Here is a 56,534-nt window from a genome sequence, read left to right as displayed (position 1 = left end):
CGCAACAACGACGAGCACTACAAGTGGCCGCACAGCATGCACCCGCACGGCGTGCGCTACGACCGCGACAGCGACGGCGGCTGGCTGGCCGACGTGCCGGACCTGCCGGGCACCGCCGTGCCGTTCGGCGCCAGCTACACCTACACCTGGCAGGCGCTGCCCAGCTCGGTGGGCACCTGGCCGTACCACGACCACTCGGTGCCGCAGACCATCCCGGCCGCCGGCGCCGCGGCCGCGCCGCACCAGGGCATGGCGATGGGCGGGGCCGGGGTGATGGAGATCGGCGCGGAACTGGGCCTGCTCGGCATCATCGCGATAACGGACAAGCACACCCCGCCGGTGGACCGGGAGTTCATCCTCTGCATGCACGACGTGTACCAGGCCGACGTGCCGTCGATCTCCCAGGACATCGACATGTTCAACGCCGGCGCCTACCTGGACAACACCCCGACCTTCACCGCCAAGCGCGGCGAGCGGGTGCGCTGGCGGATCGTGGCGCTCGGCAAGGAGTTCCACGTCTTCCACCTGCACGGCCACCGCTGGCTGCGCAACGGCGGCTACGTGGACTCCGAGCTGATCGGCCCCGCGACCAGCCTGACGGTGGAGTACACCGAGGACAACCCGGGCGACTGGATCTACCACTGCCACGTGACCGACCACATGATGGGCGGCATGGTCGGGCGCTACCGGGTCTCCTGACGGCCGCTGACGAGCGCTCAGATCAGGCGGTGGCCGCCGCCACCGCCCGACCGGCCGTTCGCCCGCTGAACAGGCAGCCGCCGAGGAAGGTCCCCTCCAGCGAGCGGTAGCCGTGCACCCCGCCACCGCCGAACCCGGCCACCTCGCCGGCCGCGTAGACGCCGTCCAGCACCGAACCGTCGGCCCGCAGCACCCGGGCGGACAGGTCGGTCTCCAGCCCGCCGAGCGACTTGCGGGTGAGCACGTGCAGCCGCACCGCGATCAGCGGACCCGCCTTCGGGTCCAGCAGGCGGTGCGGAGTTGCGGTGCGGACCAGCTTGTCGCCCAGGTAGCGGCGGGCGCCGTGGATCGCGGTCACCTGGAGGTCCTTGCTGAAGGGGTTGGCGATCTCGCGGTCGCGCGCCTCGATCTCCCGGCGCAGCGCGGCCTCGTCGATGAGGTCCTCGCCCGTCCTGCCGTTCATCTGGCGCACCAGGTCGTCGAGCCGGTCGGCGACCACGAAGTCCGACCCGTACCGCTTGAACGCCTCCACCGGACCTGGCGCGCCCGGCAGCGCGCGCCCGAGCACCTGGCGCAGGCTGCGGCCCGTCAGGTCCGGGTTCTGCTCGGAGCCGGAGAGCGCGAACTCCTTCTCGATGATCTTCTGGGTGAGCACGAACCAGGTGTGCTCGTACCCGGTGCCCATGATGTGCTCCAGGGTGCCCAGCGTGTCGAAGCCGGGGAAGAGCGGGACGGGCAGCCGGTTGCCGCGGGCGTCGAGCCAGAGCGAGGAGGGCCCGGGCAGGATCCGGATGCCGTGCTTGGCCCAGATCGGGTTCCAGTTCTCGATGCCCTCGGTGTAGTGCCACATCCGGTCGCCGTTGATCAGGTGGCCGCCGGCCGCGCCCGCCACCTGCTGCATCAGGCCGTCGACATGCGCGGGCACCCCGCTGAGCAGGCGCGCGGGCGGGGTGCCGAGCCGGGCCGGCCAGGCCTTGCGGACCAGTTCGTGGTTGCCGCCGATACCGCCGGAGGCGATGATCACCGCCTGTGCGCGCAGCTCGAAGGCCCCGGCCACCTCGCGCGAGCTGGCCACCCCGCGCTCCACCGTGCTGGGCACCAGCAGCTCGCCGCGCACCGTGTCGGTCACGCCCGCGGTCGCGGCCAGCTCGGTGACCCGGTGCCGGAACAGCGTGCGGACCAGGCCCTTGGCGACCCCTGCCCGCACCCGGCGGGCGAACGGCTCGACCAGCCCTGGCCCGGTGCCCCAGGTGATGTGGAAGCGGGGCACCGAGTTGCCGGGCCCGCTGGCCAGCAGTCCGCCGCGCTCGGCCCAGCCGACCACCGGGAAGAACCGCACCCCCTGCGCGTGCAGCCAGGCCCGCTTCTCGCCGGCGGCGAAGTCCAGGTAGGCCTTGGCCCACTGGCGCGGCCAGTGGTCCTCGGGCCGGTCGAAGCCGGCCGTGCCGAGCCAGTCCTGCCAGGCGAGTTCATAGGAGTCGCGGATCCGCATCCGCCGCTGCTCGGGCGAGTCCACCAGGAAGAGGCCGCCGAAGGACCAGTGCGCCTGCCCGCCGAGCGAGCCGGCCGGCTCCTGGTCGAGCAGGATCACCGTGCGGCCCGCGTCGGCGAGTTCGGCGGTCGCGGCCAGGCCCGCCAGGCCGGCTCCGATCACGATGACGTCGGCGTCCAGTGCCATCTGCGGGCTCCTCCAGACTCGGGGTTCAGCGCGGACGGACCTGGGGTCCGTCTGCGGGACCCCCGATCCTGCGGCCTGCGTGCCGGTGCGTCAACCACGGGCCGCAGCGCCGCGGTTCCGGCGTCCGTGGCGGTGTCCGTGGCGGTGTCCGTGGCGGTCTCTCCGGTGGCGGTGGTGGAATTCCGGCATTTCGAATTTCGCTCCACGATGACGCGAAATTAACCCGGGAAATGGCCTCGGTGAATTCGGTGGCGCATTCGGTAGACGCCTACGAAACCTGGCGGTAACTTACCTGGCAGTAGCAACCGCGGCAGTGCGCACACCCCCACCCCCACCCACCCTCAGTTTCTCTCCCCCAGGAGGAACCCGTGCTCAGCCCTGCCCGAAAACTCTTCGGCGGCCTGGCCCTGGCGGCCACCCTGATCGGACTGTCCGCGAACTCCGCCGGCGCCGACACCAGTGCCTACAACTCCTATGTCGCACTCGGCGATTCGTACGCGGCCGGGGCCGGCGTGCCCGGCCAGTCGGCCGGCCTCTGCCTGCGTTCGGACCACAACTACGGCCACCTGGTGGCCGCCGCCCTGGGCACCGGCTCGTACACCGACGTGACCTGCTCGGCCGCCAAGATCAAGGACATCACCGGCAGCCAGTACGACGCCTTCATCAAGGTCAACGACCCGCAGTTGAACGCCCTCTCGCCCGGCACCGAGCTGGTGACCCTCGGCATCGGCGGCAACGACCTGGGCACCTCGGACCTGGGCATCGCCGACGTGATCGCCACCTGCATCGGCGGTGCGGTGGTCAACCCGGCCGGCACCCCGTGCAAGGACGTCTACGAGCACGGCCACTGGGCCTGGGACTGGAGCTCGGCGAGCTTCACCTGGCAGTACGGCGAGGACACCCTGGTCGACCGGATCAACGGCGCCGCGCCGCAGCTGGCGAGCGTGCTGCAGCAGATCCACGCCAAGGCCCCCGGTGCCAAGGTGCTGCTGGTCGGCTACCCGTCGGTGCTGCCGGCCGACGCCTCGACCTGCGCGGGCCGCCAGCCGGTCACCGTCGGCGACGTGGCCTACCTGCACGGCATCCTGGACCAGGTGAACACCATGCTGGCCGACACGGCCGCCGCCAACGGCGCCACCTACGTGGACACCGCGACCCCGACCACGGGGCACGACGTCTGCTCCGACGACCGGTGGGTCGAGGGTGCGCTGCCCGGCTCGCCCGCCGTCCCGTTCCACCCGAACGCGACCGGCGAGCAGGCGATGGCGAACGCGGTTCTGGCCGCGCTTCGCTGACGTAGCGTCAGATCACCGAGCAGCGGTGGGGGTGGACCGGATTCCGGTCCACCCCCACCATCCAGCGGGTCACTCCCCCTCCGGCACCGCCCGGCCAGCCAGCGGCGCCGACCACTTCTCCTCCACCCGGCCGAACTTCCAGAAGGCCAGCGCGCCGGCCCAGGTGACCACGAAGAGCCCGACGATCGCGAAGCCCACGTTGTTCAGGTCCAGCGAGGCGATCCAACCGACCGGGCCGCCGGTGATGTCGTACTGGTCGGCCAGCAGCCCGACCAGCTCGATCACCCCGATCACCAGCGCGACCAGCACCGACAGGCCGGTCACCGTCAGGTTGTAGTAGATCTTGCGGACCGGCTTGGAGAAGGCCCACTCGTAGGCGAAGTTCATGAACGAGCCGTCGATGGTGTCCAGCAGGCTCATCCCGGCCGCGAAGAGCACCGGCAGCACCAGCAGCGCGTACCAGGGCAGCGAGAAGGCCGCCGCGCCGCCGGCCAGCACCAGCAGCGAGACCTCGGTGGCGGTGTCGAAGCCCAGGCCGAAGAGCATCCCGACCGGGTACATGTGCCAGGACTTGGTGACGGCCCTGGTCACCCGGCCCAGGATCCGGTTCAGGAAGCCGCGCTTGTCCAGCTGCTGCTCCAGCTCGGCCTCGTCGAAGTGGCCGCCGCGCATCTTCCGGAAGACCTTCAGGATCCCGTTGAACGCGCCCAGGTTGACCAGGCCGATCAGCAGCAGGAAGACACCCGAGACGCTGGTGCCGATCAGGTTGGTGGTGCGGTGCAGCTGGGAGCCGTCGGTCTCGACCGAGGAGGCCAGCGAGCGGACGCCGAAGGCCAGCAGCGCGCAGAGGCCGAAGACGATCGAGGAGTGGCCGAGCGAGAACCAGAAGCCGACCGAGAGCGGCCGCTTGCCCTGGCCCATCAGCTTGCGGGTGGTGTTGTCGATGGCGGCGATGTGGTCGGCGTCGAAGGCGTGCCGCATGCCCAGCGTGTAGGCGGTCAGGCCGAGCCCGGCGCCGAAGGCCTGGTTGCCGATCGCGTAGTGCTTGGGGGCGATCACCGCCAGCAGCGTGAACCAGCCGACCACGTGCAGCGCCAGCACGAAGGCGCCCATGCCGGCCAGCCGGACCCACTCCTCGCGGGTCAGGCGGGCGGTCCAGCGGGGCCGGGCGACGGTGGGAACCGGTGCGCTGCTCATCGGGCGGCGACCTCTTTCGGGGATGCGGAGCGGCAGAACTCGAACATCCTTCCCCTTCAGCGGCCGCAGTTGCAAGTGATGTGCAACTAGGCTCGGCATGCGGACACGATTTCCCGGCGGTTCGGCACTTTTGTCCGGTTTCTCCTCTATGGTCGGTGCATGCGACACCCCGTCAGCTACCCGTACCGCGTCACCCGCGAGGACCTGCGGATCCCGGTGGCCGAGGGCGTCGAACTGCACGCCCGGATCTGGCGCCCCGTCACCGAGCAGCCGGTACCGGCCCTGCTCGAGTACCTGCCCTCCCGGCTCGGCGACGCCACCGCCGAGCGCGACGCCGAGCGCCACCCCTGGTACGCCGGCCACGGCTACGCGAGCGTGCGGGTCGACCTGCGCGGCCACGGCAACTCCGACGGGCTGCCGGGCGAGGAGTACGGCGCCCAGGAGCTGGCCGACGGCCTGGCGGTGCTCGACTGGCTGGCCGGCCAACCCTGGTGCACCGGACGGCTCGGCCTGATCGGGATCGGCTGGGGCGCCGGCACCGCGCTGCGGCTGGCCGCGCTGGCCCCCGAGGCGCTGCGGGCGGTGGTCACCGTCGGCGCCAGCGACGACCACTACGACAACGACACGCACTACTTCGGCGGTTCGCTGCTCGGCCCGGCGGGCCACGCCAGGTCCGCCGCACTGCTCGCCTTCGCCGCCCGCCCGCCGGACCCCAAGTACGTCGGCGAGCAGTGGCGGCCCCGCTGGCTGGAGCGACTGGCCGCGGTCGAGCCCTACCTCTTCCCCTGGCTGGCCCACCAGAGCCGGGACGACTACTGGCGCCGGGCCGGCATCATCGACCGGTACGGCTCGATCAAGGCCGCCGTGCTGGCGGTGGGCGGCTGGGCGGATCCGTCCCGGGACACCGTGCTGCGGCTGGTCGAGCACCTGGACGCGCCGGTGCGCGGGCTGATCGGGCCCTGGGCGCGGCAGTACCCCGACCGCGCGCGGCAGCCCGGCCCCGCGATCGGCTTCCTCCAGGAGACGCTGCGCTGGTGGGACCAGTGGCTGAAGGAGACCGACACCGGGATCCTGGCCGAACCCGCGCTGCGCTGCTGGCTGGGCGAACCGGGCGGCGCCGGCCGCTGGGTCGGCGACGACCAGTGGCCCTCCGACGACGTCCGGGAGATCCACTACGGCCTGGCCGACACGCTGCGCACCGCCGGCACCCCCGAGGGCGAGCGCTTCGTGCCGGTCCGCTCCCCGCAGCACACCGGCGTCGACGCCGGACAGTACGTCGCGCTGGGCAGCGCCGCCGACCTGCCGCCCGACCAGCGCGAGGAGGACGGCCGCTCGGTCTGCTTCGACAGCGCCCCGCTCGCCGAACGGCTCGAGCTGCTCGGCCGCCCGGCCGTCCGGCTGCGGCTGCGCTGCGCCGCACCGCGCGGGCAGGTGATCGCCCGGCTCTGCGCGGTGGCGCCGGACGGTGCGTCGACCCTGATCACCCGGGGCGCGCTCAACCTCGCGGCCCGGCACGGGCGGGAGGTGGCGGTGCCCTGGGAGCCCGGCGCGGTGGCGGAGGTCGAGTTCGAGCTGCTCTCGGCCGGCTTCGCCGTCCCGCCCGGCCACCGGCTGCGCCTGGCACTCTCCTCCGCCTACTGGCCCTGGCTCTGGCCGCAGCCCGAGGACGCGGGGTTCGACGTGGACCCCGGCCCCAGCGTGCTGACCCTGCCGGTGCGCCACCTGGCCGCCGACGTGGGCCGGGCCCCGATCACCTTCGCCGAGCCCGAGCAGGCCACGCCACTGGCCGTGCGGCACGGGACGCCGACCGAACCGCACCCGGAGCGCCTGGTCGTGCGGGACCTGGCGGCGGGCGAGTGGCGCCTGGAGCTGAACCCGCGCACCGGCGGCTCGCTGAGCCACCCCGACGGCCTGGCCTGCACCGAGCAGGCGACGGTGAGCTGCCGGATCCGTTCGACCGACCCGGTCAGCGCCGCCACCCACGCCGAGTGGACGATCCGGCTGGAGCGGCCCGAGCACGGCTGGGACGTCACCGTGCTGACCCGCTCGGAACTCGCCTGCGACGCCGAGACGTTCACCGCGCGCAGCCGGCTCACCGCCTGGGAGGGCGGCGCGGTGGTCTTCGAACGGGACTGGGAGCGACGGATCCCGCGCACCGCGGGGTGACCTGCCGTTACGGCACGGGGTAGGTGTCCGGCGGGACCGCGTTGGTCTGCGCGTTGCCGCCGACGCTGGCCGTCAGGGTGAGCGTGTAGGTCTGGTAGGTGCTGTTGGTGGTGGTGTAGTCGGCGGAGTCCTGGAACTTGGTGAACGCGCAGTCCTCGGTGAACTTCTTGCTCGCGTCGTCCCAGTCGGTGCCGCCGGTGAAGTAGATGTCGTAGGTGCCGTCCTCGATGCCGGTCACCTTCGTGCTCTGGCCCTTGCCCACGTAGAAGGAGTAGGCCGACTGGCCGGCCTTGGTCAGGGTCAGCACGGCGTCCGTCGAACCGGCGGTGTTGTCCACCGTCAGCTCGCCACTGCCGTCGTCGTGGCCCTCGCGGACCCAGGTGCCGTTCTTCAGCGCACGCTGCTGCGGCTGCGGCAGTTGCGGGGCGGTGAAGGTGCTGGTGTATCCGGCGGTCGACAGCGCCTGCAGCGCGGTGGTCACGTCCTTGAGGCCCTGGGACTGGCCGGTCTCGGCGAGCGCGGAGGAGGTGGCGCAGACCTTGCTGCTGCCGATGTCGCTCTGCACGGTGCCCAGGTCGGTGGCCAGGGTGTCGAGCGCCACATAGAGCTGGCGGTGGGTGTCGGCGACCTCGGCCGGCGCGTCCGTGCCCTGCAGCCCCTGCGCTCCGTCGCTCGCCGCCTGCTGCGCGCCGGCCAGCGCGGTGCCCAGCTCGGTCACGCTGCCGGCCGAGGTGAGCTGGCCGAGCGCCGTGCTGAGCGGCGCTATGTAGGACTCCAGCGTCTGCCCGTACGGGACGGTGGTGGGGCTCGGGCTGCTGGTCGGCAGCGGTCCCATCGAACCGTCCGGCACCGGGCCGGGGTTCGGGCCCGGATAGCGGGCCGAGCTGCAGGCGGTGGCCAGCAGCAGCGCACCGGCGAGCACCGCCGTGCGGCGCAGCGGATGGCGACCGGCACTGCCGGTGATGCGAGGTGAGACGTGCAAGGTGAAGCCCCCCATAGGCTCGCGTGCGCGTGCGCGATCAGCGTCCCAAAACCCGGCCGACCGGGTCAATGGCCCGCGCACGCTTCGTGAATGACCGTGCACGACGAGTATCGGGCCGGCGGAGGGGGTGACCTGCGCCGTCTCCGGCGCGTCATCTACGATCATGCGGTGCTCGCCCTGACCGGACTTCCCCTGCAGCTCATCACCGGCCTGCTCGCCGTGGCGGCCTTCGTCGCCACCATGTGGCTCTGGCCCAAGCTCGGCGGCAAGGGCGTCAAGCCCGTACTCGGCCGGCTCGGCGCCTTCTTCGGCACCCAGGTGCTGGTGCTGGTGGCGATGGCCCTGGTGGCCAACTCCTACTTCGGCTTCTACACCAGCTGGACCGACCTGCTCGGCACCGCCGGCGGCCCCGGCAAGGTGGTGGACCACCAGCCGAGCAACTCCTTGCAGGTCACCGGCGAGCAGAAGTTCTACTCCTCGCAGGGCTCGGCCGAGGACCGCTCCGGGGTGATCCAGCAGGTTTCGGTGACCGGCGCCGCCTCCGGGCTGAGCAACGACGGCTACGTCTACCTGCCGCCGCAGTACTTCCAGCCGGCCTACGCGAACCAGAAGTTCCCGATGGCGCTGGTGCTCTCCGGCTACCCCGGCACGGCCGAGAAGCTGATCTCGCTGATGCAGTACCCGGCCAGCACGCTCAAGGCGATCAACGCCAAGCAGCTGCCGCCGATGGTGCTGGTGATGATGCGCCCCTCGCCGATCGCCAGCCGGGACACCGAGTGCATGGACGTCCCGCACGGCCCGCAGGTGGAGACCTACTTCACCGAGGACCTGCCCAAGGCGCTGGCCGCCGGCTACCGGATCGCCCCGCAGGCCTCCGCGCACGCCGTGATGGGCGACTCCACCGGCGGCTACTGCGCGCTGAAGTTCGCGCTGCGCAAGCCCGACGCCTACCACGCCGCGATCGCGCTCTCCGCCGACTACAGCGTCTCCAACGACCCGACCACCGGTGACCTGTTCGGCGGCAGCGCCCAGCTCAAGCAGGAGAACGACCTGCTGTGGCGGCTGCGCAACACCCCGGCGCAGCCGGTCTCGCTGCTGCTGGCCACCAGTCCCAACGAGGACAACTACCAGGCCACCCAGGAGATGGTGAACTCCTTCAAGGCCCCCACCAAGCTCTCCACCATCACCCTGAACAGCGGCGGCCACAACTTCCACACCTGGGGCCGGGAGATCCCGCCGGCCCTGGAGTGGCTGGGCAAGCAGCTGTCGGTGCCCGGCCTGACCGGCGCGCAGGGCGCCACCTGACGGTCCGTCACCTTCGCTACCTTCGTCGCCTGCGCCACCTTCGTCACCGCCGAAGCACATAGCCGGCTCACAGGCTCACCCCAAGGCCCTGCCAGGCCCGCCGTGGACCGTGGCGCCATGACCACGACCAGTTCCGCCCCCCAGAGCAGCGTGCCGTGGCCCGAGGCCGCGCACTACCCGCCGCCGCAGCCGCCCGGGCAGGCCGCCGACCGCCCGGACCACCCGGCCGGTCCCGAGCCGCTGTTCCCGCCCGCCGCGCCGCCCACCCCCGGCCCGAAGGGGCCGCGGAGCTGGTCGGGACGGCTGCGCACGCTGCCCGCCCGGACCTGGCGCGGACGGGCGGACGACCCCGGCTGGGTGCGCCCGGCACTGCTCGGGCTGCTGCTGGCTACCGCCGCCCTGTACGGGTGGAACCTGACCGCCTCCGGCTGGGCGAACTCCTTCTACTCGGCCGCCGTCCAGGCCGGCACGCAGAGCTGGCAGGCCTTCTTCTACGGCTCCTCGGACGCCGCCAACTTCATCACGGTCGACAAACCGCCGATGTCGCTCTGGCCGATGGAGCTCACCGCCCGGCTCTTCGGCCTGAGTTCGTTCACCGTACTCGCACCCGAGGTGCTGATGGGCGTGGCCACGGTCGGCGGGCTCTACGCGACCGTCCGCCGCCGCTTCTCGCCGCTCGCCGGGCTGCTCGCGGGCGCGGCACTGGCGCTCACCCCGGTGGCGGCGCTGATGTTCCGCTTCAACAACCCCGACGCACTGCTCGTGCTGCTGCTGACGCTGGCCGCCTACGCCTTCGTCCGGGCCACCGAGAGCGCGAGCACCCGCTGGCTGCTGCTGGCCGGGGTGATGTTCGGCTTCGGCTTCCTGACCAAGACGCTGCAGGCCTTCCTGATCCTGCCCGCCTTCGCGCTGGTCTACCTGGTGGTCGCGCCCACCGGGCTGTGGCGACGGCTTCGCCAACTGCTGGCCGCCGGGCTCGCCCTGGTGCTGGCCGGCGGCTGGTGGGTGGCCGTGGTGCAGCTGGTGCCGGCGGCGGACCGGCCGTACGTCGGCGGGTCGCAGGACGACAGCTTCCTGTCGCTGACCTTCGGCTACAACGGCTTCGGCCGGCTGACCGGGAACGAGACCGGCAGCGTGGGCGGCGGCGCGGCTGCTCCCGGCGGGGGCGGGGGCGCCGGCGGAGGCGGTGGGCCGCACTGGGGCAGCACCGGGCTGACCCGGCTGTTCGGCAGCGACCTGGGCGGTCAGATCGGGTGGCTGCTGCCGGCCGCGCTGGTGCTGCTGCTCCTCGGTCTCTGGGCCACCCGCCGCGCCGCGCGCACCGATGCGGCCCGCACCGCGTTCCTGGTCTGGGGCGGCTGGCTGCTGAGCACCGGTCTGACGTTCAGTTACATGTCCGGCATCTTCCACCAGTACTACACGGTCGCCCTCGCCCCGGCCGTGGCAGCGCTGGTCGGCATGGGGGTGGACGGTCTCTGGCGGGCCCGCCGGCGGCTGCCGTACGCGGCGCTGCTCGCCGTGCTGGTCGGCGGCACGGCACTCTGGGCGTACCTGCTGCTCGGGCGCAGCGCCGGTTTCGTGCCGTGGCTGCGCTGGGCGGTGCTGCTCGGCGGTCTGGGGGCGGCGCTCGTGCTGCTGGCGGCCGGGCGGCTGGCGGGCCGGGCGGCGGCTCGGTGGTCGGCGGTGGCGGGCGTGCTCGCGCTGGCGGCGGGGCTCGGCGGACCGGCGGCGTACGCCGTCGACACGGTGGCGAGCGCGCACACCGGCTCGATCCCGACGGCGGGGCCGCAGGTGGCGGGCGGCGGCTTCCCGGGCGGCGGCCGGCCCGGCGGCGGCGCCCCCGGCGGGACGCGCGGCGCCTTCCCGCGCGGTGGGTTCCCCGGCGGCGCCGGCGGCGCGTTCCCGGGCGGGGGTGCGCCGGGCGGCGGTGCCCCGGGCGGCTCGACCACCGGCGGCTTCCCCGGCGGCGGCCGACCGGCCGGTGCGGGCGGCGGCACCCGCGGTGGCGGCGGCGGTATGGGCGGCCTGATCGACGGCGCCCAGGTCAGCCCCACGCTGGCCACCCTGCTCAAGGCCGACGCCGCGAACTACACCTGGCCCGCCGCCACGGTCGGCTCGCAGAACGCGGCGAGCTACCAACTCGCCACCCGGGAGCCGGTGATGGCGCTCGGCGGCTTCAACGGCAGCGACCCCTCGCTGAGCCTGGCCGCCTTCCAGCAGGACGTGCGGCTGGGCCGGATCCACTACTTCATCGGCGGTGGCGGCTTCGGCGCCCAGCAGGGCGGCTCCGACGACAGCTCGCAGATCACCGCCTGGGTCAGCGCGCACTACACCGCGAAGACGGTGGGCAGCGCGACGGTCTACGACCTGACGGCGCCGACCACCTCCTGACCCGGGTGAGGGGGCCGATTCACCCGGCGGTGCATCGGCCCCCTCCCGTCAGCCGGTGATGTCCGTCGAGCAGTGCGTCCCGGCCGCCGGCATGGTGCCGTTGAGCAGGAAGCCGTTCACCGCGCTCTGGATGCAGCTGCTCTTGTCGTAACCGGTGTGCCCGTCACCGTCCCGGGTCAGCAGGGTGGCGTTCGCCAGGCCGCTCGCCAGGTGCTGGGCCCAGGCGTACGGGGTGGCGTCGTCGCCGGTGGAGCCGACCACCAGGATCGGGGCGCTGCCGGTGGCCTTGATCACCTGCGGCGGCGCGCCGTGGGCCGGGAAGGCCCCGCAGTCGTTGCCGACCCGCAGGTCGTCGATGGTGACCCGGCGGTTCAGGTAGGACGCCTTGGCCTGCAACTGCTGCAGGGCCTGCTGGAGTTGGTCGTCGGTGGGGCTCGGGGTGCCGTCGTCGGCGCAGTTGATCGCCGTGTTGGCGTCGGCCTCGTTGGTGTAGCGGCCGTCCGGGTCGCGGCCGTTGTAGTTGTCGGCCAGCACCAGCATGAAGTCGGGCGAGTGCTGGTTCATCGCCTGGGACAGGGCGCTCCGCAGGTAGCCCCAGTCCTTGGCGGAGCCGTAGAGCATGTCGAGCGCGCCGGTCCAGCCCTCGGTGGAGGTGAGCACGCGGCCGTTCTTGGCCGAGGTCAGCGGGTGGTTCTGCAGACCGTCCAGGAAGTCGGCGGCCTTCTTGGCGGCCGTGCCGGGGTCCGAGCCGAGCGGGCAGCCGCTCTGCGTCACGCAGTCGGCGGCGAAGTGCTCGAAGACGCCCTCGAAGCCGATCTGCTGCTGGACGTCGGCGGTGAGCGCGTCCAGGCTCGGGTCCATCGCGCCGTCCAGCACCAGACGACCGGTGCGGCCGGGGAACTCGTCCGCGTAGACGGTGCCGAGGTAGGTGCCGTAGGAGAAGCCCAGGTAGTTCAGCTTCTGATCGCCCATCACCCCGCGCAGCACGTCCAGGTCGCGCGCCGCGTTCACGGTGCCGACGAACGGCAGCAGCTTGCCGGACTTGGCGGCGCAGCCGCTCTCGAAGTCCTTCATGGTGGTCGCGGTCGCGTGGTCCTGGGCGTTGAGCTTGTCGCGGTCCGCGTCGTCCAGGCAGTGCACGGCGGTGCTCCGGCCGACCCCGCGCGGGTCGAAGCCGACCAGGTCGTACCGGTCGCCCAGGGTCTTGAACCGGCTGTCCGCCGTGTTCGCGAGGTAGTCGAGGCCCGAGCTGCCGGGGCCGCCCGGATTGAAGAAGAGCGAGCCGAGCTTCTGGCCCTGCTGCGCGGCGGGCTTGCGGATCAGCGCGATGTCGATGGTGTCCGCGCCCGGGTGGGCGTAGTCCAGCGGGACGTGCGCGGTGCCGCACTGGAAGGCGGACAGGTCGGTGCCCCGGGTGTCCGGATCCGCCGAGCAGCTCCCCCAGGCGACCTGCTGTCCGTAGAACGGCTTGAGCGCCGGGTCGTCGGCGCCGGCCGGCGTGGCGGAGGGGGATGGCGCGGGCGGGGTACTGGTCGAGGCCCGCACCGCCGACGGGGCCGGGCTCTTGGCGACGGGGGATCCCCCGGACCCGCCGCAGCCGGCGACCACGGTGACCCCCAGCACTGCGGGCAGGATGCGGCGCGACGCACGCGCCAGAGTGAGCTTCACCGCAGAGAGATATCACCTTCTCTTCGTATAAGCACACCCATTGCATCGCTATCCCGCATCCGGCTCCGGCAGCGCCGCCCGCACCGCCGCCAACTCCGGCCCCGGGCCGTGCTGCTGGAGGTACCGCAGCCCGTGGCGCAGGTAGGCGCGCGGGTTGGTGCTCAGCAGCCGGGCCCAGGAGGGCTTGCGCTCCCCGCGCAGCCAGGCGTAGCAGGCCAAGGCGTAGCCGAACTGCCGCTCGGAGAGGTAGCCGAGCCGTTGCCAGGACTGCTGCCGGTGGTTGCGGCTGGTGGTGAAGGCGGAGTTGGCGGCGAAGACGCCCAGCCCGAAGTAGACCGTGAACAGGTCGGTCAGCGGCTCGTGGTCCTCACGCGTCCGGCTGATCCGGCCCTCGCCCAGCAGCCGGACGTGGCCCAACTCGTGGGCGATGGTGGCGATCAGGGCCGTCGGGCGGGCCGCCATCCGCTGGTCGATGCCGATCACCGCCAGCCCGTCGCGTCGCCGGTAGTGACCCGCCGCGTAGCGCGAGCGGCTGGTCAGGCCGAGTTCGGCGACCATCGCGTCCTCGCCGGAGTCCGGCTCGATCTCGACGGTGATCACCTCGGGGTGGACCCCGACGACGGTGCGGATCGTGCCCACCAGACGGCGGATCTCGTCGGGCGTGCCCGCGTACGGCCCGGGGAACTGCTCGGCGGTCGGCAGCACCGGCTCGCGCAGCAGCGGACCCGGGCCGAACTCATCGGCCAGCCAGGCCGTCGACCGCTCGATCCAGACCCGGGCATCGGCCCCCACCGGGCAGGCCGCCAAGCGCGTCCACATCCCTGCTCCCCCGTCCGTCGACCCTGACGGTACGGTACAGCGGCGCCCGCGTTGACCAACCGTCAGCGCCTCCGGAGCACTCCGCGAGCCGCCGTCAGCCGCCGATCGCCGACATCGGCCGCTCCGGCTGGACGAAGGCCGCGGAGTTGATCTCGTGCCCCGGGCCCTTGCGCGCGATCGTGTTGCGCCAGGCCCGCTCGATCTCGGCGTCCGCCGCCCCGCCGCGCAGCAGCGCGCGCAGGTCGGACTCCTCGGTCGCGAAGAGGCAGTTGCGCAGCTGGCCGTCGGCGGTCAGCCGGACCCGGTCGCAGGTGCCGCAGAACGGCCGGGTGACCGAGGCGATCACGCCGAGCACGGTGTCCGTCCCGGCGATCCGGAACTCCTCGGCCGGCGGGGTGCCGCGCCCGGCGCCGAGCGGCGCGCGCTCCACCGGGATCAGCCGGTAGCGGGTGCCCAGCACGGCCAGCAGCTCGTCGGCGGTGATCATCGCCGAGCGGTCCCAGGCGCCCTGGGCGTCCAGCGGCATCGACTCGATGAACCGCATCCGGTAGCCGTGATCGGCGGCGAACGCGACCAGGTCGAGGATCTCGTCGTCGTTGACCCCGCGCACCGGCACCGCGTTGATCTTGACCGGGGCCAGCCCGGCCGCCTGTGCGGCGGCCAGGCCCGCGAAGACGTCCTCGATCCGGTCACGCCGGGTGATCTCCTGGTACCGGTCGCGGCGCAGCGTGTCCAGGCTGACGTTGACCCGGCGCAGCCCGGCGGCCTTGAGGTCGCCGGCCATCCTGGCCAGCCCGATCCCGTTGGTGGTCAGCGACAGTTCCACGCCCAGCTCGGTCAGCCGCCCCACCAGGCCGGGCAGGCCGCGCCGCAGCAGCGGCTCGCCCCCGGTCAGCCGCACCGAGGCGATCCCCAGCCGCCGCACCGCGATCCGCGCCAGCCGGATGATCTCCTCGTCCGTGAGCACCTCGGCCTTCGGGAGCCAGTTGAGGCCCTCGGCCGGCATGCAGTAGGTGCAGCGCAGGTTGCAGCGGTCGGTCAGGGAGATCCGCAGATCGGTGTGGACCCGGCCGAAGCGGTCGACCAGCGGGGAGGGTGCGGTGTGCATGACTGCCAGTAGAAAACGACACGCGGCAAAGATCCAGCGGCGCATCGACCGGCGTCCGTACAAGGTCAGCGGCGCACCCTTGTGCAATCACACAGCGCGCGGGCGGCCCGCCGACCGCCATGCTGGTGGCATGGCCGAGCTTCCCCCGCCCACCTCGCCCGTTCCCGCCCTGGTGCTCGCCGCCGGCGGCGGCCGGCGGCTGGGCGGCCGGCCGAAGGCGCTGCTGCCCTTCCAGGGCCGCCCGCTGGTCGAGCACGCCGTCGAGGTGGTGCGCGAGGGCGGCTGTGATCCGGTGCTCGTGGTGCTCGGCGCGGCTCGTGACCAGGTGCTCGCCACGGCCGAGCTGGCCGGCTGCACGGTGCTCGCCAACCCCGACTGGGCCGAGGGCATGGGCGGCTCGCTGCGCACCGGCCTGGCCGCGCTGCCGGCCGGCTGCTCGGGCGTGCTGGTCTCGCTGGTCGACACCCCGGGCGTCACCCCCGCCGCCGTTGCCCGGCTGCTCGCCGCCCACCGCGCCGGCGCCACGCTGGCCGCCGCCGGCTACCGGGGCCGCCGCGGCCACCCCGTGCTGATCGGTGCCGAGCACCTCGCCGAGGCCGCCGAGACCGCCCGCGGCGACGCCGGCGCCCGCGCGCTGCTGACGAACCATCAGGCCGAACTGCGCCTCGTCGAGTGCGGCGACATCGCCGTCCCCGACGACCTGGACACCCCGGCCGATCTGGCCCGCTGGTCGGCGGGTTGACGCCCGCGGGGGCTCCGCGCGCCGAGGGATTCACCCTGAAAAATCCCTGATCATTCCGACATTCGGCACCATCGAACGGCCCGATCGGGGACGATGGAGGGCGACCCGCCCCTCTCACCCGAACGGACGGTGCGCGCCTTGTCCGGACATCCGCTGCCCGACGACTTCACCGGCAACGACTCCTGGGACGGCGGTGGACCGCGTCCGGGGGACCAGCTCCCCGAGGCCGCGACCGCACCGGCCGGCGCGCGGGCGATCCGCTGTCCGGCCTGCCGGCGCGAGCATGTCTACGAGCCGCCCACGCTGCCCTGCCCGTGCGGGGCCGCGCTCAAGGTGCCGCTGCTGCGCGGCGGGGTGCCGGTACAGGTGCGGTTCCGCTCCTGGGAGGACTCCTGGCTGAGCCTGCGCTGCCCGAGCTGCGGGCGCAACGACCAGTGGCCGCAGCCGGAGTTCACCTGTAACTGCGGTGCCACGGTGCGACTGCCGGTCGACCGGCAGCCGCGCGCGGGGGCCACCGGGCCGCAGGGGTCGCGCCCGCTCGGGGTGCGCCCCGGCGCGGCCGGGGCGCAGCACGGCGACGGTTCGCTGCTCGCGGAGCGCCAGGGCTACTCCGGCACACCGCGGCACACCACCGGGGTGCCGAGTGCGCCGGCCGCCCCGCCCGCCGGGGTGCCGAGCGCGCCCACCGCCCCGCCGATCCAGCCCGCCGTGCCGCAGGGCGGTCGCTGGCAGAACCGGCCGCCGTTCCGCCCGCAGCCGATCCGCACCGGGCAGGACGCCGTGCTGGCCGCCGCCCGGTACCTGGAGTGGCTCGGCTTCGGCGAGTTGGAGCTGACCGAGGGCCAGGAGCGCGAGGCCGTGACGCTGCTCGGCCGGCGCCTGGTGGCCCAGGTGGACAGCTGGCCGGAGCAGGCCGACATGCGCTCGGTCGAGTGCCTGTGGCTGCAGACCCTGCACGCCGAGGAGATGGCCGCCGCGATGTTCACCACCGCCGGGTACTCGCACCAGGCGACGGTGCGCGGCGAGCAGTTGCTGGTGGCGCTCTTCGCGCTGGACGAGGGCGGCGTGCCGCAGCCGGTGAACGGCGCGGCCGAGGCGCTGCTGGAGACCGGCTGGACCTCCTGACCGTCCGTCACCACCAGCCCCACGCGGCCACCCGACACCGCTCGAGATCGCTCGAAACCGCTCGAGAACCGGGAGAGAACGGGGAGAGAACCGAAAGACGTCGCGCTCGTGATCTGGTGCACAAGCTCACCCGAGTGTTGAATTGCGGTGCTCCACAGCCTGGTCGTCGGTCTCCGCCGCCGATCCGTCGCCGTCGGAGCCACCGCATGACCGTGGGGCACCGCACACAAGGAGGTGGCGTTGTCGGAGCACGGAACGGCCCCGCTGAGCGGGGGGGCGCGCGGCCGGCCGGCGGATGCCGACCGACATCGACACGGCACGCAGGGGGGCACCGGGGCGCAACCGCCCGGCGGGCCGCCCGGGGTGCCGCCGCACGGCGGGGGGCTGCATCCGGGGGCCGACGGCCCGCTCGACGAGATCACCAGTGGCACGGTGTGGCGGCTGCGCTCGCGCGCCTGCTGGCAGGAGGCCGCCGAACTGCTCACCCTGAGCGCCGAACGGGACGCCCGAACCGCCCTGGTCCGGGCCGAGCTGCTGATCGAGCAGTGCCTCTTCACCGCCGACCACTGGGACCAGGCCGAGGCCGCGCTGCGGCTCGCCGAGGCCGGGGTGACCAGCACCGAGCAGCGCGCGGCGGCCGCCTGCGCCCGCGGTTTCCTGGCCTACCTGGGCAGCGTGCTCGGGCCGCGCGACCGGCTGGACGAGGCGCAGGCCGCGCTCGGGCGGACCTCCGCGCTGCTGCCGCCGAGCGCACCGGGGCGGCCGCTGCTGGACTTCCGGCGCGGGCTGGTCGCGGAGAACCTGCTGCGCGACCAGACCGCCGCCTGGATCGCCTACCGCCGGGCCCACGAAGGGGCGTTGGCGCACGGCGACACCCTGCTGGCGTCCGCCACCTGGCGGCACCTGGCCGCGCTCGCGCTGGCCGGCGGCGACCGCACCCGGGCCCGCGAGGGCTTCGCCGCCTCGCTCCGGCTGCGCGAGGAGCTGGGCTTCATGGTGGGCGTGGCGCCGGCCCTGGCCGCGCTGGCCGAGGTCTCGGAGCCGGGCGAGGCGCAGCGGCTGCGCGCCGAGGCCGGGCGGCTGGTGCAGGCGCTGGGCGGCGTGCCGGTCTGGCTGGTGGGCCGGCTGGGCGAGGACGGCGGCACCGGCAGCCCCGGCGGCCCACCGGGCGCCCCGCGCGGGGCGCCGCCGAGCGCCCGCCCGGGGGTGCCCCGGATCCGCGGGGCGGCGGGGGCGGCCTGACGGCGACTTGAGCGGGGCGGCCTGAGCGCGGACGGCCTGGGCGCGGGCCGCCGGTCCCCCGGACGGACGCGGCGGGCGGGATCTCCGACGGCCCGTCAGCTAAGGTGAGGCTTACCTGAGGGGGTGGGGTGTGCACCCCGCCCCTCCCGGGGATCAGCCACGCCCGGGGCCACACCCCGCCCGATCCGATGGGGCCTCGCCTTGACCGAGTGCGCCTCCCCGTACCCGCCCCCGGCGCCCCCCTTCGCCGGCGCGTACACCGCGTTCGCCCAGGTCTTCCCGGAGCTCCGGATCCAGCACCGCCGCGCCGCCCACCCGCACGAGGGCTGGGTGCGCACCCCCCGGCTGCTCGCCGATCCGGCCCTGCGGGCCCGGCTGATCGCCACCGAGGCCCGGCACGGCCTGGCCCGCTACGGCACCGCGCCCCGGCCCGACGTCGCCGCCGGCTTCTGGCTGCACCGCTACACCTGGCCGCTCTGCCTGCTCTTCACGCTGCCCTGGCTGCTGGAGCGCCGGGTCCCGCTGCCGACCGTCGCGCAGCTGGCCAGCCGGCGCGCCGCGAGCGGCGGCGGGCCCGCCGAGCTGGCGCTGCTGGCGGCCCCGGAGCCGATCGCCTTCGCCTGCCTGCCCGGCGACCCGGCCGCCCGGCTGCCGGGGGCCCGCCCCGTCGCGGACGAGCCGGCCCTGCGGACCGCGCTGCGCGCCGCGCTGGCCGAGCAGTTGGCCCCGCTCCTCGCCGCCTTCCGTGGCGAGCTGCGGCGCGGTCCGCGCACCCTCTGGGGGCTGGCCACCGACGAAGTGGTCGAGGGCCTCTGGTACGCCGCCGGGCTGCTCGGCCAGGAGGCCCGCGCGCTGGCCGAGTTGGCAGCACTGCTGCCCGAGGGTGCGGACAGCGCCCCGTTCGTCGGGGCCGCCGCGTTCCGGACCACCGCGTTCCGGACCGCCGCGTTCAGGACCGCCGGGGCGAGCCGCCCGGCGGGCCCACCGACCCCGGTCCGCACCCGGGTGAGCTGCTGCCTCTACTACACGGTGCGCCCCGCGGACCCGTGCGTCGGCTGCCCGCGCTCCTGCGGCTGAGCGGACCCCGCCAAGCCTGCGGTCATATCATCATCCTGACGGAACGTCAGCTCTCGCTCTCTCCAGCGTATTTACCCCCAAACCGCCCACGCGGCCGAGCACCATCCGCCATGATGAACCTCCCTCGGGTGGCCCCGTGCCGTCCCGTTTCGCATGCCGAGAGAGCGAGGTTGGTCCAGCACCATGAAACTGTCGGACATACCACTGGGCTGGGCCGTGGCCGCCGTCGCCATCCTGCTGCCGGGCGCCCTCCTGGTGGCCTTCCTGCGCAGCAGGGGAGCGGCCACCGCGCGCGGCGCCGACTCCTGGGAGCGCACCGAGGAACGGCGCCGCCGCAAGGAGTCGCTCTACGGAGGCGCCTCCTACACCCTGCTCTTCTGCTGCGCGGCCGTCGCGGCCGCGCTCTCCTTCCACGGTCTGGTCGGCTTCGGCACCCAGAACCTGGGCCTGTCCGGCGGCTGGGAGTACCTGGTCCCGTTCGGTCTGGACGGCGCCGCGATGTTCTGCTCGGTGCTCGCCGTCCGCGAGGCCAGCCACGGTGACGCCGCGCTCGGCTCGCGCCTGCTGGTCTGGCTCTTCGCCGGCGCCTCCGCCTGGTTCAACTGGGTGCACGCGCCCCGCGGTCTCGGACACGCGGGAGCGCCGCAGTTCTTCGCCGGGATGTCGCTGTCGGCCGCCGTGCTCTTCGACCGGGCGCTCAAGCAGACCAGGGTGGCGGCGCTGCGCGAGCAGGGGCTGGTGCCCCGGCCGCTGCCGCAGATCCGGATCGTGCGCTGGCTGCGCGCCCCGCTGGAGACCTACGCGGCCTGGTCGCTGATGCTGCTCGAAGGCGTCCGCAGCCTGGACGAGGCCGTCGAGGAGGTCCGCGACACCAGGCGCGAGGCCGTGGTCAACCGCGAGCGCCAGCGGCTGGCCAGCCGCCGCGAACGAGCCGAGATCCGCGCGCTCAACCGGGCCCCCGGCGGCTGGGGCCGGGTCCGCACCGGCGCCGCCGCCCGGCAGTTGGAGCCCGCCAGCAGCGCGGAGCCCGCGATAGCACCGCTCCCCGCCCCGGAGACCGCCACCGCGCCCGGCCTGCCGGCCCGCCCCGGTCGGCGGACCATCGACCTCAGCACGGAGGATGACACCATGACGCTGCCCCGGCTCGACTCGCTGGAGCAGAAGCTCAAGGACCTGGAGCAGCAGTTCGGTTAGGTCCTGTCCGGTCGATCTTGTCGGATCAGCGCGCGGCGTTGGGCGCCCGGCTGGGCGTGCGCCCGAGTCGTCCTCGTACTGGACGTACTTGGGCGATTCGGGCGTGCGTCCAGGCGGGATGCCCGGCGTCGCGCGCCCGGCAAGATCGGCCGGACAGGACCTAGCACCGACGGCCGGCGCTGGCCGCAGCGGCGGTGGCGGTCGGCTCGGGCCGCTGCCGCCACCGCCGGCGGCCTGGCTCAGGCCGCTTCCGCCACCGGCGGCGCCGACAGCTCGAACCACATCCGCTTGCCGGACCCGCGCGGCTCCACGCCCCAGGCGTCCGCGAGCGCCTCGACCAGCATCAGGCCGCGCCCGGAGGAGGCCTGCTCCCCCGGGGTGCGCCGCTTGGGCCACAGGTCGGACTCGTCCTCGACCTCGATCCGCAGCCGCGGCTCGCGGCCGTCCTCGCGGTAGAGGCGGGCGGTGAACATCGCGTCCCGGTCGGTGTGCCGGATCGCGTTGGTGACCAGCTCGGAGGCGAGCAGTTCGGCGGTGTCGATCAACTCGGGCACGCCCCAGCGGCGCAGCGCGTCCCGCAGCTCGCCACGCAGCTCGGCGACCCGGGCCAGGTCGGCCTGCCCGATCCGGCGGCGCAACTGCTGGGCGGCCAGCCCGCCTTCGGGGCCGTCCCAGCGGAGCAGCAGCAGCGCTATGTCGTCCTCGCGCTCGGCGGGGTCGGCGGCCCGGGCGGCGATCCGGTCGGCGAGTTCCTCGATCGGGTCGCTCGCACCGTCGCCGGCCGAGCCCAGCTCACCGGCCACCGACTCGCAGAGCCGGGCCATCCCGGTGTCCAGGTCGAGGCCGCGCGATTCGACCAGGCCGTCCGTGCAGAGCACCACGGTCTCGCCCGGGTCCAGGCTGAACCGGGTCACCTGGTACTCCTGGTCGGCCCCGATGCCCAGCGGCAGGCCGCCGACCACGCTCTGCACGGTGCTGGTGCCGTCGGCGCGTCTCACCACCGGGTCCAGGTGCCCGGCCCGGACCGCGTAGACCACGCCGTAGTCGACGTTGACCTCGGCATAGGTGCACGTGGCGAAGTGGTCGGTGTCCAGGTCGGCCAGGAAGCGCGAGGCCCGGGCCATCACGGCGGCCGGCGGGTGCCCCTCGGCCGCGTAGGCGCGCAGCGCGATCCGCAGCTGCCCCATGATCCCGGCCGCGTGCACGTCGTGGCCCTGCACGTCGCCGATCACCAGGCCGACGTGCCCGCCGGGCAGCGGCACCACGTCGTACCAGTCGCCGCCGATCTGCAGCCCGGAGCCGGCCGGCAGGTAGCGCACCGCGGTGGTCACCCCGGGCACGGCCGGCACGTTGCGCGGCAGCATCACCCGCTGCAGGCCCGCCGCCAGCTCGTGCTCGGCGTCGTGCAGCCGGGCCCGGGCCAGCGACTGCGCGACCAGGCCGCCCAGGGTGGAGAGCAGGGTGCGCTCGTCGGCGTCCAGCTCGCGCGAGTCGTCGAAGCTGACCAGGCACAGGCCGATCGTCCGGCCGCTGGCCACCAGCGGCAGGTAGGCCCAGGCGCTGCGCCCGGTGCCGATCACCTTCGGCCAGGCCTGCGGGAACCGCTCGCGGTACTCGTCCTGGCTGGCGAGGAAGAGCGGCAGCCGGCTGCGGATCGCCTCCGCGGCGGGCTGGAACGGCTCCAGCGGCATCCGGTCGAAGGGGAGCATGTGCTCGGAGCGGTAGCCGCTGGCACCCAGGATCCGCAGCCGCCCGGCCTCCATCGCGGCCAGCACCAGACCGTCCGGCGGCAGTCCGGGCAGCGGCAGCTCGGTGAAGACCCGGGCCACGTCGCGCACCGTGACGGCCTCCGAGAGCGCCCGGGCTGCCTCCTTGATGAACCGCGACCGGTCCTCGCGCAGGGCGGCCTGCCGCCCTGCGTCCTCCCGCTTGTGCAGTTCGGCGGTGGCGTCCCAGAGGAAGCCGACCATCCGCGAGGGGCGGCCGAAGGCGTCGGCCAGCACCCGGCCGCGGAACCGCACGGCGTGCAGTTCGCCGCCGGGGAAGACGGTGCGGTAGTAGGCGCCGCACTGGCCGAGCTCGGCCACCGCGCGCTCGACTCTGCGGCGCACCACCGGCGCGTCCTCGGGGTGCAGCAGCGCCAGGAAGTCCTCGGAGCTGAGCTCCGGGGCGCAGCCGCGCACGCCCATGAAGCCGCAGGCGCGCTGGTCGGCCTCGATCAGGTCGCGGCGGATGTCCCAGTCGAAGGAGCCGATGCCGTTGGCGGCCATCGCCGGCTCCAGCCACTCCGGCGTCGAGTCGCCGCCTCGCCCCGGCAGGCTCTGCACCGTGGTGGGCAGCGCCACGGGCGGGGCGCCCAGGCCGCCCATCGGGCTGCTGCCGCGGGTGCCGGCGCGCCGACCGCCCTGGGCCTGCGGGCCGAGCGGAAGGCGTGCGGGCCCCTGCGGCTCGGGCTCAGTCGCCATGGTTCTCCTGCCCCTGCCGGGTCCGTCGAGTCGGGTGTGGCCCGGGGGCGGCACCACGAGAGTGGGGCGCCCGGTCCGGACACACATTCTCACTATCCTGTCGAATGTTCGACCACGCGGCAATAACGCCCGGTCGACCCGCGCGTAACGTGTCCGGAACGTTCGCGTCACACGCGCGGCAGCTCCGTCCCCGGCTCCCTACGCAGCTTCAGGTGCGGCCTCGGGTACGGCGCGTCACGACCGGTCCGCCACCACTTCGAACCAGGTGGTCTTGCCCTCGGACCGCAGCCGCACGCCCCAGGCGTCCGCCAGCGCCGCGACCAGCGCCAGGCCCCGCCCGTCGGTCTCCGTCTCGGTCGCCCGGCGCGGCCTGGGCAGCCGGGCGTCACCGTCCCGCACCTCGACCCGCAGCCGCAGGTCGGCGCCGAGCACCGCGTCCAGCACGGCGCCGGTCGAGGTGTGCCGCAGGGCGTTGGCGACCAGCTCGGTGGCGAGCAGCTCGGCGGTGTCGGCCAGCTCGGGGGCGCCCCAGTCGGCCAGCGCCCCGCGCAGGGCGGCGCGCAGCGCGGCGATCGCCGCGAGGTCCGCGGGTGCGAAGGCCGCGTGCAACCGGCGGTCGGGCGCGCGCTCCTCGGCGGCGCCCGCCTCGGCGCCCGTCTCGATCTCGAACTGCTGCTGACTTTCCATCAGATCTGCCCCCCAGCTGCGCTCTGATCCATCGTGAGTCCGGCTCGCCCCCGGTCGCAACGGTGCGTGAGACGTCAACTGAGGTGCACAGGGGGCTCACGGCGCGCAGTCTGCTGACACGCTGTCAACATCCGCCGTCCGGCGCGCTGCGGGGCGCGGCGCGATCAGGGCAGCTCTCGGGCCGCGAAGTCGACCGCACCGCTCTCCAGCGCGTAGTACCCGCCGCGCACCGCCAGCCGCCCGGCGGCCACCGCCGGGGCGAGCAGCTCGTCGGCGCGCAGCCGGGCCACGGTCTGCCGGGTCTGCTCGCGCACCACCGCCTCGACCAGCTCGGCGCCGCCGGCTCCTGCTGGCGCGCCGGATCCGCCGGTCGCGCCCGCCGCCAGCACCGCCTGGTACGGCGCGCGCAGGCAGCGCGCCACCTCCGCGAGGTGCCCCGGCAGCGACGCGCCGTCGTGCAGCGCACGGACGGCGGCGGTGACCGCGCCGCAGCCCTGGTGGCCGAGCACCAGCAGCAGCGGGGTGGCCAGCTCGACCGGGCCGTACTCGAGGCTGCCGGCGATCAGCGGGTCGAGGGTGTGCGCGGCGGTGCGGACCACCAGCAGGTCGCCGAGCCCCTGGTCGAAGACCAGCTCGGGCGGGACCCGGGAGTCGACGCAGGTGAAGACCACCGCGAACGGCGCCTGGCCGCCCGCCAGCTGCTGCCGACGGTCCGGCGAGGCATCCGGCCGGCTGACCGCTCCGCGCACCCAGCGGTCGTTGCCCGCCCGCAGCCGCGCCAGGGCTTGCGCGGCGTCCGCCGCCCTGTCCCCCGCTCGCGCGCCGGCCGGTGACGCCGCGGCCGCCGGCAGCACGCCGAGCGCGCCCGCCGCCAGCATCGTCCGCCGTCGCACCCTCGCCACCTCCGGTCGGCCGGCCCCCGCACCCGCGTACGGCTCTGCCTCCGCTAAACGAGCGACACCCCCGCCGGTCACCCGCGCAGAACACCGCAACCCGGGCAAGGCTGGACACGGCGACCCGATCCAGGTTCAATGGCCAGCAGAAATTTGAACGCCGTTCTAACCGACGGACGCATCCCTCCCCTTCCCCCCGGTAACCCGCGAGCGAGGCATCGTGCGACTCACCCCTACCGAACGGGACCGGCTGCTGCTCTTCACAGCCGCCGAACTGGCCCGCGCCCGCCGCGCCCGCGGCTGCCGGCTCAACGTGCCCGAGGCCACCGCGCTGATCGCCGACACCGTCTGCGAGGCGGCTCGTGACGGCAAGCGGCTCGCCGAGGCGATCGAGGCCGGCCGCACCGTGCTGAGCGCCGACGACGTGCTGCCCGGCGTGCCCGACATCGTCACCGTCATCCAGGTCGAAGCCGTCTTCGACGACGGCACCCGCCTCGCCGTCGTCAACGACCCCTTCCAGGGCGCCGGTTCACTCGGCGAGGACGGCCCCGGCGCCGCGCTGCCCGGTCCCGGCACCGGCTACGACCCGGTCGAGGAGACCGTCGTCCTCACCGTCCACAACACCTCGCCGGTGCCGATCAGCGTCACCTCGCACTTCCACTTCTTCGAGGTCAACCCGCGCCTGGCCTTCGACCGCGCCGCCGCCTACGGCACCCGCCTCGCCGTCCCGGCCGGCTCCTCGGTGCGCTTCGACCCCGGCGCCGTCGTCGAGGTCGGCCTGGCACCCATCGGCGGCGAGCGGGTGGCGATCGGCTTCGCCGGCCTGGTCGACGGACCGCTGGACGCGCCCGGCGCGCGCGAGGCGGCGCTGGAGAAGGCCCGCGCCACCGGCTACCTGATCAACTTCGACGACTCGGAGGTGGATTCGTGACCGCGATCTCCCCCCACGACTACATCTCGGTGCACGGCCCCCGGGCGGGGGACCGGATCCGGCTCGGCGACTCCGGACTGATCGTCCGCGTCGAGTCCGACTCCCAGGCGCCCGGCGACGAGTTCCTGGCCGGGTTCGGCAAGACCGCCCGCGACGGCCTGCACCTCAAGGCCGCCACCGTTCGCTCCACCTGCGACGTCGTGATCAGCAACGTCCTGGTGATCGACGCCGTCCAGGGGATCGTCAAGACCTCCATCGGCCTGGTCGGCGGCCGCATCGCGGCGATCGGCCGGGCCGGCAATCCCGACACCATGGACGGCGTGGAGGTGGTGGTCGGCACCGGCACCACCATCGTCTCCGGCGAAGGCCTGATCGCCACCGCCGGCTCCATCGACACCCACGTGCACCTGCTCTCCCCCCGGATCATGGAGGCCTCGCTGGCCTCCGGCGTCACCACGATCATCGGCCAGGAGTTCGGCCCCGTCTGGGGCGTGGGCGTCAACTCCCCCTGGGCGCTGCGGCACGCGTTCAACGCCTTCGACGCCTGGCCGGTCAACATCGGTTTCCTCGGCCGGGGTTCGTCCTCCGACCCGGGCCCGCTGGTGGAGGCCCTCGCGGAGGGCGGCGCCAGCGGCTTCAAGGTCCACGAGGACATGGGCGCCCACACCCGCGCCCTCGACACCGCGCTGCGCGTCGCCGAGGAACACGACGTCCAGGTCGCCCTGCACACCGACGGCCTCAACGAGTGCCTCTCGGTCGAGGACACCCTGGCCGTCCTCGAAGGCCGCACCATCCACGCCTTCCACATCGAAGGCTGCGGCGGCGGACACGTCCCCAACGTGCTGAAGATGGCCGGCGTCGCGAACGTGATCGGCTCCTCGACCAACCCGACCCTGCCGTTCGGCCGGGACGCGCTGGCCGAGGCCGCCGGCATGATCGTCTCCGCCCACGACCTCAAGCTCGACCTGCCCGGCGACGCCGCCATGGCCCGCGACCGCATCCGGGCCGGCACCATGGGCGCCGAAGGCATCCTGCACGACCTCGGCCTGATCGGCATCACCTCCTCCGACGCCCAGGGCATGGGCCGCGCCGGCGAGACGGTGCGCCGCACCTTCGCGATGGCCGGCAAGATGAAGGCCGAACGCGGGCCGCTGGACGGCTCGTTCGGCACCCGCGACGGCGGCGACGACAACGAACGCGTGCTGCGCTACATCGCCAAGCTCACCATCAACCCCGCCATCGCCCACGGCCTCGCCCACGAGGTCGGCTCCATCGAAACCGGCAAGCTCGCCGACATCGTCCTGTGGCGCCCCGACCACTTCGGCGCCAAGCCGCAGCTCGTCCTCAAGGCCGGATTCCCCGCCTACGGTGTCGTCGGCGACCCCAACGCCACCACCGACCGCTGCGAACCCCTGGTCCTCGGACCGCAGTTCGGCGCCCACGGCGCCACCGCGGCCGACCTGTCGGTCGCCTTCGTCGCGCAGGCCGCCGTCGACAACGGCGACCAACTGCCCACCCGCAGGCGGCGTGTGGGCGTGCGCGGCACCCGCGGCATCGGCCCGCGCGACATGATCCGCAACGCCCGCACCGGCCGGGTCGGCGTGGACGCCGGCACCGGACTGGTCTCGCTGGACGACGAACCCCTGCGCTCCGAACCCTCCGACAGCGTCGCGCTCAGCCGCCTCTACTTCCTGTAAGCATCGCCCTCACCCCTCTTAGGACTTACCGCCATGACCACCCCCGCTTCGCTCGGCTACTCGATGCCCGCCGAATGGCACCCGCACGAGCGCACCTGGATGGCTTTCCCCACCGACAACCAGACCTTCGACACCCCCGCGCACCTGCACGCCGCCCGGCTCGCCTGGGCGAAGGTCGCCAACACCATCGTCCGCTACGAGCCGGTGACGCTGGTCGTCAACCTCGGCGAGACGGCGGCCGCCCGCGAGTACGTCGCCGGCGAGGTCGAGATCGTCGAACGCCCGCTGGACGACGCCTGGATGCGCGACATCGGCCCCACCTTCCTGACCGACGGCCGGGGTTCGCTCGCCGCCGCCGACTGGATCTTCAACGGCTGGGGCGCCCAGTCCTGGGCCAGCTGGGAGCACGACCAGCACATCGCCGAGCACGTCAGCGAGTTGGCCGGCGTCCAGCGCTTCGCCTCCCGCCTGATCAACGAGGGCGGCGGCATCCACGTGGACGGCGAGGGCACCGTCCTGGTCACCGAGACCGTCCAACTCGGCGAGGGCCGCAACGCCGACTGGACCAAGGAGCAGGTCGAGGCCGAACTGCACGCCCACCTCGGCACCACCAAGGCGATCTGGCTGCCGCGCGGACTCACCCGCGACTACGACGAGTTCGGCACCCGCGGCCACATCGACATCGTCGCCTCCTTCGCCCGCCCCGGCGTCGTCCTCGCCCATGTCCAGCGCGACCCCGCCCACCCCGACCACGCCGTCTGCCAGGAACTCGTCGCCCTCCTGCGCGCCTCCACCGACGCCAAGGGCCGCCGCCTGGAGGTCATCGAGGTACCGGCCCCCACCGTCCTGCACGACGAGGACGGCGAACCGGTCGACTACTCCTACATCAACCACTACGTCGCCAACGGCGCCGTCATCCTCTGCGCCTTCGACGACCCGCGCGACCAGGAAGCCGCCGACATCCTGGCCGAGGCCTTCCCGGGCCGCAAGGTCGAACTGGTCGATGCCCGCGAGATCTTCGCGAACGGGGGCGGCATTCACTGCATCACGCAGCAGCAGCCGAAGGTGTGACGGTCCGTCAGAAGGGAGCGGCGGGCACGCGCTGACCGGGCGGCACGCGGCGGCGGCGATCGCAGCGAGCTGATCATCTTCCGGGAGCAACGCGCCCCCTGTCCGGCCCGAGGGTCGGACAGGGGGCGCGTCCAGACGACATGGTCGTCACGCAGGCAGCCTCAGCGCCGTCGCCTACCGGCACGGGCACCTGTCAGGTGTTGGTGGACCAGAGCGATCCGCCGTTGGCATCAGGGCTGGAACAGTTTCCACTGCCCCTCGGAGACGACCTGGACGGCGCCGTCGACCACCTTGATGGCGGTCTCGTCGTCGATCGCATACGTCGGCGCGGGAATCCGTGCCGCCCACCTCTCCGCGTTGGCCAAGGAGGCGTCGGGGTGGTTCGGGTGCTCCAGGTGCGGGATCACCGCGAAGTCGACGAGTCCTGCTCCCTGTCCCGTGACCAGGATTCTGTCGACGTCACCCTGGGGCGTGGCGAAGACGATGTCCTCCGACCTCAACGGTCCGTCGTTCCCCCGGGGCGGTTCGCGGTAGGTCTCGACAAAGGTGGAGGCAACGGCCATGCTCCCGGCGCTCACCCCCACGTAGACCGCCTCGGAGCGCAGCGTCGGCAGTAGGCCGGTCAAACCGGAGCGCCGCATCCAGTTGGCGAGAAACAGGGGGTCACCACCCCACACCAGCAGTGCGTCGGCGGCCTGGACCGTTGGCACCCAAGCAGCCTCCTCGATGCTCGAGAGCGCCGTCAGCTCCAGGATCCCCAACGACTTCCAACCCAATCCACACAACGGCGATGGGCCCTCACCGGAGATCGCCCGCCACGCCATGCCGGGCCCGCCGGGGAAGGGGTAGATGGCGGTGGGGATGAACAGGGCGTTGGACTCGGCGATCGGTTTGCCCAGCAGGTCGACCAGCGCGTCGTGGATGCTGCTGTTCTTGATCCCGGACGACGTGAGGAGTGCTCTCATGTACCTACCTCCCTGAGTTGCCTGCTGCGGAGCACTCGCTGCGCCCCGAACCTCGCTGGACCTGCGCTTGGGCCGGAAACAGACCGATCCGGGCGGTGCGATGCACCACCCGGACATCGGTCCGATCACGACAACGAGGCACTCCGACACCATAGAACGCGGGTACGACACAACCCGCTCAGAGCGGCTTCGGCTCCCGCTCGTACAACCGCCGTGACCAGGCGTACGACAGCACCGCGACCCCGACGCACCAGGCGATCGTGATGACCAGGTTGTCGCCGATCTTCGTTCCGGTCAGCAGTCCGCGCAGCGTCTCGTTCACCGGGGTGAACGGCTCGTACTCGGCGAACCAGCGCATCGCCGTCGGCAGGGAGTTGGTCGGGACGAACCCGCTGCCGAGGAACGGCAGGAGGATGAGGAACATCGGCGAGTTGCTCGCGGTCTCCACGCTCTTGGCCGACAGCCCCAGACCGACGCAGAGCCACGTCACGGCGAAGGTCAGCAGCAGGACCACGCCGAGGGCGGCGAGCCACTCGGCCGCGTTGGCGTGCGGCCGGAAGCCGACGGCTATCGCGGCCAAGGTGACGACCACGACGCCGATCAGCGTCTGGATGGTCGCGCCCACGACATGACCGGTCAGCACCGACGACCGGGCGACGGCCATGGTCCGGAAGCGGGCGATGACGCCCTCGGTCATGTCCTGCGCGACGGCGATCGCCGTGCCCTGCGCCGCGGCGGTCACGGCCATCAGGATGATCGCCGGGGCCACGTAGTCGGCGTACGCGGCGCGGCCACCGTGCAGGCCGGCCGGCATACCGCTGCCGAGCCCCGACCCGAGCGTCCCGCCGAAGACGTAGACGAACAGGAGGAGGAAGACCAACGGCATCAGGATGATCATCATGGTCAGCGACGGGTAGCGCTGCATGTGCCGCAGGTTGCGGCGCAGCATGATCCGCGCGTGGACGAGGGCGTGAGATCGGGTGTCGTCCATCGTCGTGGTGCTCATCGTCAGGCTCCCTTCTTGCCGGTGAGGGCGAAGAAGACGTCGTCGAGATCGGGGGTGTGCACGGTGAGCGCCTCGACCTCGACCGAGGCGTCGTCGAGCTGCCGCAGCAGCGCCCGCAGGGTGCTGACGCGGCCGTCGCCGGCGAGCTGGAGCGTGAGCGCGTCGTCGTCGCGGCCGGTCGGGGCGAGCACCGTCGCGGCGGCGTCGAGTTCGGCGCGGTCGGCGAAGGCCAGCTCGATGTGCCCGCCGGGGATGCGCGCCTTGAGCTCGGCGGGCGTCCCCTCGGCGACGATCCGGCCGCCGTCCAACACCGCGACGCGGTGCGCGAGTTGGTCGGCCTCGTCAAGGTACTGGGTGGTGAGCAGGATGGTCGTCCCAGCCGCGACCAGCGCGCGGATGATGTCCCACATCGTGCGCCGGCTGCGCGGGTCCAGGCCCGTGGTCGGCTCGTCGAGGAAGATCACCTTCGGGTTGCCGACCAGGGTCATCGCCAGGTCGAGCTTGCGCTTCATGCCGCCGGAGTAGGTCGACGCCGGCTTGTCCCCGGCCTCCGTCAGCTCGAACCGCTCCAGCAGTTCGCCGGCCCGGCGGCGTCCGACGGCCTTCGGCAGCAGGTGCAGATCGGCCATCAGCATCAGGTTCTCGCGGCCGGTGAGGTAACCGTCGACGGCGGAGAACTGGCCGGTGACGCCGATCGCGCGGCGGACCGCCTGCGGGTTCGAGGCGGGGTCCTGGCCGGCGATGCGGATCTCGCCGGAATCGGGACGGAGGTAGGTGGTCAGGAGGTGGACGGCGGTGGTCTTGCCAGCCCCGTTCGGGCCGAGCAGGGCCAGGATCGTGCCCTGCGGGACCGTCAGGTCGATACCGTCGAGCACGGTCTTCTCGCCGAAGGACTTGCGCAGGCCGCGGGCCGAGATCGCGGCGACGGCGGTGGTCGAACGGGTCGTGGTGGTCACGGTGTTCACACCTCCTCGTCCAGGCGCAGCGCACGGCGGATGGTGATGTCGCCGACTTTGGTGCCGGCGTGGACCTCGACCCTGTCGACCGGCTCGCCGGCCTGGGGGGCGTCGGCGGCGGCGAGCTCGTTGTAGAGCCGGCCAACCCCGGCGTTCAGCTCCAGCCAGGCGGCGCTGCCCTCGCGGACGCCGATCTCGACGCCGCCGTTCTTGGACGTGGCGGACACCTTGCCGCGCACGACCTCCCCGATCCGCACCGCGCCGTTGGAGCTGACGGCGGTGATGTCGGACAGCGCGCGGTCGACGGACACCGAACCGTTGGCGGCCTTGATGTTCGCGGGTCCGGCGACGACGCCGACCCGCACCTTCCCGTTGCCGGCGGCGATGTCGGCGGTGCCGTCCACGGTGCCGATGCGGATGTCGCTGGAACCGCTGTGCACTTCGGCGGGGCCGCTGACACTCTCGACGGTGATCTCGCCGAGGCCGCTGCGCAGGTTCAGCGGCCCGGTCTCGGCCAGCCGGATGGTGCCGAGGTCGGTCTTGAGCTGGACGGTGCCGAGCGCGCCGTCGGACTGGTAGTCGCCGAGCCCGGCCGTGCCGTGAACGTCGGAGCCGGTGGGCAGCTGGATGACGATGTCGACCGACTCGGGGCGCTTGCTGCTGACGCCGACGAACCGGTTGAGGCGCTTCCTGGAGACGATGTTCAGCGTCCGGGTGGCGTCGTCGTACTCGACGCGGGTGCCCTCGGCGGCCTTGATGTCGGCGGCCTTGTCCGGGTCGCTGGGGCGGACGTCGACGATCGTGTCGGTGCGGTCGGAGACGGCGAGGCGGACGTCGGCGACGTAGAGGTCGAGGGCGACCGCGATCGGGGATGGGGTGTTGAAGCTCGAGAGCGACATCTCGGGTTTCCTTACTCACAATGGCTTCGGTCAGTGGGTGCCGTGCTGTCGTGACGTTCGGGGATCAGCGGGCCCAGCCGCTGTAGCTCTGGCCGACGCCCCAGTCGGACTTCTGTGCGGGGGTGGGCTGCGTGGCCCGCCGGCCCTCGTTGGCCAGCCCGCTGGCGGCGGCCCGGACGAGCCAGGCATTGACGGAGAGCCCGCCGGCGGCGGCGGCGTCCTCGATCAGAGCCTTGAGGTTGGCGGGCAGCCGCAGGTTGATCCGGACCATGGCGGCGTCCTCGCCCTCGGCGACGGGCAGCCGCACCTCGACGGGGCCGGCCACGGCGTCGACGGCGGCCGGAGCGGCGGGCACGGGCGGCGGCGTCACGACGAACGCGGCCGTCCCGCCGCGCAGCCGGACATCGACGAGGCCGGGCGCGAGTTCGGCGGAGATCTCCTCGGCGGCGGCGGAGAGCGCCCCCAGCAGGGTGAGCCGCACCGCGGCGTCGAGCGCGGGGAGGAGCCGGTCGGCGAGTGCGCGGGCGTCCTCGCCGCCGACCTCGGCCGCGGTCGTCAGCTCGCGGCGGAGGTTTTCGACGTACTGGGTGAGTTCCATGACTCCACTGTGGCACCACTGTGGCGCCACTTCAAGTCCTTCTGGCCCACTTTGGCATACCAGCAGGTCAGCGATGGTGCCATGGGTGCGCGAAGCTGGCGCCGTGCGGTGCCGTGCGGTGCCGTGCGGTGCCGTGCGGTGCCGCGGTCCGCGGTGGTGATCCGACATCCGATCGGCCCCCGACCGGCCGGTCGCGCGATCGGCGATGGGTTTCTCGCGTCAATCTGGGTTACGGGTGGATTCCGGATCCGAAAGGCAGCGCCATGAGCAGACTGATCGTCACCGTGTTCGTCACCCTGGACGGCGTCATGCAGGCCCCCGGCGGCCGGAGCGAGGACGTCTCCGGCGGCTTCGAGCAGGGCGGCTGGCAGGCCCCGTACGTCGACGAGGACTTCATGGGCCTCATGACGACGGTCTTCGAGCAGACGGCCGACCACCTGCTGCTCGGCCGGAAGACCTACGAGATCTTCGCCGGCTACTGGCCCCGCGTCACCGACGAGAACAACCCGATCGCGGTGCGGCTCAACGCCATGCCCAAGTACGTCACCTCGCGCACCCTGGACAGCGTCGAGTGGCACAACTCCCGTCTGCTGAAGGGCGAGGCCGCGGAGTCCGTCGCACAGCTCAAGGAGCGGCTCGACGGCGTGATCATGACGCAGGGCAGCAGCGACCTCATCCACACCCTGCAGCGGCACGACCTGGTCGACGAGTACCGGCTGCTCATCAATCCCGTGATCCTCGGCGCCGGCAAGCGGCTGTTCACGGACGGCGCCGCACCGGCCGCCTGGACGCTCACGGAGTCCCGCGCCACCGGCGCGGGCGTGCAGTACTGCGTCTACGAGCGGGCCGGGAAGCCCACGTACGGATCGCTGGACGACGCGGCCGGGCCGCGGAACTGACGCGGCCGGCCGCCCACTACCACCGCAGCGCGCCGAAGTTGATCGGCTGCTGCCTGAACCCCGCACTGCGCTCGGTCAGTTGGCGCATCCGCTGGGCCATCTCGTCGGCCGGGAGGTGCTTGCGGTCGCCGTGGCCGGGGAGCAGCCACTCGAAGCGCAGCTGATCCGCCGTGCGGGCCAGGGAGGCGGCCAACTCCTCGATGGAGTACCAGGTGACGCTCTCGGCCACCTCGATGTCCGCCAGGCCGCGGGACCAGTAGAAGCTGTCGCCGCTGAAGCAGTACCGCTCGTCCGCGACGTACAGCACGCTGCCCAGGGTGTGTCCGGGGAGCGGGTGGGCGATCACGGACTCGGCGATCTCGACGGGGTCGGTGCCGCGCAGGATGCGGTCGGCGTCGGGGGCCGCGTCGAGGTCGCCCTCGTGGATCCACAGGCGGGCGCCGAACTGGTCGGCGTAGCGGCGGCCGTGGGCGGCGTGGTCCCGGTGGGTGAGCAGGACGTCGGTGATCGGACCCAACGCCTGGTAGCGCTCGGCCAGGGTGGCGCTCCAGCGGGGCGTGTCGATCATCATCTGGGTGCCCGAAGGGCGGCGCAGCAGGTAGGAGTTGGCGCCGGCCAGGTGGGTGGAGTTGTGGCCGCAGAGCCGGACGTCGTCGGTGAGCGCGAGCGGGAACGGGTCCAGCTCCGGATCCAGGCCGTGCGCGGAGTGCCGGATCGAGCGGGTGGGGCAGGCGTGTGCGGCCGCGTGCAACTGGCCGAGTTCGTCGGCGTTCCGCGGTTCGCGGAGCACCTCCGAGCGACCGTCGACCTCGCCGATCAGCCCGGGGGCGAGCTGCCGGGCGACATCACAGTTGGTGCAGCGGTCGTCGACGTACCAACCGCCCTCGGCTGCCTGCTCGTTCATGGTCTGGCTCCCTCCCGTGGCGCGCCCGAACAACCGGCCGCGCCTTCCTCTCAGTGGTAACTCGGCGAGTACGCGGAAAGGAAGAGCGCCAGCCCTTGTCCTTCACCCGGACAGCCGCTCTCACGGGGACGTCAGGACACGGGGATGTCAGGACCAGGCGGCCGCCCAGGTGGCGGGGCCGACCACGCCGTCCGCGGTGAGGCCCTTCTCCTGCTGGAACTGGCGGCAGACGGCGGCGCTCTGCTCGCCGTAAACGCCGTCCACGCCGATCGACCAGCCCCGATCGCTCATCCGCTGCTGCCAGACGCGCACGTTCTCGTCCTGCAGCACCGGATCCTGGACGCTCAAGTACTCGCCCGGCCAGGCCGGCGCGCCGGCGGCGCCACCGGGCCGGGGCGCGCCCGCCTGCACCCAGGCGTAGAGCGGGTCGCCCGGGCAGTCGGTGGGATAGCCGTCCCGGTGCCCCTTGATCTCGGGACCGGCGCCGCCGTCCTGCCGCAGCCACTCGATGGCGTCGAGCAGGGCGCCGAGCATCGCGTCGGTCGGCCGGGTGAGGCCGGAGTCGCCGAGCAGGGCGCAGACCGCGTAGTGGGCGAGGTTGAGGGGCTGGTTGCCGTTGGCGCCGTTCTCGTGGTGCAGGCCGCGGCCTTCGAAGACGTAGCCGTGCGGACAGGCCAAGGCCGTGTAGGCGATGTCGATCCAGCCCTGGGTGGCATTGGACATGTGCGCCGCCTGGATGTCCCGCACCCGCCCCGCGCACCACTCGTGATGGTCGGGCAGGTCGGCGGGGACCGGCTCGCCCTCGTAGTGGACCTTCACCCCCTGGGTGCTCGCCACGTAGGTCCAGTCCTGCTTGGGAGGTTGGGCGCCCCATTCGGCGCGGGTGACGAACTGCACGGCCGGCCCTCCTTGCTGTGCGAAGTGCTGCCAAAGTAGCGGGCGGCCGTGATCGTTCGTCGGCGTCCGGCCGGACATCCTCCGATCGGGTGAGAGGGATTCCGGCGAGCCGAGCCCGCGGCCCGGCTGACCTCGCCCCTTAGGCTGGGGGACGCTTTCCACCCCCACCCCGCAAGGAGCCCGCAGCATGGCAGAGCCTCGTCCCCGGCGGCCGGCCCGCCCTCGTGAGGAGGTGCTGGCGGTGGCGATGGGGGCGATCGCGGAGCACGGGCTGGCGAAGCTGACCATGGCAGGGCTCGGGAAGCAGCTGGGGATGAGCGCGGGGCATCTCCTCTACTACTTCGGGAGCAAGGACCAGCTGCTGCTGGAGACGCTGCGGTGGAGCGAGGAGCAGCTGGGCGAGCGGCGGCGCGCGACGCTGCGGCAGGCGGGGCTCAGTGCCTGGGAGCGGTTCGGGGCGTACGCGGAGCTGTACCTGGCGGACGGGCCGGGGGATCCGCGCTGGATCCTGTGGGTCGAGGTGTGGGGGCGCTCGCCGTCCAGTGCGGAGATCCGGCAGGGGCAGTTGGAGATCGAGGCGCCCTGGCAGGCGGACCTGACGGCGCTGATCGAGGACGGGGTGGCCCGTGGCGAGTTCCGGGCCGGGCCGGCCGACGAGCGGGCGGCGCAGCTGCGGGCGGTGCTGGACGGGTACTCGGTGCCGCTGGCGATCGGGTTGCCGGGGGTGGCACGGGACCGGTCGGTGGCCCAGGTGCGGGCGGTGGCGGCCGCTGTGCTGGGTACCGACGCGGCTGCGTGACGCCCCACCACTGGGCCCGGTACGCGATCCGTCACTCGGTCCAGAGCGCGGCCGCCGTCCGGTCCTCGGCGTAGCCCTTGGCTCGGACCTGGACCTGGCGCAGGAAGTCGACCGTGCCGGGCGGGTGCGGGTGGGACCAGTGGCTGGCCAGGAAGTGCCCGATCGCGGGCTCCTCGGCGATCGGCTCGGCCAGGCCCGGCGAGCAGAGCAGCAGGATGTCGCCGGGCGTGGCCGGGATCAATCGGAACCGGAACAGGCGCGGCTCGGGGAGGGTGACCGGGCCGTCGGGGTGGTGCAGCAGCCGGGCGGCGTACGCGTCGATCCAGTGCCCCGCCCGGAGCAGGTAGAGGCCGCCGGGGCCGACACCGAAGGCCGCGCGGTGACCGGCCTCGGGGTCGAGCGAGACCAGCAGGCAGTGCAGCGACCCGGCGTCCGGGGCGAGCGTGCGCAGGCCGGCGGCGGCACCGGCGGTCAGGCGCTGGAGTCCGTAGCGGAGCCGGTCCCGGGCCCCCTCGCGCAGGTCGGCGGCGAGCTCGGCGCGGCTGCGACCGATCGCCTCGGCGAGGTGCGCGGCCGCCTGGCGGACGGTTTCGGACGGCGGCGGTACGGGCTGCGCAACGGCGGCGTCGGAGTCGGTGCGCGGGTCGACCGGGCGGCGGGCGCGGCTGCCGAGGACGGCGAGCAGCAGGCCGTCCGGGGCTTCGCCGAAGCGGGTGACCAGCAGCGCGTCGGTGCGCGGGTCGCCGCGGTAGCGGGCGGAGTCGCCGCGCACGGAGGCGGCGCGCAGGGTGAGCCCCGGGTACTGGGCGCCGTCGAGGGCGGTGTCGGGGACGACCGCGGCGACCCGCTCGAGGTCGGCGGCGGGGAGCAGGGTGGGCTCGGGTCCGTAGGTGGGCGGGCGGGAGCCGACGTGCGGGGTGGGGACGGGCGTGGCGGGAGGGGGAACGAGGGCCGGAGCAGCGGCTGGGGCAGGTGTCGGCTCGGGACGGGCGGGCTTGGTGAGGTCGAGCTTCGACGGCGCCGGCTCGGCGACTGGCTCAGGCTCGGGCGCCGGCACCGGCACCGGCTCAGGCACCGGCTCGACCGCACCCGCCGGCTCGCCGACCGCCTGCCGCTGACGGCCGATCAGCCCGACCGCCGAGGCGATCGAGTCGAACCACTCGTCCACGCTCCCCTCGCCGCCCTCGGCGCGCGGCGTGTCGGGCAGCCGACCGGCCGGTCCCTCGTACACGTGGGCCCACCAACCGTCGTCCGGTGCACCGTCCTTGGGCGTCCCGTCGTCCGGGCGGCGCTGCGCGGGGGCGCCCTGGTCGGTCATCTGTCGGCTCCTCGTCTCGGCTGGCGTGCGTACCGTCACCTGCGGGCGCGGGCCACCTCGTCATTCTGCCCACGGTGCCGGTCGCTGTCCGGTGATTCGCCTCGAAGGCGCCGATCAGGCGAGGAGCCGCTGAATTAATCCGAAAGTAGCGACCGATCGGGGGGACCGCTTAAGCCGTCCGGCTGATTAATATGTGCGCATGACCGCGCCAGGACCTGTCCGACCGAAGCCGGGGAGCGCCGCATTCGCGGGCCACCCGGGCGGCGTGGCGTTGGTCCTCCCGCTGATCGGTCTCCTGGTCGCCCTGCTGGTCACGCTGCCCTGCGCGGGCTCGGCCCGGGCCGCGACCCCATCGGCGAACGGCCCGGCGAGCGGGCCCGCGAACAGACCGTCGAGCAGACCGACGGTCGGCCCGGCACTCGACGCAGCCCCCGGCACGCCGGCCCCGACCGACGCCACTCCTGGCACCCGCACCGCCCGCGCCGTCCACACCGCGCACGCCGCGCACACGCGCGCCACCTCCCCGCAGGCCACCACCGCGCAGTTCCCCGCCCCGCTGACCCTGTGCACCGTCGACGGCCCGGGCCCCAGGCCCGGTGACGGCTGTTCCAGCCATCCGTTCAGCGGCCAGGAAGCGCAGCTGCCCAACGCGCCGCCGCAACCCGGCCCGGCCGGCCTGCCGTTGCCGACCACCTTCCGCCCGACGGCGGCGAGCGGCTTCACGAGCGCGGGCCTGCCGACGGCGCCCGCTCCCGATCTCCACCTGCTCCAGGTCAATCGGACCTGAGCGGAACCACGCCGAGCCGGCACCGGGCACCCGCCGCGAACCTCGCGGCGTGCGCCGGACGTCCGGTCGGCGGTCTCCCTCCCCTGCTACACCTCATTCCGCCGTGCCCAGCGCACCGGCGGGGACAAGGAAGATTTCCGTGGGTTCCGCCTCCAAGCAGACCGGCAAGCAGACCAACAAGGTGAGCGGCAAGCAGAACGCGGCCGACCGCCGCGAGCGGATCGCCAAGCTGCGGGCCGAGGAGCAACGGCGCGAGAAGCGCATGAAGCTGATCGCCATCTCGGTGGCGGCCGTGCTGATCGTCGGTACCGGTGTGACCGCGACCTTGATCGTGAAGAACGCCAACGACAAGCACAACAAGCAGGTGGCCGCGGCGAAGGCGCCGATCCCCGGGGTGAAGACCTGGAGCAACCTGACCCGCAACCACGTGCAGACCCCGGTCAACTACCCGATGACGCCGCCGGTCGGCGGTGACCACAACCCGGTCTGGCAGACCTGCATGGGCAACGTCTACACCACGCCGCTGCAGAACGAGCACGCCGTCCACTCGCTGGAGCACGGCGCGGTCTGGGTGACCTACAACACCAAGGCCAGCGCCGCCGACGTCAAGACGCTGTCGGACAAGGTCAAGGTGACCCCGTACTCGATGATGAGCCCGTACCCGACCGAGTCGGGCACCATCACGCTCAGCGCCTGGGGCACCCAGCTGGTGGTGGACAGCGCCTCGGACCCGCGGGTCAACGAGTTCTTCACCAAGTACGTCCAGGGCCCGCAGACCCAGGAGCCGGGCGCGTCCTGCAGCGACGGGCAGATGTGATGACGGACTCGCGGACACCCGAAGAGGACGAGGGCACCGGCGAGACGGACGAGCTGGCCGCACTCGGCACATCCCCCACCGGCAAGCGCCGCCGCACCCTCTGGTGGCCGGCCGCGCTGGCAGCCGTGGTGGCGCTCTGCCTGGGCGTGCCGGCCCTGGTGGCGGGCGGGTCCTCGGCGTCGGGTTCGGCGGTGGCCGCACCGGCCTCCGACTCGCCGGAGGCGGGGTTCGCGCGGGACATGGCGACGCACCATCAGCAGGCGATCGACATGTCGTTCATCGTCCGGGACCGGACGTCCAACGCCGAGGTGCGCGGGCTGGCCTTCGACATCATCAACACCCAGGCCAACCAGCGCGGCATGCTGATGGGCTGGCTCAACCAGTGGGGGCTCAGCCAGAGTTCCGCGGCCGCGCCGATGGCCTGGATGAAGATGGCGCCCTACCAGGCGCACGACGGCTCGCTGATGCCCGGCATGGCGACCAACGCCCAACTCGCCCAGCTGCAGCAGCTCAGCGGCACGGCGGCGGAGATCTTCTACCTGCAGCTGATGGTCCAGCACCACACCGGCGGCGCCGCGATGGCGCAGGGCTACGTGGACCTGGCGAAGAACCCGGTGGAGAAGGCACTGGCGCAGTCGATGGTGACCGCCCAGACCTCGGAGATCCAGCTGATGACCAGCATGCTCGCCGAGCGCGGTGCGAAGCCGCTGCCGACGCCGGGAAGCTGACCGCCCACCGGCAGAACACCGCAGCACACCTCGACACACGGCAGCGCGCCCGCCGGCCCGGCAGACCCCGGATCGGCGGGCGCGCTGCCGTGTCCGCCTCGGCAACCACCCAGGACCGACCGGATACGCTGTCCCCCATGCCCGCCCCGTCCAGCCCTGCGCCTTCCAGCGACCTGCCCAACGCCGCCGGGCCCGACGAGGCGCCGGCCATCGAGCGCGCCCAGCGGTTGACCGACGTGGTGACCCGGCTGCGGCGGGCGTTGCGCAGCAGCATCCGGACCGACTACCCGTGGGAGTCGCTGCCGATGGCGCAGGTCGAGCTGCTCCAGACGCTGGCGGCCGCGCCGCTGCGGGTCGGCGAGTTGGCGGCTCGGCAGCGTTTGGCGCCGAACACCGTCAGCGGGCTGGTCGGCAAGTTGCTGGACGCGGGGTTCGTGGACCGCCAGGCCGACCCCGGCGACCGCCGCACCGCCCGGATCGCGCTGACCGAGGCCGGCCACCAGCAGTTGGAGGACTGGCAGCGCGCCCACGAGCGCCGGATCGCCGGTGCGTTGGCCACCCTCTCCCCGGCCGACCACGACGCGGTGATGGCGGCGTTGCCGGGCCTGGACCGGCTGGCCCAGGCCCTGGCCGGCGCTGCCGCGCCTGGACCGGACGAGGACTGAGACCGGCGCGGCCTGAGCCGCGCAAGCCCGCTACTCCCCCGTCAGCGCCCACAGTTGGTGCACCGCGTAGGAGCGCCACGGTGCCCACTCCGCCGCCACCAGCGCCGCGGCCTTCGGGTCGCCGGACAGGCCCAGGCGCTGCAGGCCGTGGCGCACGCCGGCATCGCCGGGCAGGAAGACGTCCGGGTCACCGAGCGCCCGCATCCGCAGGTAGCCGACGGTCCAGGGGCCGATGCCGCGGAGCGCGAGGAGCTGTGCCGCGGCCTGTTCGCGGTCGACGCCCGGGTCCAACCGGACGCTGCCGTCCGCGAGCGCGGCGCACAGGCCGCGCAGCGCGTTCTGCCGGGAGACCGGCATCGCGAGGTCGGCCGGGTCGGCGGTGGCCAGTGCCTCGGCGGTCGGGAAGAGCACGGTGAGGCCACCACTCGGCTCGCCGAGCACCGTGCCGTACCGGGCGGCGAGGCGGCCGGCCAGGGTGCGGGCGGCGGCCACGGTGATCTGCTGGCCGAGCACGGCCCGCACCGCCAGCTCGTGCGGGTCGACGTGCCCGGGCGAGCGCAGTCCGGGGCGGCGGGCGACCAGCGGGCCGAGCGCGGCGTGCCGGCCGAGCTGCTCGGCCACCGCCTGCGGGTCGGCGTCCAGGTCGAAGAGCGCGCGCAGCCGGTGCACGGCAGTGGTCAGGTCGCGCAGGTCGGTCAGCTGGAGCCGGCAGTCCAGCCAGCCGCGGTCGGCTCGCTCGCCGGGTGCGAGGGTGTCCACCTCGGCGATGGCCCGCCCGTGCGGCAGCGCGAGCGTCCGGCGGTAGCTGCGCACACCGCGCGGTCCCGGCACGACCTCCTCGACGCCGGGGACGGCGCGCAGCGCGAGGAAGTCCATCAGGTGCTCGGTGTCGATCGCGCCGCGGTAGGCCAGCCGCAGGCTCAGGCTGCCGGGGCCGGCACCGCCCGGCCGCCCGGCCCGCCCGCGCACCTCCGCCCGCAGACCGCTCGGGGTGCGGTCGTACACCTCGCGCACGGTGTCGTTGAACTGCCGCACGGACGCGAAGCCGGCCGCGAAAGCCACCTCGGTGACCGGCAGTTCGGTGGTCTGCAGGAGCACCCGGGCGGCCTGCGCGCGCTGGGCGCGGGCCAGCGCGATCGGTCCGGCGCCGAGTTCGGCGGTCAGCTGCCGCTGCAACTGCCGTGCGCTGTAGCCGAGCCGGGTGGCCAGCCCGGCGACGCCCTCGCGGTCCACCACGCCGTCCCCGATCAGCCGCATCGCGCGGCCGACCAGGTCGGCGCGGTGGTTCCACTCCGGCGAGCCCGGCACCGAGTCCGGCCGGCAGCGCCGGCAGGCCCGGAAGCCGGCGCCCTGGGCGGCGGCGGCCGTGGGGTAGAAGGTGCAGTTGGCCCGCTTGGGCGTGACCGCCGGGCAGCTCGGCCGGCAGTAGATCCCGGTGCTGGTCACCGCCGTGAAGAACACCCCGTCGAACCGGGCGTCGCGGCTGTCCACGGCTCGGTAGCGCGTCTCGTCATCGATCACGCTGTCCAGTCTGCGCCCCGCCCGGGCGCAGACCTAGCGGAAATCGGACATGGCCGTGTGAGGCGCGGCTGCCCCCGGCGCGGCCGGACCGGGAGCGGCCGGACCGGGGCAGGACTCGGCGAGGGCGGTGTACGCCTCCCAGGCCTGGTCGCACTCGAACGTGCGCACCGTGGCGCCCAGCGCGGGCGCCAGGATCTGGTACTGCTCGGCGTTGTGCGAGAGCTTGCCCCACTCCTCCAGGACGTGGGCGCGGGCGAGCACCTGGCCGCACGCGGCGCAGCCGATCCACGGGACCAGCAGGTACTCCGCCCTGGCGATCGGCTCGCGGTCGACGCGCTCGATCAGCTGCACGCCACCCTGAACGCCGGTCTCTGCGCCGGCCTCGAGCACCTCGCGCAACAGCGGCCCGAGCGGCTCGGGCCACTCGCCCAAGCTCTCCGCCTCCACCGCGATCTCGACCCGGGTCACCGCACCGATCGCGATCCGCCGCTCGGTCAGGACGCTGATCAGCGTCCTGAGTCCGGCCTCGTACTCGGCGATGACCCAGCAGTCGTAGACCTCCTCGGCCTCGGCGGGCGGCAGGAGATCGGCGAACCTGCGCCAGACGGCTTCCTCGTCGTTGGTCATCCGAGAAACCTAGGGCACCCCGCTGACAGCCCCGGGCCGGGTCCGCGCCAGCACACGGCCCCGGCACACGACCCCGGCCCGGAGCGCCCGCTCACGGTCGCACGCGGTCCCGGGATCCCTTGCTGCGGAGCTTCCAGAGGCGCGCGCGCTGCGCCGCCAGGCGGGCGTCCGTCCGCGAGGCGATCCACGCGTTCTCGCGCTGGAGCTTGAGGTAGCTCTCCATCCGCCGCTGCGGGAGGGTGCCGTCGGCGAGGGCGGCCCGGACGGCGCAGCCGGGCTCGGTGGTGTGGGAGCAGTCCTGGAAGCGGCAGCGCTCGCCGAGTTCCTCGATCTCCGCGAACGCGTGGGCCAGGCCCTCGCCACCGTAGAGGCCGACGCCGCGCAACCCCGGCGTGTCGATCAGCACGCCGCCGCCGGGCAACGCGAACAGCTCGCGCGTGGTGGTGGTGTGCCGGCCCTTCTGGTCGGCGTCGCGGGTGCGCTGAACGGTCATCACCTCAGCACCCGTCAGCGCGTTGGTGAGCGTGGACTTTCCGGCGCCGGACTGACCGATCAGCGCCGTCGTGGTGGTCCCCAGAGCGGCCCGCAGCTCGTCCAGCCCGGCCCCGGTCCCGGCGCTGACCACCAGGACGGTGACGCCGGGCGCGGCCCGCTCGACGTCCTCCCGGATGAACTCGGCGTCCGGCGCCAGGTCGGCCTTGGTGAGGGCGACCAGCGGCTGGGCACCGCTCTCCCAGGCGAGCGCGACGAAGCGCTCGACCCGGCCCAGGTCGGGGTCGACGGCGAGCGAGACGGCGATCAGCACGGTGTCCACGTTGGCGGCCAGCACCTGGCCCTCGGAGGCCTTGCCGGCGCTCTTGCGGACGATCGCGGTGGTGCGCGGCAGCAACGCACCGACGGCCGGCAGCGGTTGGGCGGCCAGGTCGAGCGCCACCCAGTCCCCGGTGCACGGGTTCTCGACGGTCTCGGCGCCGGCGATCGGGCGGGTGTCGGCGCGAATCGTGCGGACGCCGCTGGTCTCGGGGTCGGCCACCAGCACGTCGGCCCGGCCGCGGTCGACCCGGGCGAGCCGGCCGGGGGTGAGTCCCGCTTCGGCGAGCGGGGCGAAGAGCCGGTCGAGTTCAGCGGTCCAGCCGTAGCGGGACAGGCCGGCGGGAGCGGCAGGGGGAACAGCAGGGGGAACAGCGGAAGTTGCGTCGAACAACGCGGTGAAGCCCTTCGGGAGGAATGCGGGGCGATCCCGATCCCGGGGGCTGAACGATCGTCAGCCGGTCACCGGGCGGGAGCGGAGGGTCCGAGTGCTGCCCAGGGCAGCCGTGGCGGCAATGTCGGTCATCGGGCCCACCTCCTGCTTCGCTTCGTCGAGCCGGTCACCTGCGCGGGCAGCCTAGGGCAGTCCGCCCCGCCCCGCAGCCGAATTAACCGCAGCCGAATCAACCGCAATCGCCGCAGGTCCGGTGTTTACAGATCGTTTAGCGTGGCCTCCTAGCTTCGTGCCGGCCCGCCCGCAGCCCGGAGCGGGTCGATACGCACCTTGGGGGGTCCCGCATGTCCCGGATCATCACCGCCGCCATGCCCGCGCATGGTCACACCGTTCCGCTGCTCGCCATCACCGCCGACCTGGTACGGCGCGGGCACGAGGTCGTCTTCCTCGGTGGGGCACGGTTCGCGAAGTCCGCCGAGGCCACCGGGGCACGGTTCGTCGCACTGCCACCCGAGGCGGACTTCGACGACCGGCGGATCGACGACCACTTCCCCGGGCGGGCCGAACTGCCGCCGGGGCCCCAGCGACTGGCCTTCGACGCCCAGCACATCTTCATCGATCCGGTGCCCGCGCAGTACCGGGCGCTGCGCGCGCTGCTCGAGACCTTCCCGGCCACGGCGGTGCTCCACGACTCCTTCTTCCACGGAGCGCTGGCCCTCGCGCTGGCCCACCCGCGCGACGAGCGGCCGGCCGTGATCGGCATCGGGGTCGCACCGCCGATGCTGCAGAGCGCGGACACCGCGCCGTTCGGGCTCGCGCTGGCACCCCTGGCCGGGCCGCAGGGGCTGGCCCGCAACCGGGAACTGAACGCCCAGGCGGCGCAGCGCGGCGAGCCGCTGCGCCGGTACGCGGCCGAGGTCTTCGCCACCGTCGGGGCCGCGCTGCCGCCGGGTCCCCGGCTGGACGCCGCGGTCACCGTGCCCGACCACTACCTGCAACTGACCGTGCCCGGCTTCGAGTACCCGCGCAGTGACGCGCCGGCCTCGCTCCGGTTCATCGGCGCACTGTCGCCGAAGCGCGGTGAGGAGGCGGAACTCCCCGACTGGTGGGAGGAACTGGCGGACGCCCGGTCCGTGGTGGTGGTCACCCAAGGGACGCTGGCCAACGACGATCTGACCGCCCTGGTGGCCCCCGCGGTGCGGGCCCTGGCCGACCGCCCCGACCTGTTCGTGGTCGCCGCCACCAGCCGCCCCGACGGCCCCGAGCTGCTCGCCGCGGAGCTCGGCGGCCTGCCGAGCAACGTCCGGGCCACCGGGTACGTCCCGTTCGACCGCCTGCTGCCGCACGCCGACGTACTGGTCAGCAACGGCGGTTACGGCGGGGTGCACACCGCGCTGGCGTTCGGGGTGCCGCTGGTGGTCGCCGGCGACAGCGAGGACAAGCCGGAGGTGGCGGCCCGGGTGGCCTGGCGCGGGGTCGGGGTCGACCTGCGGACCGGCCGGCCGACGCAGGCGGAGCTGCGGGAAGCCGTCGAGCGGGTGCTGGGCCACCCGGACTACCGTGCCAACGCCCGGGAGCTGGCCGCCGAACTCGCCGCGCACCGACCGCTGGAGGCGATCGCCGAGCTGGTCGGTTCGCTCGGCTGAGGCGGGCGGTCCCAGGTCCCGTCCCCGACCTCAGCCGCCGTCCCACGGCGGCCGCGGCGGGTGGGTCGGCAGCGCCGAGTCCACCGGTCCCAGCTCGCCGGGGAACCGTCCGTCCGACGCCCACGGCTGGGCGGGGTGCTCGGCCGGGTGTCCGGCGGGGTCCTGCGCCTCGACCGGGCGGTGCGGCGGCCGGGGTGCGGGGCGGTCGCTGTCCGGGGTCGGCGGCGGTGTGCGCCGCCAGCGCTTGCGCGTCCCGCCCAGGCGCCCGCGCACGTCGCCGGGCGCCAGGAAGTCGGCCCACCGCTCGGGGTACTCGGCGGGCGCCTCGTCCCCCTCGTCCGCGTCCGTGTCCTCGTCCTCGATGCCTTCGGCCAGCCCCAGTTCGCGCGCTCGCAGCGCCCGTTCGGCGGCCCGCCGGGCGGTGACCTCGCGGACCAGGGCGGCGGCCACCTGCTCGCTGGCCCGCTCGTTCTCGGCGCGCGCGTCGGCGGTCTCCACGCTGGGCCACCGGCGGTCTATCGCGGCGTTCATCGCGGCGCCGATCAGCACCGCGAGCGCCACCACGAAGATCCACAGCAGCACGGCGACCGGTGCGGCCAGCGAGCCGTAGACGGTCTTGCCCTCGACCGAGTGGACCAGGTAGAGCCGCAGCAGCACGCTGCAGACCACCAGCATGCCGAGCGCGACCAGCGCGCCGGGGATGTCCTCGCGCCACGGCGTGCTGGCCGGGACGGACAGGTGGTAGAGCGTGGTCAGGAAGACGATCAGCAGCAGGATCGCGACCGGCCAGTAGAGCGCGTTGACCACGCCGCCGATGCTGGGCACCGCCGAGACCACCAGGCCGGGGCCGGCGATCAACAGCGGCAGCACCAGCGAGCCGATCACCAGCGCGCCCAGGTACAGGGCCAGCGACAGCGAGCGGGTCTTCACGATCCCGCGCTTGCCGTCGAGCCCGTACATCACGGTGATGGTGTCGATGAAGATGTACAGCGCCCGGGAGCCGGACCAGAGCGAGAGCACGAAGCCGATCGAGATCAGGTCGGGGCGCGGCATGTTGAAGACGCTGGCCAGCAGCGGCTTCACGGTGTCGTCGATCGAGGAGGGCGAGAGCACCGTGCCGGCCGCCGACAGGATGTCCTGCTGGAGCTTCTGGATGCTGCCGGCGCCGAGCAGGTCGTCCAGGTAGCCGAGGGTGCCGGCCAGGCAGAGCAGCAGCGGCGGAATCGAGAGCAGGGTGAAGAAGGCGGCCTCGGCGGCCAGCCCGGTGACCCGGTACTCGACGCAGGTGTTGGTGGTGTCCTTGATCAGCGCGAAGGCGGTGCCGCGCCAGTTGGAGCGCCGGGCCGCCCGCCGAGCACCCTTGCCCCGCCGCCGGGAAGGTCGCTCCGCCACCGCTCTGCTGCTTTCACCTGGTACCTGCACAGGCATACGGTATCGGGCGGGCCCGACGCGCCTGCGCGATCGGCTCCGCGATCACCTCCGCGATCGGCTCTGCGACCGGCTCTGTGACCTGCTCTGCGATCAGCTCGCCGCGTGCCGCCCCGGACTGCGCACTGTCGCGCTCATCTCGCGATACGAAACAAAGAAGTCCGCATTCTGGACGATAGTGGACCGCGCCTCGCTCGGCGTGCGAATCTCTTGCCATGTCTAGCGCCGGAACCACCCTGGTTGGTCGACTCCACGTCGATCTCCTTCGCGTGTCCAGCGCCATCTGTCCGGTGATCTGAGCCCCACACCCAAGGCGCCAGCACCGCACCCGGCGCCACCCCGCCGCCCATCTCCGCAGCAGCGGACGCGCGAGCACCCCAGGGCCACGGTCACCGTCTCCCCCTCCACCGAAGATCCGCAGGTCGGAGTGGGCAGGCAGGCGGACAGGTCACGGCCCGGGAGCAGCGCAGCTTTCCCGCATCAGAGCCACCTGCCCGAAGGACGTCTTATGGCCACCACTCCCGACCCGGTCGAGCCGCAGCCCGCGAGCGCCGCGGCGCCCCGTGCCGCCGCCGCCCGCAAGGCGACCCGCCACCGCGGCGAGGGCCAGTGGGGCATGGGGCACTTCACCCCGCTCAACGCCAACGAGCAGTTCAAGAAGGACGACGACGGTCTCAACGTGCGGACGCGCATTGAGACGATCTACGCGCACCGGGGCTTCGACTCGATCGACCCGGCCGACCTGCGCGGCCGGATGCGCTGGTGGGGTCTGTACACCCAGCGCAAGGAGGGGATCGACGGCGGCAAGACCGCGATCCTGGAGCCGCACGAGCTGGACGCCGAGTTCTTCATGCTGCGGGTGCGGATCGACGGCGGCCGGCTGACGGTGGCCCAGCTGAAGGCGATCTCCGAGGTCTCCCAGCAGTACGCGCGCGGCACCGCCGACCTGACCGACCGCCAGAACATCCAGTACCACTGGATCCGGATCGAGGACATGCCCGCGATCTGGCAGAAGCTGGAGGCGGTGGGCCTGTCCACCACCGAGGCCTGCGGCGACACCCCGCGCGTCATCCTCGGCTCGCCGGTGGCCGGCATCGCCGAGGACGAGATCATCGACGGCACCCCCGCCATCGAGGAGATCCAGCGCCGCTTCATCGGCAACCCCGACTTCTCCAACCTGCCGCGCAAGTTCAAGTCGGCCGTCTCCGGCTCGCCGCTGCTGGACGTGGCGCACGAGATCAACGACATCGCCTTCGTCGGCGTGAACCACCCCGAGCACGGCCCCGGCTTCGACCTGTGGGTCGGCGGCGGCCTGTCCACCAACCCCAAGCTGGGCGTGCGGCTGGGCGCCTGGGTGCCGCTGCACGAGGTCGCCGACGTCTACGGCGGCGTGATCGGCATCTTCCGCGACTACGGCTACCGCCGGCTGCGCAACCGCGCCCGGTTGAAGTTCCTGGTCGCCGACTGGGGCGTGGCCAAGTTCCGCCAGGTGCTGGAGGACGAGTACCTCAAGTACCAGCTGGTCGACGGCCCGGCGCCCGAGCAGCCGACCGGCGTCTGGCGCGACCACGTGGGCGTGCACCGGCAGCAGGACGGCAACTTCTACGTCGGCTTCGCGCCGCGGGTCGGCCGGGTGGACGGCGCGCTGCTCGGCAAGGTCGCCGAACTGGCCGCCGAGCACGGCTCGGACCGGCTGCGCACCACCGCCGAGCAGAAGATGCTGGTCCTCGACGTGCCCGAGGACCAGGTCGCCTCGCTGGTGGCCGGCCTGGAGGCGCTGGACCTGCGGGTCACCCCGTCGCCGTTCCGGCGCGGCACCATGGCCTGCACCGGCATCGAGTACTGCAAGCTCGCCATCGTCGAGACCAAGGAGCGCGGGCGCACCCTGATCGACGAGTTGGAGCAGCGGCTGCCCGACTTCGCCGAGCCGCTGACCATCAACATCAACGGCTGCCCCAACGCCTGCGCCCGGATCCAGGTGGCGGACATCGGTCTCAAGGGCCAGCTGGTCAGCGACGAGCACGGCAACCAGGTGGAGGGCTACCAGGTCCACCTGGGCGGCGCGCTCGGCCTGGAGGCCGGGTTCGGCCGCAAGGTGCGCGGTCTGAAGGTCACCAAGGACGGCCTGCCGGACTACGTCGAGCGGGTGCTGACCCAGTTCCAGGCCGACCGCCAGGAGGGCGAGCGGTTCGCCCAGTGGACGGCCCGGGCCAGCGAGGAGCAGTTGTCGTGAGTGAGCGCGCCGCGCCTTTCTACTGCCCGTACTGCGGTGACGAGGACCTGCGTCCGTCCGAGGAGGGCGGCCACGGCGCCTGGGAATGCGCTTCCTGCCGCCGGGCCTTCCAGGTGAAGTTCCTCGGCCTGCTGTCAGCTACGAACGGGGGAACGGCAGATGAGCACCGCCACTGACCTGGAGGCGCTGGCCACCGCGGCCGCTCGCGACCTGGAGGAGGCCTCGGCGCAGGAGATCCTGCGCTGGGCCGCCGACGCCTTCGGCAGGAAACTCTGCGTCACCTCCTCGATGGAGGACGCGGTGGTCGCCCACCTGGCGTCCACCGCGTTGCCCGGGATCGACGTGATCTTCCTGGACACCGGCTACCACTTCCCGGAGACCATCGGCACCCGGGACGCGGTCGCCGCGACCCTGCCGATCAACGTGATCACGCTGACCCCGCGTCAGACGGTGGCCGAGCAGGACGCCGAGTACGGGCCGAACCTGCACGACCGCGACCCGGACCTGTGCTGCTCGCTGCGCAAGGTCGAGCCGCTGCAGCGCGGGCTGCTGGGCTACGACGCGTGGGCCACCGGACTGCGCCGCGACGAGTCGCCGAGCCGGGCGAACACCCCGGTGGTGGCCTGGGACGCCAAGCGCCGCAAGGTGAAGATCGCGCCGATCGCCCGCTGGACCCAGGACGACGTGGACGCCTACGTCCAGGCCAACGGGGTGCTGCTCAACCCGCTGCTCTGGGAGGGCTACACCTCGGTCGGCTGCTCGCCGCTCTCCTGCACCCGCAAGCCGGGCGAGGGCGAGGACGCCCGGGCCGGGCGCTGGGCGGGCTCGGGCAAGACCGAGTGCGGCATCCACCTCTGACACCGCTGACCGGGCCGACTCCTTTTTTTGACCCCTCGTTACTTAATTTTGGAGCGAAACACATGACCACAGTCGACACCTTGGCCGCCGCCGGGGAAGCCGCGGAGGCGGCCCCCGCGGCCGCCCCCTGCGAGCGCGGCGCCACGGTGTGGCTGACCGGGCTGCCCAGCGCCGGCAAGACCACGCTGGCCTTCGCGCTGGCCGAGCGGCTGCGCGCCGAGGGCCACAAGGTCGAGGTGCTGGACGGCGACGAGATCCGCGAGTTCCTCTCCAAGGGCCTCGGCTTCTCCCGCGAGGACCGCCACACCAACGTCACCAGGATCGGCTTCGTCGCCGAGAAGCTGGCCGCCAACGGCGTCAAGGTGCTCGCCCCGGTGATCGCCCCCTACGCCGACTCGCGCGCCGCGGTGCGCGAGCGGCACGCCGCCCGGGGCACCGAGTTCCTGGAGATCCACGTCGCCACCCCCGTCGAGCTCTGCTCCGAGCGGGACGTCAAGGGGCTCTACGCCAAGCAGGCCGCCGGTGAGATCTCCGGTCTGACCGGTGTCGACGACCCGTACGAGGCGCCGACCGCACCGGAGTTGCGTCTTCAGACCGAGGGTCGGACGGTTGCCGAGTCCGCCGCCGAGCTGCACACTTTCCTGACCGAGAGGGGCCTGGCATGACGACCGCCACCGCGAGCCTGATCGAGCACAGCGACAGCCCGTACGCGCTCTCCCACCTGGACGCGCTCGAAGCCGAGTCGGTGCACATCTTCCGTGAGGTGGCGGGTGAGTTCGAGCGGCCGGTGATCCTCTTCTCCGGTGGCAAGGACTCGATCGTCATGCTGCACCTGGCGCTCAAGGCCTTCGCGCCGGCGCCGATCCCGTTCTCGCTGCTGCACGTGGACACCGGCCACAACTTCCCCGAGGTGATCGCCTACCGCGACCGCGTGGTGGCCGAGCACTCCTTGCGCCTGCACGTGGCGAACGTGCAGGACTTCATCGACGACGGCCGGCTGCGCGAGCGCCCCGACGGCACCCGCAACCCGCTGCAGACCGTCCCCCTCCTCGACGCCATCGAGAGCGGCAAGTTCGACGCGGTCTTCGGCGGCGGGCGCCGCGACGAGGAGAAGGCCCGCGCCAAGGAGCGGGTCTTCTCGCTGCGCGACGAGTTCGGCGCCTGGGACCCGCGGCGCCAGCGCCCCGAGCTGTGGTCGCTCTACAACGGCCGGCACGCGGTGGGCGAGCACGTGCGGGTCTTCCCGCTCTCCAACTGGACCGAGCTGGACGTCTGGCAGTACATCGAGCGCGAGTCCATCGAGCTCCCGGAGATCTACTACGCCCACGAGCGCGACGTGTTCGCCCGTGACGGCATGTGGCTGACCGCCGGCGAGTGGGGCGGCCCCAAGGAGGGCGAGACCGTCCAGCGGCGCCTGATCCGCTACCGCACGGTCGGCGACATGTCCTGCACCGGCGCCGTCGACTCCGACGCCGCCACCATCGAGCAGGTGATCACCGAGATCGCCGCCAGCCGCCTGACCGAGCGGGGGGCGACCCGGGCGGACGACAAGATGTCCGAGGCCGCCATGGAAGACCGCAAGCGCGAGGGGTACTTCTAACATGACCACCACTACCGAAGTGACCGCCGCCACCTCGCTGCTGCGCTTCGCCACCGCCGGCTCCGTCGACGACGGCAAGTCGACCCTGGTCGGGCGCCTGCTGCACGACTCCAAGTCGGTCCTCACCGACCAGCTGGAGGCCGTCGAGCACGCCTCCCGCAAGCGCGGCCAGGACACCCCCGACCTGGCGCTGCTCACCGACGGCCTGCGCGCCGAGCGCGAGCAGGGCATCACCATCGACGTCGCCTACCGCTACTTCGCCACCGCCCGGCGCCGGTTCATCCTCGCCGACACCCCCGGCCACGTGCAGTACACCCGCAACATGGTCACCGGCGCCTCCACCGCCGAACTCGCCGTCGTGCTGGTCGACGCCCGCAACGGCGTGGTCGAGCAGACCCGCCGGCACGCCGCGGTCGCCGCCCTGCTGCGCGTGCCGCACGTCGTCCTGGCCGTCAACAAGATGGACCTGGTCGACTACGCCGAGCCCGTCTTCGCACGGATCGCCGCCGAGTTCACCGCCTACGCGGCCTCGCTCGGCGTGGCCGACATCGTCGCGGTGCCGATCTCCGCGCTGGCCGGCGACAACGTCGTCGAGCCCTCCGCGAACATGGACTGGTACGGCGGCCCGACCCTGCTGGAGCACCTGGAGACCGTGCAGGTCACCAGCGACCCCAGCGAGGAGCCCGCCCGCTTCCCCGTCCAGTACGTGATCCGCCCCCAGTCCGCCGAGCACCCCGACTACCGCGGCTACGCGGGCCAGTTGGCCTCCGGCGTGCTGCGCACCGGCGACGCGGTCACCGTGCTGCCCGCCGGGCGCACCACCACCATCGCGGGCATCGACGCGCTCGGCACCGAAACCGACATCGCCTGGGCACCCCAGTCGATCACCGTCCGCCTCACCGAGGACATCGACATCTCGCGCGGCGACCTGATCGCCACCGGCCCGACTCCCGCGCCCACCAAGGACGTCGAGGCCACCGTGTGCCACCTGCACGAGCGCCCGCTTCGCGTCGGCGACAAGGTCCTGCTCAAGCACACCACCCGCACCGTGCGCGCGCTGGTCAAGGACATCACCTACCGGATCGACATCGACACGCTCCAGCAGCGCGCCGACGCCACCGAGTTGAACGTCAACGAGATCGGCCACGTGCTGCTGCGCACCGCCGAACCGCTCGCCCTCGACGACTACCGCGACAACCGCCACACCGGGTCCTTCCTGCTGATCGACCCGGCCGACGGCACCACCCTCACCGCCGGCATGGCCGGCGAGTCCTTCGGCGGCGCCCCGGCGGCACCGGCGGCTCAAGGCGAAGCGGAGGACTGGGTCTGATGACCGGCGAGGCGTTCTCCGGCATGGACAAGGAAGGCGGCCGGATCGGCAGCGGCCTGCGCGGCAGCGGCCAGGGCGGCATCGGCCGATGTGGGTACGGGCGGAGCGTCTGACGCTCCGTCACCGGCGCACCGCCTTCCAGTGACACGAGGCACGCCGGGCCCAACGCGCCACCCCTCCTTGACCGTTCCAGCAGAGGATTCCTCCGATGGCTCCCACCCAGGCAAGCACCCATAGCCGTCCCCGCCCGAACGCCACGCGCGCCAGACGCCTCGCCTTCACCGCCGCCGCCGGTCTGACCGCCGTCGCCCTGCTCAGCGCCTGCGGCGGCTACGGCTCGAAGGCCGCCAAGACCGACGCGGCTCCGGTGGCGGCCACCCCGGGCGCCCCGAAGCTGTCGGCCGACACCGTGAAGATCGGCTACTTCGCCAACCTGACCCACGGCACCGCGCTGGTCGGCCTTCAGGACGGACTGTTCCAGAAGGAGTTGGGCGCCACCCAGCTCAAGACCCAGGTCTTCAACGCGGGCCCGGCCGAGATCGAGGCGCTGAACTCCGGTTCGATCGACATCGGTTGGGTCGGCCCCTCCCCCGCGATCAACGGCTACGCCCAGGCCAAGGGCCAGTCGCTGAAGATCATCGGCGGCTCGGCCTCCGGCGGCGTCGAGCTGGTGGTCAACCCGAGCAAGATCCCGACCCTGGACGACCTCAAGGGCAAGAAGATCGCCAGCCCGCAGCTCGGCAACACCCAGGACGTCGCGCTGCTCAACTACCTGGCGGGCAAGGGCTACAAGGAGGACCCGCAGACCGGCGCCGGCGACGTCAGCGTGGTGCGCACCGACAACAAGGTCACGCCGGACGCCTACGCGGCCGGCTCGATCGACGGCGCCTGGGTGCCCGAGCCGACCGCCTCCCAGCTGGTCGCCAAGGGCGCGAAGGTGCTGCTGGACGAGAAGTCGATCTGGCCGAACGGGCAGTTCGTGAGCACCAACATCATCGTCTCGCAGTCCTTCCTCAAGGCGCACCCGGACGTGGTGCAAGCCGTGCTGCGCGGCTCGGTGAACACCAACGCCTTCATCAAGGCCAACCCGGCCCAGGCCGAGCAGGACGCCAACGCCGCGATCAAGGTGGCCGGCGGCAGCGCGCTGCCCGCGGGCATCCTCGACTCGGCCTGGAAGAGCATCGACTTCACCAACGACCCGCTGGCGAGCACCCTGCAGTCCGAGGCCGACCACGCCGTCACCGCGGGCCTGCTGAAGAAGCCGGACCTCAAGGGAATCTACGACCTCGACCCGCTGAACCAGGTACTCAAGGCGGCCGGCCAGCCCGCCGTCACCGACGCGGGCCTGGGCAGCGGTTCCTGACCCTGCGTCGGCTTCAACCACCGCCACTGACTCCGAAGTTCGCCCCCGCCCCGTCCTCGTCGATGCCCAATCACCGGACCGGGCGGGGGTGGACCTCGGCCCCCAAGCTTTCTCCGCTCGCCCCACTCACGCCAGGAGGTGCCCGCGATGAGCACGGCACTGACCACCCCGAACGACGCTCCAGCCGTCGCGGACCGGGCCGACACTTCGCCCGCCGTCCGGATCGCCGGCGTGCACAAGTCCTTCGGCCGCCCCGGCACCGCCGTGCCGGTGCTGGACGACATCACCCTCGACGTCGCCCCGGGCGAGTTCCTCTGCCTGCTCGGCGCCTCCGGCTGCGGCAAGTCCACCCTGCTCAACCTGGTCGCCGGCCTGGACCAGCCGACCGCCGGCAGCATCGAGGTGCCCGGCGGCCGCCCGGCCCTGATGTTCCAGGAGCACGCGCTCTTCCCCTGGCTGACCGCCGGCAAGAACATCGAACTCGCGCTGCGCCTCAACGGCGTGCCGCGCGCCCAACGCAAGCCCGAGGCCGAGCGCCTGCTGGAGCTGGTCCGGCTCGGCGGCTCCTACGGCAAGCGGGTGCACGAGCTCTCCGGCGGCATGCGCCAGCGCGTCGCGATGGCCCGCGCGCTGGCCCAGGGCAGCAGCGTGCTGCTGATGGACGAGCCGTTCGCCGCGCTGGACGCGATCACCCGCGACGTGCTGCACGAGGAGATCACCCGGATCTGGCAGGAGCGGCGGCTCACCGTCCTGTTCGTCACCCACAACGTGCGCGAGGCGGTGCGGCTCGCCCAGCGGGTGGTGCTGCTCTCCTCGCGCCCCGGCCGGGTGGCCCGCGAGTGGCAGATCGACCTGCCGCAGCCGCGCCGCATCGAGTCCGCCTGCGTCGCGGACCTGTCCGTCGAGATCACCGAGCACCTGCGTGGGGAGATCCGCCGCCATGGCCAGCACTGAGACCGCCCCCGCCGCACCCGAGGCGCCGGCCACACCCGAGGCGGCTCCGCACCAGGACCTGGCCGGTGTCGAGGCGGGCCTGGACGCACTGGACGCCGTCCAGCCGCACCGCACCTCGCCCGCCCAGCTGTTGCGCGAGAAGGTGCTGCCGCCGGTGCTCGGCGTGCTGCTGGTGCTCGGCGTCTGGCAGCTGCTCTTCAGCCTGCACGTCACCCCCGAGTACAAGCTGCCCAGCCCGCTGGACGTCTGGCACAGCCTCACCGACCTCTGGTACCAGGGCACCCTCTTCTCGATCATCTGGACCAGCGTCTGGCGCGGCATCACCGGCTTCGCCGCCGCGGTGGTGATCGGCACGCCGATCGGCCTGCTGGTGGCCCGGGCGAAGTTCGTCCGCGCGGCGCTCGGCCCGGTCCTGTCCGGCCTGCAGTCGCTGCCCTCGGTGGCCTGGGTGCCGGCCGCCGTGATCTGGCTGGGCATCGACGACCAGGCCATGTACGCCGTGATCCTGCTCGGCGCCGTCCCCTCGATCGCCAACGGCCTGGTCTCCGGCATCGACCAGGTCCCGCCGCTCTTCCTGCGGGCCGGCCGCACGCTCGGCGCGCGCGGCCTCGGCGGCGCCCGGCACATCCTGCTGCCGGCCGCGCTGCCCGGCTACCTGGCCGGCCTGAAGCAGGGCTGGGCGTTCTCCTGGCGCTCGCTGATGGCCGCCGAACTGATCGCCAGCTCCCCCGACCTGGGCCTGGGCCTGGGCCGCTACCTGGAGAACCAGCGGGACGCCTCCGACATGTCCGGCGTGCTGCTCGGGATCATCCTGATCCTGACCGTCGGTGTCGCCATCGACCTGCTGATCTTCACCCCGATCGAGCGCCGCGTGCTGCGCAGCCGCGGCCTGCTGCAGACGGGACGCTGACCCGATGGCCGCCCCCTCCCCCACCCTGCTGCTGATCGCCCACGGCAGCCGCGACCCCCGGCACGCCGCCACGGTCGACGCGCTGGTGCGGGAGGTGCGCGCCCAGCGCCCCGAACTCGACGTCGCCACCGCCTTCCTGGACCACTGCGCCCCCCGCATCCCCCAGGTCGTGGAACGCCTCTCCTCAGCG

At 73.2% G+C, this 56,534-nt stretch carries 52 protein-coding genes (2 of these 52 cut by a window edge); 31 read left to right on the top strand and 21 right to left on the bottom strand.

Features of this window, described 5'->3' with window-relative positions:
* A protein-coding gene (locus ABH937_RS02345) for a multicopper oxidase domain-containing protein (protein WP_370216974.1) crosses the window boundary here: on the top strand, positions 1–699 show its 3' portion. Its footprint begins 462 nt before the window's first position; only the last 699 of its 1,161 coding nucleotides appear in the window; the start codon falls outside the window, past its left edge; its stop codon occupies positions 697–699.
* A gap of 22 nt (positions 700–721) precedes the next feature.
* Here the strand turns inward: ABH937_RS02345 and ABH937_RS02340 are convergent, their stop codons facing one another.
* Positions 722–2,377 carry an FAD-binding dehydrogenase gene (locus ABH937_RS02340; RefSeq protein ID WP_370216972.1) on the bottom strand — a complete coding sequence of 552 codons (1,656 nt, stop codon included), beginning with the start codon at positions 2,375–2,377 and terminating at the stop codon, positions 722–724.
* A gap of 368 nt (positions 2,378–2,745) precedes the next feature.
* On the opposite strand from ABH937_RS02340, the gene ABH937_RS02335 reads away from it, so the two are divergent.
* Positions 2,746–3,672, top strand: coding sequence for an SGNH/GDSL hydrolase family protein (locus ABH937_RS02335; protein ID WP_280687182.1), 927 nt, complete (start codon positions 2,746–2,748; stop codon positions 3,670–3,672).
* A 69-nt stretch (positions 3,673–3,741) separates the two neighbouring features.
* Here ABH937_RS02335 and ABH937_RS02330 read toward each other — a convergent pair whose 3' ends face one another.
* Positions 3,742–4,869: a HoxN/HupN/NixA family nickel/cobalt transporter gene (locus ABH937_RS02330; protein ID WP_280687181.1), complete on the bottom strand. Its 1,128-nt coding sequence runs from the start codon at positions 4,867–4,869 to the stop codon at positions 3,742–3,744.
* Positions 4,870–5,028: 159 nt separating this feature from the next.
* Between ABH937_RS02330 and ABH937_RS02325 the strand changes: the two genes are divergently transcribed.
* A complete protein-coding gene (locus tag ABH937_RS02325; RefSeq protein WP_370216971.1) occupies positions 5,029–7,035 on the top strand; it encodes a CocE/NonD family hydrolase in 2,007 nt (668 codons plus the stop codon).
* A 7-nt stretch (positions 7,036–7,042) separates the two neighbouring features.
* On the opposite strand, the gene ABH937_RS02320 is transcribed toward ABH937_RS02325, so the two are convergent.
* On the bottom strand, positions 7,043–8,017 hold the full coding sequence (locus tag ABH937_RS02320) for a hypothetical protein (RefSeq protein WP_280687179.1): 975 nt from the start codon (positions 8,015–8,017) through the stop codon (positions 7,043–7,045).
* 90 nt (positions 8,018–8,107) lie between these two features.
* Between ABH937_RS02320 and ABH937_RS02315 the strand changes: the two genes are divergently transcribed.
* Both ABH937_RS02315 and ABH937_RS02310 read left to right on the top strand, forming a co-directional pair.
* Positions 8,108–9,322, top strand: coding sequence for an alpha/beta hydrolase (locus ABH937_RS02315; protein ID WP_370216969.1), 1,215 nt, complete (start codon positions 8,108–8,110; stop codon positions 9,320–9,322).
* Positions 9,323–9,439: 117 nt separating this feature from the next.
* Positions 9,440–11,713 (top strand): glycosyltransferase family 39 protein, encoded by a 2,274-nt coding sequence (locus tag ABH937_RS02310; RefSeq protein WP_370216968.1) that lies wholly within the window; start codon positions 9,440–9,442, stop codon positions 11,711–11,713.
* A 48-nt stretch (positions 11,714–11,761) separates the two neighbouring features.
* Here ABH937_RS02310 and ABH937_RS02305 read toward each other — a convergent pair whose 3' ends face one another.
* From ABH937_RS02305 to moaA, 3 genes are all read right to left on the bottom strand, one after another.
* Positions 11,762–13,381: an alpha/beta hydrolase gene (locus ABH937_RS02305; protein WP_370216967.1), complete on the bottom strand. Its 1,620-nt coding sequence runs from the start codon at positions 13,379–13,381 to the stop codon at positions 11,762–11,764.
* A gap of 48 nt (positions 13,382–13,429) precedes the next feature.
* Complete coding sequence (locus tag ABH937_RS02300) at positions 13,430–14,200, bottom strand: hypothetical protein (protein WP_370216966.1); 771 nt, start codon at positions 14,198–14,200, stop codon at positions 13,430–13,432.
* A 94-nt stretch (positions 14,201–14,294) separates the two neighbouring features.
* Positions 14,295–15,308, bottom strand: coding sequence for a GTP 3',8-cyclase MoaA (gene moaA, locus ABH937_RS02295; RefSeq protein WP_370216965.1), 1,014 nt, complete (start codon positions 15,306–15,308; stop codon positions 14,295–14,297).
* Positions 15,309–15,438: 130 nt separating this feature from the next.
* Between moaA and ABH937_RS02290 the strand changes: the two genes are divergently transcribed.
* From ABH937_RS02290 to ABH937_RS02270, 5 genes are all read left to right on the top strand, one after another.
* The gene (locus ABH937_RS02290; protein ID WP_370216964.1) at positions 15,439–16,050 is read left to right on the top strand and encodes an NTP transferase domain-containing protein; all 612 of its coding nucleotides are present in this window, start codon (positions 15,439–15,441) and stop codon (positions 16,048–16,050) included.
* A 138-nt stretch (positions 16,051–16,188) separates the two neighbouring features.
* Positions 16,189–17,175 (top strand): hypothetical protein, encoded by a 987-nt coding sequence (locus tag ABH937_RS02285; protein WP_280687172.1) that lies wholly within the window; start codon positions 16,189–16,191, stop codon positions 17,173–17,175.
* A gap of 384 nt (positions 17,176–17,559) precedes the next feature.
* Entirely contained in the window at positions 17,560–18,417 is an 858-nt protein-coding gene (locus ABH937_RS02280) for a hypothetical protein (RefSeq protein WP_280687322.1), read from the top strand.
* Between the two features lie 201 nt (positions 18,418–18,618).
* Positions 18,619–19,494 (top strand): (2Fe-2S)-binding protein, encoded by an 876-nt coding sequence (locus ABH937_RS02275; protein ID WP_280687171.1) that lies wholly within the window; start codon positions 18,619–18,621, stop codon positions 19,492–19,494.
* 183 nt (positions 19,495–19,677) lie between these two features.
* A complete protein-coding gene (locus ABH937_RS02270; protein WP_280687170.1) occupies positions 19,678–20,688 on the top strand; it encodes a DUF2637 domain-containing protein in 1,011 nt (336 codons plus the stop codon).
* A 239-nt stretch (positions 20,689–20,927) separates the two neighbouring features.
* On the opposite strand, the gene ABH937_RS02265 is transcribed toward ABH937_RS02270, so the two are convergent.
* The 3 genes from ABH937_RS02265 to ABH937_RS02255 form a co-directional block, all read right to left on the bottom strand.
* The gene (locus tag ABH937_RS02265; protein WP_370216962.1) at positions 20,928–23,153 is read right to left on the bottom strand and encodes a SpoIIE family protein phosphatase; all 2,226 of its coding nucleotides are present in this window, start codon (positions 23,151–23,153) and stop codon (positions 20,928–20,930) included.
* A 234-nt stretch (positions 23,154–23,387) separates the two neighbouring features.
* Positions 23,388–23,840 carry an ATP-binding protein gene (locus ABH937_RS02260; protein WP_280687168.1) on the bottom strand — a complete coding sequence of 151 codons (453 nt, stop codon included), beginning with the start codon at positions 23,838–23,840 and terminating at the stop codon, positions 23,388–23,390.
* A gap of 164 nt (positions 23,841–24,004) precedes the next feature.
* Complete coding sequence (locus ABH937_RS02255) at positions 24,005–24,733, bottom strand: carbonic anhydrase (protein ID WP_370216961.1); 729 nt, start codon at positions 24,731–24,733, stop codon at positions 24,005–24,007.
* 220 nt (positions 24,734–24,953) lie between these two features.
* On the opposite strand from ABH937_RS02255, the gene ureA reads away from it, so the two are divergent.
* From ureA to ABH937_RS02240, 3 genes are read left to right on the top strand one after another with little or no spacing between them, the layout of a single operon-like run.
* Positions 24,954–25,664: an urease subunit gamma gene (gene ureA, locus ABH937_RS02250; RefSeq protein ID WP_280687166.1), complete on the top strand. Its 711-nt coding sequence runs from the start codon at positions 24,954–24,956 to the stop codon at positions 25,662–25,664.
* A complete protein-coding gene (locus ABH937_RS02245) occupies positions 25,661–27,361 on the top strand; it encodes an urease subunit alpha (protein ID WP_370145981.1) in 1,701 nt (566 codons plus the stop codon). The genes ureA and ABH937_RS02245 overlap by 4 nt, the downstream gene beginning before the upstream one ends.
* A gap of 33 nt (positions 27,362–27,394) precedes the next feature.
* Positions 27,395–28,432 carry an agmatine deiminase family protein gene (locus ABH937_RS02240; RefSeq protein ID WP_280687165.1) on the top strand — a complete coding sequence of 346 codons (1,038 nt, stop codon included), beginning with the start codon at positions 27,395–27,397 and terminating at the stop codon, positions 28,430–28,432.
* A 230-nt stretch (positions 28,433–28,662) separates the two neighbouring features.
* Here the strand turns inward: ABH937_RS02240 and ABH937_RS02235 are convergent, their stop codons facing one another.
* The 5 genes from ABH937_RS02235 to ABH937_RS02215 all read right to left on the bottom strand — a co-directional run bounded on the left by ABH937_RS02235 (position 28,663) and on the right by ABH937_RS02215 (position 32,856).
* Entirely contained in the window at positions 28,663–29,397 is a 735-nt protein-coding gene (locus ABH937_RS02235; protein ID WP_280687164.1) for a Type 1 glutamine amidotransferase-like domain-containing protein, read from the bottom strand.
* Positions 29,398–29,575: 178 nt separating this feature from the next.
* Positions 29,576–30,403 carry an ABC transporter permease gene (locus tag ABH937_RS02230; RefSeq protein ID WP_280687163.1) on the bottom strand — a complete coding sequence of 276 codons (828 nt, stop codon included), beginning with the start codon at positions 30,401–30,403 and terminating at the stop codon, positions 29,576–29,578.
* Between the two features lie 2 nt (positions 30,404–30,405).
* Entirely contained in the window at positions 30,406–31,359 is a 954-nt protein-coding gene (locus tag ABH937_RS02225) for an ATP-binding cassette domain-containing protein (RefSeq protein WP_370216958.1), read from the bottom strand.
* 5 nt (positions 31,360–31,364) lie between these two features.
* Positions 31,365–32,258, bottom strand: a complete 894-nt coding sequence (locus tag ABH937_RS02220; RefSeq protein ID WP_370216957.1) for a DUF4097 domain-containing protein — start codon at positions 32,256–32,258, stop codon at positions 31,365–31,367.
* 64 nt (positions 32,259–32,322) lie between these two features.
* The gene (locus ABH937_RS02215) at positions 32,323–32,856 is read right to left on the bottom strand and encodes a hypothetical protein (RefSeq protein ID WP_370216955.1); all 534 of its coding nucleotides are present in this window, start codon (positions 32,854–32,856) and stop codon (positions 32,323–32,325) included.
* A gap of 263 nt (positions 32,857–33,119) precedes the next feature.
* Here ABH937_RS02215 and ABH937_RS02210 point away from each other — a divergent pair, with 263 nt between their 5' ends.
* Positions 33,120–33,755, top strand: coding sequence for a dihydrofolate reductase family protein (locus ABH937_RS02210; RefSeq protein WP_280687159.1), 636 nt, complete (start codon positions 33,120–33,122; stop codon positions 33,753–33,755).
* A gap of 16 nt (positions 33,756–33,771) precedes the next feature.
* Here the strand turns inward: ABH937_RS02210 and ABH937_RS02205 are convergent, their stop codons facing one another.
* Both ABH937_RS02205 and ABH937_RS02200 read right to left on the bottom strand, forming a co-directional pair.
* Positions 33,772–34,659, bottom strand: coding sequence for an MBL fold metallo-hydrolase (locus ABH937_RS02205; RefSeq protein ID WP_280687158.1), 888 nt, complete (start codon positions 34,657–34,659; stop codon positions 33,772–33,774).
* A 147-nt stretch (positions 34,660–34,806) separates the two neighbouring features.
* Positions 34,807–35,556 carry an N-acetylmuramoyl-L-alanine amidase gene (locus ABH937_RS02200; RefSeq protein ID WP_370216952.1) on the bottom strand — a complete coding sequence of 250 codons (750 nt, stop codon included), beginning with the start codon at positions 35,554–35,556 and terminating at the stop codon, positions 34,807–34,809.
* A 187-nt stretch (positions 35,557–35,743) separates the two neighbouring features.
* Here ABH937_RS02200 and ABH937_RS02195 point away from each other — a divergent pair, with 187 nt between their 5' ends.
* A complete protein-coding gene (locus ABH937_RS02195) occupies positions 35,744–36,355 on the top strand; it encodes a TetR/AcrR family transcriptional regulator (protein WP_370216951.1) in 612 nt (203 codons plus the stop codon).
* A gap of 31 nt (positions 36,356–36,386) precedes the next feature.
* Here the strand turns inward: ABH937_RS02195 and ABH937_RS02190 are convergent, their stop codons facing one another.
* Positions 36,387–37,673 carry a protein phosphatase 2C domain-containing protein gene (locus ABH937_RS02190; protein ID WP_370216949.1) on the bottom strand — a complete coding sequence of 429 codons (1,287 nt, stop codon included), beginning with the start codon at positions 37,671–37,673 and terminating at the stop codon, positions 36,387–36,389.
* A gap of 265 nt (positions 37,674–37,938) precedes the next feature.
* On the opposite strand from ABH937_RS02190, the gene ABH937_RS02185 reads away from it, so the two are divergent.
* The 4 genes from ABH937_RS02185 to ABH937_RS02170 all read left to right on the top strand — a co-directional run bounded on the left by ABH937_RS02185 (position 37,939) and on the right by ABH937_RS02170 (position 40,670).
* Entirely contained in the window at positions 37,939–38,460 is a 522-nt protein-coding gene (locus ABH937_RS02185) for a hypothetical protein (protein ID WP_370216948.1), read from the top strand.
* A gap of 139 nt (positions 38,461–38,599) precedes the next feature.
* Entirely contained in the window at positions 38,600–39,277 is a 678-nt protein-coding gene (locus ABH937_RS02180; RefSeq protein WP_280687153.1) for a DUF3105 domain-containing protein, read from the top strand.
* On the top strand, positions 39,277–40,005 hold the full coding sequence (locus ABH937_RS02175; protein WP_370216947.1) for a DUF305 domain-containing protein: 729 nt from the start codon (positions 39,277–39,279) through the stop codon (positions 40,003–40,005). The genes ABH937_RS02180 and ABH937_RS02175 overlap by 1 nt, the downstream gene beginning before the upstream one ends.
* A gap of 137 nt (positions 40,006–40,142) precedes the next feature.
* Complete coding sequence (locus tag ABH937_RS02170; protein WP_370216945.1) at positions 40,143–40,670, top strand: MarR family winged helix-turn-helix transcriptional regulator; 528 nt, start codon at positions 40,143–40,145, stop codon at positions 40,668–40,670.
* 30 nt (positions 40,671–40,700) lie between these two features.
* Here ABH937_RS02170 and ABH937_RS02165 read toward each other — a convergent pair whose 3' ends face one another.
* The 3 genes from ABH937_RS02165 to rsgA all read right to left on the bottom strand — a co-directional run bounded on the left by ABH937_RS02165 (position 40,701) and on the right by rsgA (position 44,022).
* Positions 40,701–42,191 (bottom strand): AlkA N-terminal domain-containing protein, encoded by a 1,491-nt coding sequence (locus tag ABH937_RS02165; RefSeq protein ID WP_370216943.1) that lies wholly within the window; start codon positions 42,189–42,191, stop codon positions 40,701–40,703.
* Between the two features lie 33 nt (positions 42,192–42,224).
* On the bottom strand, positions 42,225–42,818 hold the full coding sequence (locus ABH937_RS02160) for a hypothetical protein (protein WP_370216941.1): 594 nt from the start codon (positions 42,816–42,818) through the stop codon (positions 42,225–42,227).
* 91 nt (positions 42,819–42,909) lie between these two features.
* Entirely contained in the window at positions 42,910–44,022 is a 1,113-nt protein-coding gene (gene rsgA / locus ABH937_RS02155; protein WP_370216940.1) for a ribosome small subunit-dependent GTPase A, read from the bottom strand.
* Between the two features lie 344 nt (positions 44,023–44,366).
* On the opposite strand from rsgA, the gene ABH937_RS02150 reads away from it, so the two are divergent.
* Positions 44,367–45,668, top strand: a complete 1,302-nt coding sequence (locus ABH937_RS02150; protein ID WP_370216938.1) for a glycosyltransferase — start codon at positions 44,367–44,369, stop codon at positions 45,666–45,668.
* A 30-nt stretch (positions 45,669–45,698) separates the two neighbouring features.
* On the opposite strand, the gene ABH937_RS02145 is transcribed toward ABH937_RS02150, so the two are convergent.
* Complete coding sequence (locus tag ABH937_RS02145) at positions 45,699–47,060, bottom strand: YihY/virulence factor BrkB family protein (RefSeq protein ID WP_280687146.1); 1,362 nt, start codon at positions 47,058–47,060, stop codon at positions 45,699–45,701.
* A 251-nt stretch (positions 47,061–47,311) separates the two neighbouring features.
* Here ABH937_RS02145 and ABH937_RS02140 point away from each other — a divergent pair, with 251 nt between their 5' ends.
* The 11 genes from ABH937_RS02140 to ABH937_RS02090 all read left to right on the top strand — a co-directional run.
* Complete coding sequence (locus tag ABH937_RS02140; RefSeq protein ID WP_317621159.1) at positions 47,312–47,395, top strand: putative leader peptide; 84 nt, start codon at positions 47,312–47,314, stop codon at positions 47,393–47,395.
* Between the two features lie 209 nt (positions 47,396–47,604).
* Positions 47,605–49,329: a nitrite/sulfite reductase gene (locus ABH937_RS02135; protein WP_370216937.1), complete on the top strand. Its 1,725-nt coding sequence runs from the start codon at positions 47,605–47,607 to the stop codon at positions 49,327–49,329.
* Complete coding sequence (locus ABH937_RS02130) at positions 49,326–49,505, top strand: hypothetical protein (protein ID WP_280687144.1); 180 nt, start codon at positions 49,326–49,328, stop codon at positions 49,503–49,505. Before ABH937_RS02135 ends, ABH937_RS02130 begins: the two co-directional genes overlap by 4 nt.
* Complete coding sequence (locus ABH937_RS02125) at positions 49,489–50,187, top strand: phosphoadenylyl-sulfate reductase (RefSeq protein ID WP_370216936.1); 699 nt, start codon at positions 49,489–49,491, stop codon at positions 50,185–50,187. The genes ABH937_RS02130 and ABH937_RS02125 overlap by 17 nt, the downstream gene beginning before the upstream one ends.
* A 62-nt stretch (positions 50,188–50,249) precedes the next feature.
* On the top strand, positions 50,250–50,852 hold the full coding sequence (gene cysC / locus ABH937_RS02120) for an adenylyl-sulfate kinase (protein WP_280687142.1): 603 nt from the start codon (positions 50,250–50,252) through the stop codon (positions 50,850–50,852).
* Complete coding sequence (gene cysD / locus ABH937_RS02115) at positions 50,849–51,787, top strand: sulfate adenylyltransferase subunit CysD (protein WP_280687141.1); 939 nt, start codon at positions 50,849–50,851, stop codon at positions 51,785–51,787. The genes cysC and cysD overlap by 4 nt, the downstream gene beginning before the upstream one ends.
* A gap of 1 nt (position 51,788) precedes the next feature.
* Positions 51,789–53,117, top strand: coding sequence for a sulfate adenylyltransferase subunit 1 (locus ABH937_RS02110; RefSeq protein WP_370216934.1), 1,329 nt, complete (start codon positions 51,789–51,791; stop codon positions 53,115–53,117).
* A gap of 208 nt (positions 53,118–53,325) precedes the next feature.
* Entirely contained in the window at positions 53,326–54,480 is a 1,155-nt protein-coding gene (locus tag ABH937_RS02105; RefSeq protein WP_370216933.1) for an aliphatic sulfonate ABC transporter substrate-binding protein, read from the top strand.
* Positions 54,481–54,627: 147 nt separating this feature from the next.
* Positions 54,628–55,434, top strand: coding sequence for an ABC transporter ATP-binding protein (locus ABH937_RS02100; RefSeq protein ID WP_370216932.1), 807 nt, complete (start codon positions 54,628–54,630; stop codon positions 55,432–55,434).
* Positions 55,421–56,344, top strand: a complete 924-nt coding sequence (locus tag ABH937_RS02095; protein ID WP_370216931.1) for an ABC transporter permease — start codon at positions 55,421–55,423, stop codon at positions 56,342–56,344. The genes ABH937_RS02100 and ABH937_RS02095 overlap by 14 nt, the downstream gene beginning before the upstream one ends.
* Positions 56,345–56,348: 4 nt before the next feature.
* Positions 56,349–56,534, top strand: the 5' portion of a protein-coding gene (locus ABH937_RS02090; protein ID WP_370216930.1) for a sirohydrochlorin chelatase. Its footprint extends 567 nt past the window's final position; the window shows 186 of its 753 coding nt (coding positions 1–186); its start codon is at positions 56,349–56,351; its stop codon lies beyond the right edge, outside the window.

Source organism: Kitasatospora sp. GAS1066B, assembly GCF_041262605.1.
GTDB lineage: Bacteria > Actinomycetota > Actinomycetes > Streptomycetales > Streptomycetaceae > Kitasatospora.
This window is presented reverse-complemented; position numbering and strand designations above follow the sequence as displayed.

What these genes read in the sequence shown, in the direction of transcription:
- ABH937_RS02135 (WP_370216937.1), top strand. Translation starts at nt 47,605, where the DNA reads ATGGCCACCACTCCCGACCCGGTCGAGCCGCAGCCCGCGAGCGCCGCG.
- ABH937_RS02235 (WP_280687164.1), bottom strand. Translation starts at nt 29,397, where the DNA reads ATGAGAGCACTCCTCACGTCGTCCGGGATCAAGAACAGCAGCATCCAC.
- moaA (WP_370216965.1), bottom strand. Translation starts at nt 15,308, where the DNA reads ATGCACACCGCACCCTCCCCGCTGGTCGACCGCTTCGGCCGGGTCCAC.
- ABH937_RS02190 (WP_370216949.1), bottom strand. Translation starts at nt 37,673, where the DNA reads ATGACCGACCAGGGCGCCCCCGCGCAGCGCCGCCCGGACGACGGGACG.
- ABH937_RS02325 (WP_370216971.1), top strand. Translation starts at nt 5,029, where the DNA reads ATGCGACACCCCGTCAGCTACCCGTACCGCGTCACCCGCGAGGACCTG.
- ABH937_RS02310 (WP_370216968.1), top strand. Translation starts at nt 9,440, where the DNA reads ATGACCACGACCAGTTCCGCCCCCCAGAGCAGCGTGCCGTGGCCCGAG.
- ABH937_RS02300 (WP_370216966.1), bottom strand. Translation starts at nt 14,200, where the DNA reads ATGTGGACGCGCTTGGCGGCCTGCCCGGTGGGGGCCGATGCCCGGGTC.
- ABH937_RS02315 (WP_370216969.1), top strand. Translation starts at nt 8,108, where the DNA reads ATGACCGTGCACGACGAGTATCGGGCCGGCGGAGGGGGTGACCTGCGC.
- cysD (WP_280687141.1), top strand. Translation starts at nt 50,849, where the DNA reads ATGACGACCGCCACCGCGAGCCTGATCGAGCACAGCGACAGCCCGTAC.
- ABH937_RS02210 (WP_280687159.1), top strand. Translation starts at nt 33,120, where the DNA reads ATGAGCAGACTGATCGTCACCGTGTTCGTCACCCTGGACGGCGTCATG.
- ABH937_RS02205 (WP_280687158.1), bottom strand. Translation starts at nt 34,659, where the DNA reads ATGAACGAGCAGGCAGCCGAGGGCGGTTGGTACGTCGACGACCGCTGC.
- ABH937_RS02095 (WP_370216931.1), top strand. Translation starts at nt 55,421, where the DNA reads ATGGCCAGCACTGAGACCGCCCCCGCCGCACCCGAGGCGCCGGCCACA.
- ABH937_RS02340 (WP_370216972.1), bottom strand. Translation starts at nt 2,377, where the DNA reads ATGGCACTGGACGCCGACGTCATCGTGATCGGAGCCGGCCTGGCGGGC.
- cysC (WP_280687142.1), top strand. Translation starts at nt 50,250, where the DNA reads ATGACCACAGTCGACACCTTGGCCGCCGCCGGGGAAGCCGCGGAGGCG.
- ABH937_RS02330 (WP_280687181.1), bottom strand. Translation starts at nt 4,869, where the DNA reads ATGAGCAGCGCACCGGTTCCCACCGTCGCCCGGCCCCGCTGGACCGCC.
- ABH937_RS02150 (WP_370216938.1), top strand. Translation starts at nt 44,367, where the DNA reads ATGTCCCGGATCATCACCGCCGCCATGCCCGCGCATGGTCACACCGTT.
- ABH937_RS02260 (WP_280687168.1), bottom strand. Translation starts at nt 23,840, where the DNA reads ATGGAAAGTCAGCAGCAGTTCGAGATCGAGACGGGCGCCGAGGCGGGC.
- ABH937_RS02230 (WP_280687163.1), bottom strand. Translation starts at nt 30,403, where the DNA reads ATGAGCACCACGACGATGGACGACACCCGATCTCACGCCCTCGTCCAC.
- ABH937_RS02160 (WP_370216941.1), bottom strand. Translation starts at nt 42,818, where the DNA reads ATGACCAACGACGAGGAAGCCGTCTGGCGCAGGTTCGCCGATCTCCTG.
- ABH937_RS02240 (WP_280687165.1), top strand. Translation starts at nt 27,395, where the DNA reads ATGACCACCCCCGCTTCGCTCGGCTACTCGATGCCCGCCGAATGGCAC.
- ABH937_RS02265 (WP_370216962.1), bottom strand. Translation starts at nt 23,153, where the DNA reads ATGGCGACTGAGCCCGAGCCGCAGGGGCCCGCACGCCTTCCGCTCGGC.
- ABH937_RS02290 (WP_370216964.1), top strand. Translation starts at nt 15,439, where the DNA reads ATGGCCGAGCTTCCCCCGCCCACCTCGCCCGTTCCCGCCCTGGTGCTC.
- ABH937_RS02140 (WP_317621159.1), top strand. Translation starts at nt 47,312, where the DNA reads ATGTCTAGCGCCGGAACCACCCTGGTTGGTCGACTCCACGTCGATCTC.
- ABH937_RS02125 (WP_370216936.1), top strand. Translation starts at nt 49,489, where the DNA reads ATGAGCACCGCCACTGACCTGGAGGCGCTGGCCACCGCGGCCGCTCGC.
- ABH937_RS02195 (WP_370216951.1), top strand. Translation starts at nt 35,744, where the DNA reads ATGGCAGAGCCTCGTCCCCGGCGGCCGGCCCGCCCTCGTGAGGAGGTG.
- ABH937_RS02220 (WP_370216957.1), bottom strand. Translation starts at nt 32,258, where the DNA reads ATGTCGCTCTCGAGCTTCAACACCCCATCCCCGATCGCGGTCGCCCTC.
- ABH937_RS02175 (WP_370216947.1), top strand. Translation starts at nt 39,277, where the DNA reads ATGACGGACTCGCGGACACCCGAAGAGGACGAGGGCACCGGCGAGACG.
- ABH937_RS02105 (WP_370216933.1), top strand. Translation starts at nt 53,326, where the DNA reads ATGGCTCCCACCCAGGCAAGCACCCATAGCCGTCCCCGCCCGAACGCC.
- ABH937_RS02110 (WP_370216934.1), top strand. Translation starts at nt 51,789, where the DNA reads ATGACCACCACTACCGAAGTGACCGCCGCCACCTCGCTGCTGCGCTTC.
- ABH937_RS02270 (WP_280687170.1), top strand. Translation starts at nt 19,678, where the DNA reads ATGAAACTGTCGGACATACCACTGGGCTGGGCCGTGGCCGCCGTCGCC.
- ABH937_RS02215 (WP_370216955.1), bottom strand. Translation starts at nt 32,856, where the DNA reads ATGGAACTCACCCAGTACGTCGAAAACCTCCGCCGCGAGCTGACGACC.
- ABH937_RS02100 (WP_370216932.1), top strand. Translation starts at nt 54,628, where the DNA reads ATGAGCACGGCACTGACCACCCCGAACGACGCTCCAGCCGTCGCGGAC.
- ABH937_RS02170 (WP_370216945.1), top strand. Translation starts at nt 40,143, where the DNA reads ATGCCCGCCCCGTCCAGCCCTGCGCCTTCCAGCGACCTGCCCAACGCC.